At 32.1% G+C, this 54,575-nt stretch carries 54 protein-coding genes (1 of these 54 only partly in view); 45 read left to right on the top strand and 9 right to left on the bottom strand.

The features are described from left to right. The first annotated feature begins 532 nt into the window (after positions 1-532). The 4 genes from lepB to tkt all read left to right on the top strand — a co-directional run bounded on the left by lepB (position 533) and on the right by tkt (position 7,233). Positions 533-1,072 (top strand): signal peptidase I, encoded by a 540-nt coding sequence (gene lepB, locus BMY18_RS16300; protein WP_092456027.1) that lies wholly within the window; start codon positions 533-535, stop codon positions 1,070-1,072. A gap of 354 nt (positions 1,073-1,426) precedes the next feature. Continuing rightward, positions 1,427-2,083 (top strand): PAQR family membrane homeostasis protein TrhA, encoded by a 657-nt coding sequence (trhA, locus tag BMY18_RS16295; RefSeq protein WP_092456025.1) that lies wholly within the window; start codon positions 1,427-1,429, stop codon positions 2,081-2,083. Between the two features lie 229 nt (positions 2,084-2,312). Further along, positions 2,313-5,114, top strand: a complete 2,802-nt coding sequence (locus BMY18_RS16290) for a hypothetical protein (RefSeq protein ID WP_092456022.1) — start codon at positions 2,313-2,315, stop codon at positions 5,112-5,114. 130 nt (positions 5,115-5,244) lie between these two features. After that, complete coding sequence (gene tkt / locus BMY18_RS16285; RefSeq protein ID WP_092456019.1) at positions 5,245-7,233, top strand: transketolase; 1,989 nt, start codon at positions 5,245-5,247, stop codon at positions 7,231-7,233. Between the two features lie 119 nt (positions 7,234-7,352). On the opposite strand, the gene BMY18_RS16280 is transcribed toward tkt, so the two are convergent. Then, positions 7,353-8,297 (bottom strand): AEC family transporter, encoded by a 945-nt coding sequence (locus tag BMY18_RS16280; RefSeq protein ID WP_092456016.1) that lies wholly within the window; start codon positions 8,295-8,297, stop codon positions 7,353-7,355. A 298-nt stretch (positions 8,298-8,595) separates the two neighbouring features. On the opposite strand from BMY18_RS16280, the gene BMY18_RS16275 reads away from it, so the two are divergent. The 4 genes from BMY18_RS16275 to BMY18_RS16260 all read left to right on the top strand — a co-directional run bounded on the left by BMY18_RS16275 (position 8,596) and on the right by BMY18_RS16260 (position 11,732). Next, positions 8,596-9,540, top strand: coding sequence for a substrate-binding periplasmic protein (locus BMY18_RS16275; RefSeq protein WP_092456013.1), 945 nt, complete (start codon positions 8,596-8,598; stop codon positions 9,538-9,540). An 85-nt stretch (positions 9,541-9,625) separates the two neighbouring features. After that, entirely contained in the window at positions 9,626-10,360 is a 735-nt protein-coding gene (locus BMY18_RS16270; protein WP_092456010.1) for an amino acid ABC transporter ATP-binding protein, read from the top strand. A 19-nt stretch (positions 10,361-10,379) separates the two neighbouring features. Further along, positions 10,380-11,096: an amino acid ABC transporter permease gene (locus tag BMY18_RS16265; protein ID WP_092456007.1), complete on the top strand. Its 717-nt coding sequence runs from the start codon at positions 10,380-10,382 to the stop codon at positions 11,094-11,096. A gap of 27 nt (positions 11,097-11,123) precedes the next feature. After that, positions 11,124-11,732, top strand: coding sequence for a cytidylate kinase-like family protein (locus BMY18_RS16260; RefSeq protein ID WP_092456004.1), 609 nt, complete (start codon positions 11,124-11,126; stop codon positions 11,730-11,732). Positions 11,733-11,861: 129 nt separating this feature from the next. Here BMY18_RS16260 and BMY18_RS16255 read toward each other — a convergent pair whose 3' ends face one another. Genes BMY18_RS16255 through BMY18_RS16240 form a run of 4 tightly spaced genes read right to left on the bottom strand, consistent with a single transcriptional unit; the run spans position 11,862 to position 14,975 of the window. Then, a complete protein-coding gene (locus tag BMY18_RS16255) occupies positions 11,862-13,139 on the bottom strand; it encodes an ABC transporter permease (RefSeq protein ID WP_092456001.1) in 1,278 nt (425 codons plus the stop codon). Then, on the bottom strand, positions 13,139-14,053 hold the full coding sequence (locus BMY18_RS16250) for an ABC transporter ATP-binding protein (protein ID WP_092455998.1): 915 nt from the start codon (positions 14,051-14,053) through the stop codon (positions 13,139-13,141). Before BMY18_RS16250 ends, BMY18_RS16255 begins: the two co-directional genes overlap by 1 nt. 35 nt (positions 14,054-14,088) lie before the next feature. Continuing rightward, positions 14,089-14,649 (bottom strand): DUF2812 domain-containing protein, encoded by a 561-nt coding sequence (locus tag BMY18_RS16245; protein ID WP_092455995.1) that lies wholly within the window; start codon positions 14,647-14,649, stop codon positions 14,089-14,091. Beyond that, positions 14,646-14,975: a PadR family transcriptional regulator gene (locus BMY18_RS16240; RefSeq protein ID WP_092455992.1), complete on the bottom strand. Its 330-nt coding sequence runs from the start codon at positions 14,973-14,975 to the stop codon at positions 14,646-14,648. The genes BMY18_RS16245 and BMY18_RS16240 overlap by 4 nt, the downstream gene beginning before the upstream one ends. A gap of 259 nt (positions 14,976-15,234) precedes the next feature. Here BMY18_RS16240 and BMY18_RS16235 point away from each other — a divergent pair, with 259 nt between their 5' ends. From BMY18_RS16235 to BMY18_RS16225, 3 genes are all read left to right on the top strand, one after another. Further along, positions 15,235-15,609, top strand: coding sequence for a BlaI/MecI/CopY family transcriptional regulator (locus BMY18_RS16235; RefSeq protein WP_092455990.1), 375 nt, complete (start codon positions 15,235-15,237; stop codon positions 15,607-15,609). A gap of 26 nt (positions 15,610-15,635) precedes the next feature. Then, a complete protein-coding gene (locus BMY18_RS16230) occupies positions 15,636-17,189 on the top strand; it encodes a M56 family metallopeptidase (protein WP_092455987.1) in 1,554 nt (517 codons plus the stop codon). A gap of 140 nt (positions 17,190-17,329) precedes the next feature. Next, positions 17,330-17,707: a hypothetical protein gene (locus BMY18_RS16225; RefSeq protein WP_092455984.1), complete on the top strand. Its 378-nt coding sequence runs from the start codon at positions 17,330-17,332 to the stop codon at positions 17,705-17,707. A gap of 216 nt (positions 17,708-17,923) precedes the next feature. On the opposite strand, the gene BMY18_RS16220 is transcribed toward BMY18_RS16225, so the two are convergent. Then, complete coding sequence (locus BMY18_RS16220) at positions 17,924-18,166, bottom strand: YaaL family protein (RefSeq protein WP_092455982.1); 243 nt, start codon at positions 18,164-18,166, stop codon at positions 17,924-17,926. Between the two features lie 101 nt (positions 18,167-18,267). Between BMY18_RS16220 and BMY18_RS16215 the strand changes: the two genes are divergently transcribed. The 3 genes from BMY18_RS16215 to BMY18_RS16205 are packed head-to-tail and all read left to right on the top strand — an operon-like array spanning position 18,268 to position 20,700. Continuing rightward, complete coding sequence (locus BMY18_RS16215; protein WP_092455979.1) at positions 18,268-18,744, top strand: A24 family peptidase; 477 nt, start codon at positions 18,268-18,270, stop codon at positions 18,742-18,744. Then, positions 18,741-19,742, top strand: a complete 1,002-nt coding sequence (locus tag BMY18_RS16210) for a P-loop NTPase family protein (protein ID WP_092455977.1) — start codon at positions 18,741-18,743, stop codon at positions 19,740-19,742. Before BMY18_RS16215 ends, BMY18_RS16210 begins: the two co-directional genes overlap by 4 nt. Beyond that, on the top strand, positions 19,735-20,700 hold the full coding sequence (locus BMY18_RS16205; RefSeq protein WP_092455975.1) for a TadA family conjugal transfer-associated ATPase: 966 nt from the start codon (positions 19,735-19,737) through the stop codon (positions 20,698-20,700). The genes BMY18_RS16210 and BMY18_RS16205 overlap by 8 nt, the downstream gene beginning before the upstream one ends. A 372-nt stretch (positions 20,701-21,072) precedes the next feature. On the opposite strand, the gene BMY18_RS16195 is transcribed toward BMY18_RS16205, so the two are convergent. Both BMY18_RS16195 and BMY18_RS16190 read right to left on the bottom strand, forming a co-directional pair. Further along, positions 21,073-21,438 (bottom strand): hypothetical protein, encoded by a 366-nt coding sequence (locus tag BMY18_RS16195; protein WP_092455970.1) that lies wholly within the window; start codon positions 21,436-21,438, stop codon positions 21,073-21,075. Further along, entirely contained in the window at positions 21,428-21,889 is a 462-nt protein-coding gene (locus BMY18_RS16190; protein ID WP_092455967.1) for a hypothetical protein, read from the bottom strand. Before BMY18_RS16190 ends, BMY18_RS16195 begins: the two co-directional genes overlap by 11 nt. 317 nt (positions 21,890-22,206) lie before the next feature. Between BMY18_RS16190 and BMY18_RS16185 the strand changes: the two genes are divergently transcribed. The 12 genes from BMY18_RS16185 to BMY18_RS16135 all read left to right on the top strand — a co-directional run bounded on the left by BMY18_RS16185 (position 22,207) and on the right by BMY18_RS16135 (position 34,577). Next, on the top strand, positions 22,207-24,243 hold the full coding sequence (locus BMY18_RS16185; RefSeq protein ID WP_092455964.1) for a DNA adenine methylase: 2,037 nt from the start codon (positions 22,207-22,209) through the stop codon (positions 24,241-24,243). Between the two features lie 299 nt (positions 24,244-24,542). Continuing rightward, positions 24,543-26,486, top strand: coding sequence for a DEAD/DEAH box helicase (locus tag BMY18_RS16180; protein ID WP_170841445.1), 1,944 nt, complete (start codon positions 24,543-24,545; stop codon positions 26,484-26,486). 55 nt (positions 26,487-26,541) lie between these two features. Next, positions 26,542-27,165, top strand: coding sequence for a hypothetical protein (locus BMY18_RS16175; RefSeq protein ID WP_092455959.1), 624 nt, complete (start codon positions 26,542-26,544; stop codon positions 27,163-27,165). A 513-nt stretch (positions 27,166-27,678) separates the two neighbouring features. Beyond that, positions 27,679-28,746, top strand: coding sequence for a hypothetical protein (locus BMY18_RS16170; RefSeq protein ID WP_092455956.1), 1,068 nt, complete (start codon positions 27,679-27,681; stop codon positions 28,744-28,746). 231 nt (positions 28,747-28,977) lie between these two features. Next, on the top strand, positions 28,978-29,313 hold the full coding sequence (locus BMY18_RS16165) for a hypothetical protein (RefSeq protein ID WP_092455953.1): 336 nt from the start codon (positions 28,978-28,980) through the stop codon (positions 29,311-29,313). 395 nt (positions 29,314-29,708) lie between these two features. After that, positions 29,709-30,569, top strand: coding sequence for an amidoligase family protein (locus BMY18_RS16160; protein WP_092456036.1), 861 nt, complete (start codon positions 29,709-29,711; stop codon positions 30,567-30,569). Between the two features lie 4 nt (positions 30,570-30,573). Next, the gene (locus BMY18_RS16155; protein WP_092455951.1) at positions 30,574-30,771 is read left to right on the top strand and encodes a hypothetical protein; all 198 of its coding nucleotides are present in this window, start codon (positions 30,574-30,576) and stop codon (positions 30,769-30,771) included. Beyond that, positions 30,764-31,210 carry a hypothetical protein gene (locus BMY18_RS16150; protein WP_092455948.1) on the top strand — a complete coding sequence of 149 codons (447 nt, stop codon included), beginning with the start codon at positions 30,764-30,766 and terminating at the stop codon, positions 31,208-31,210. The genes BMY18_RS16155 and BMY18_RS16150 overlap by 8 nt, the downstream gene beginning before the upstream one ends. Positions 31,211-31,831: 621 nt before the next feature. Beyond that, the gene (locus tag BMY18_RS16145) at positions 31,832-32,080 is read left to right on the top strand and encodes a hypothetical protein (RefSeq protein WP_092455946.1); all 249 of its coding nucleotides are present in this window, start codon (positions 31,832-31,834) and stop codon (positions 32,078-32,080) included. 32 nt (positions 32,081-32,112) lie between these two features. Continuing rightward, the gene (locus BMY18_RS21555) at positions 32,113-32,247 is read left to right on the top strand and encodes a hypothetical protein (protein ID WP_278281078.1); all 135 of its coding nucleotides are present in this window, start codon (positions 32,113-32,115) and stop codon (positions 32,245-32,247) included. Between the two features lie 76 nt (positions 32,248-32,323). Continuing rightward, positions 32,324-33,718, top strand: coding sequence for a hypothetical protein (locus BMY18_RS16140; RefSeq protein WP_092455943.1), 1,395 nt, complete (start codon positions 32,324-32,326; stop codon positions 33,716-33,718). A 274-nt stretch (positions 33,719-33,992) separates the two neighbouring features. Beyond that, positions 33,993-34,577, top strand: coding sequence for a hypothetical protein (locus tag BMY18_RS16135; RefSeq protein ID WP_092455941.1), 585 nt, complete (start codon positions 33,993-33,995; stop codon positions 34,575-34,577). A 622-nt stretch (positions 34,578-35,199) separates the two neighbouring features. On the opposite strand, the gene BMY18_RS16130 is transcribed toward BMY18_RS16135, so the two are convergent. Next, positions 35,200-35,535: a helix-turn-helix domain-containing protein gene (locus BMY18_RS16130; protein WP_092455939.1), complete on the bottom strand. Its 336-nt coding sequence runs from the start codon at positions 35,533-35,535 to the stop codon at positions 35,200-35,202. Between the two features lie 253 nt (positions 35,536-35,788). Here BMY18_RS16130 and BMY18_RS16125 point away from each other — a divergent pair, with 253 nt between their 5' ends. From BMY18_RS16125 to BMY18_RS16040, 19 genes are all read left to right on the top strand, one after another. Next, positions 35,789-36,562: an SH3 domain-containing protein gene (locus BMY18_RS16125; protein WP_092455938.1), complete on the top strand. Its 774-nt coding sequence runs from the start codon at positions 35,789-35,791 to the stop codon at positions 36,560-36,562. Between the two features lie 151 nt (positions 36,563-36,713). Then, entirely contained in the window at positions 36,714-37,541 is an 828-nt protein-coding gene (locus tag BMY18_RS16120) for an SH3 domain-containing protein (protein ID WP_092455936.1), read from the top strand. A gap of 26 nt (positions 37,542-37,567) precedes the next feature. Beyond that, the gene (locus BMY18_RS16115; RefSeq protein ID WP_092455934.1) at positions 37,568-37,846 is read left to right on the top strand and encodes a hypothetical protein; all 279 of its coding nucleotides are present in this window, start codon (positions 37,568-37,570) and stop codon (positions 37,844-37,846) included. 187 nt (positions 37,847-38,033) lie between these two features. Beyond that, the gene (locus tag BMY18_RS16110) at positions 38,034-39,077 is read left to right on the top strand and encodes a hypothetical protein (RefSeq protein WP_092455932.1); all 1,044 of its coding nucleotides are present in this window, start codon (positions 38,034-38,036) and stop codon (positions 39,075-39,077) included. 144 nt (positions 39,078-39,221) lie between these two features. Continuing rightward, positions 39,222-39,389, top strand: a complete 168-nt coding sequence (locus BMY18_RS21160; protein ID WP_170841444.1) for a hypothetical protein — start codon at positions 39,222-39,224, stop codon at positions 39,387-39,389. After that, complete coding sequence (locus BMY18_RS16105) at positions 39,376-40,617, top strand: DUF262 domain-containing protein (RefSeq protein WP_092455930.1); 1,242 nt, start codon at positions 39,376-39,378, stop codon at positions 40,615-40,617. The genes BMY18_RS21160 and BMY18_RS16105 overlap by 14 nt, the downstream gene beginning before the upstream one ends. Further along, positions 40,601-41,002 carry a DUF3846 domain-containing protein gene (locus BMY18_RS16100; protein WP_092455928.1) on the top strand — a complete coding sequence of 134 codons (402 nt, stop codon included), beginning with the start codon at positions 40,601-40,603 and terminating at the stop codon, positions 41,000-41,002. The genes BMY18_RS16105 and BMY18_RS16100 overlap by 17 nt, the downstream gene beginning before the upstream one ends. Further along, positions 40,986-41,201 carry a DUF4314 domain-containing protein gene (locus BMY18_RS16095; RefSeq protein ID WP_092455926.1) on the top strand — a complete coding sequence of 72 codons (216 nt, stop codon included), beginning with the start codon at positions 40,986-40,988 and terminating at the stop codon, positions 41,199-41,201. The genes BMY18_RS16100 and BMY18_RS16095 overlap by 17 nt, the downstream gene beginning before the upstream one ends. 159 nt (positions 41,202-41,360) lie before the next feature. Further along, positions 41,361-41,684 (top strand): hypothetical protein, encoded by a 324-nt coding sequence (locus tag BMY18_RS16090; protein ID WP_092455924.1) that lies wholly within the window; start codon positions 41,361-41,363, stop codon positions 41,682-41,684. A gap of 813 nt (positions 41,685-42,497) precedes the next feature. Continuing rightward, complete coding sequence (locus BMY18_RS16085; protein ID WP_092455922.1) at positions 42,498-42,695, top strand: hypothetical protein; 198 nt, start codon at positions 42,498-42,500, stop codon at positions 42,693-42,695. A 79-nt stretch (positions 42,696-42,774) separates the two neighbouring features. Continuing rightward, positions 42,775-43,176 carry a hypothetical protein gene (locus tag BMY18_RS16080; protein ID WP_092455920.1) on the top strand — a complete coding sequence of 134 codons (402 nt, stop codon included), beginning with the start codon at positions 42,775-42,777 and terminating at the stop codon, positions 43,174-43,176. 235 nt (positions 43,177-43,411) lie between these two features. Continuing rightward, positions 43,412-44,740, top strand: coding sequence for a KAP family P-loop NTPase fold protein (locus BMY18_RS16075; protein ID WP_092455918.1), 1,329 nt, complete (start codon positions 43,412-43,414; stop codon positions 44,738-44,740). A 70-nt stretch (positions 44,741-44,810) separates the two neighbouring features. Beyond that, complete coding sequence (locus tag BMY18_RS16070; RefSeq protein WP_170841443.1) at positions 44,811-46,367, top strand: KAP family P-loop NTPase fold protein; 1,557 nt, start codon at positions 44,811-44,813, stop codon at positions 46,365-46,367. Between the two features lie 241 nt (positions 46,368-46,608). Beyond that, positions 46,609-48,069, top strand: a complete 1,461-nt coding sequence (locus tag BMY18_RS16065; protein WP_092455914.1) for a type I restriction-modification system subunit M — start codon at positions 46,609-46,611, stop codon at positions 48,067-48,069. Between the two features lie 3 nt (positions 48,070-48,072). Then, positions 48,073-49,248 (top strand): restriction endonuclease subunit S, encoded by a 1,176-nt coding sequence (locus BMY18_RS16060; protein WP_092455912.1) that lies wholly within the window; start codon positions 48,073-48,075, stop codon positions 49,246-49,248. Between the two features lie 25 nt (positions 49,249-49,273). Continuing rightward, a complete protein-coding gene (locus BMY18_RS16055) occupies positions 49,274-49,837 on the top strand; it encodes a hypothetical protein (RefSeq protein ID WP_092455909.1) in 564 nt (187 codons plus the stop codon). 15 nt (positions 49,838-49,852) lie between these two features. Then, positions 49,853-53,203, top strand: a complete 3,351-nt coding sequence (locus tag BMY18_RS16050; RefSeq protein WP_092455907.1) for a DEAD/DEAH box helicase family protein — start codon at positions 49,853-49,855, stop codon at positions 53,201-53,203. Between the two features lie 14 nt (positions 53,204-53,217). Next, positions 53,218-54,126, top strand: a complete 909-nt coding sequence (locus BMY18_RS16045) for a hypothetical protein (protein WP_092455905.1) — start codon at positions 53,218-53,220, stop codon at positions 54,124-54,126. A gap of 288 nt (positions 54,127-54,414) precedes the next feature. Next, positions 54,415-54,575 carry the beginning of a hypothetical protein gene (locus BMY18_RS16040; RefSeq protein ID WP_092455903.1) on the top strand. It continues 400 nt past the right edge of the window, so only the first 161 of its 561 coding nucleotides appear in the window; its start codon is at positions 54,415-54,417; its stop codon lies beyond the right edge, outside the window.

Below are 54,575 nucleotides of genomic sequence, written 5' to 3'. Positions count from 1 at the left end.
CTGTAGAGGCATTTCAAAAAACATTTAAGCTGACCGCTTAATGTCCATAAGGACAATACCTATTTTAAGGCATAACTTGCGTTATGTCTATTTCTCGTACACAAAATCTCTTCTTTTTTTCCAAAACCACCAATATTCAATTGTCAATTTACATTTGCACCAGTAGATGCTAACTCCGAGAAGTTATTATATAAATAATCTTCACTTCGCATTTGTGAAACAATTATGAACTAGACAACTCAATGACAAATTCAAATTGATTTGTTTCATTCTTCTATAAATGCATTAGCTTCATAAATAAAATGGGGCACTACATCGACTCAACAATTTGAAATGTGGTACATTCCAATGGTGTAGTCATTAATATTTCCCCTTGAATTTATCACTTTCTATTATTTAATCCCTATTATATCAGATAATAGATTTGTCTGCTAAAACTTTAATTACAAACATGTAAGAAAGGTATGATTTAGATTGAATTATCTTATGTGATATAATATAATGAAAAAAAGTTTATAGGGGGTTAAAAAATATGAAATATAGTAAAAAAATTATTTTAAAAGAGATGTTTTCATATGTAAAGATTATTGGTTTCGGAATTATATTAGCATTTTTATTTTCAACATGCATAGTAGTTAATGCTCAAACACCTACCTCTTCCATGGAAAATACTATTATGCCTGGCGATAGATATTTTGGATTTAGATTATCATATATTGTTGATGTGCCGCAGAGACAGGATATAGTAATATTTAAGTGGCCAGATGATGAAAGTGAAAAATATGTAAAAAGAATTATAGGTATTCCAGGAGATGTAGTTGAGATAAAAAATTATCAAGTATATGTTAATGGCGAACTATTAGATGAACCATATTTAAAAGAGCCAATGACGCTTGACCAGAAAATGACATTTATTGTACCAGATAATAGTTATTTTATGTTGGGAGATAATAGAAACATTTCAAAGGATGCAAGGTATTGGACTAATACATATGTAAAAAGAAATGAGATACTAGGAAAAGCGATATTTAAATACTATGATGGTAATGTTACTTTTAAGATGATGGAGTAATTAATTAGATTTTATAATTTAGATAATATACCAGTTTATCAAGTTAAGGAATATGTAGAATATACATATTCCTTTTTTAAAATGTCCATTTTTTTGATTATGTTCGAAAAAATAGTTTATGATTTGCACGTCAGGGTAAAGCTTTCCAAGGATTATTGAATAGATACTTCAATTAAAAATATTTAATTTAGTATTGCATTTTTATTTCGCATGGTATAGTATATAAATATAGATGACATAGTATTGATAACTACATAACAAAATACTAGCATCAATTTAAAGATATCGAATATTACATCACGGTATGGGAATAATATTTAGTGCCGATTATGAAGTCGGAGAATGGAGATTATTATGAAATTAAAGTTAAAAGATCCGGGAAGTGCAATCACACATTTTATTGGAATGTTAATGGCAATGTTTGCAGCAATACCACTCATGATTAGGGCTATGCGTGAGCCAGATGCAATTCACGTTATCTCACTTTCTGTGTTTATAATTAGTATGATTATGCTATATGCAGCAAGTACAACTTATCATTCATTAGATTCTTCTACTAAGGTTAATAGAGTTTTAAGAAAAATAGATCATATGATGATTTTTGTTTTAATTGCTGGAACTTATACACCAATATGTTTAATTGTATTAGGTGGGAAAACAGGTTATATTTTGCTCGCGATTGTATGGGGAATTGCTATAGCAGGAATTTTGATAAAAGCTGTTTGGATTACATGTCCAAAGTGGTTTTCGTCTATACTATACATTGCTATGGGTTGGGTTTGTATGATCGCATTTACACAAATTCTTAATTCATTGTCAGCGGCAGCATTTGGCTGGTTGTTAGCAGGAGGATTGATATATACAGTTGGAGGAGTTATATATGCGCTAAAGCTTCCGATTTTTAATTCTACTCATAAAAATTTTGGCTCTCATGAAATCTTCCATTTATTTGTAATCGCTGGAAGTTTGTGCCATATCATATTAATGTTTAAATATGTTGCATTATTATAATTAAAATGAATATTAATCAAGCAAGTACCTGTTGAGTGCAAGCTATGACTCGAATATTAACATAGTGAAAATGATGTTTTATAGGTTAGCAACAAAGTGGATTAGAAGGGTTCGAATGGACAGGGGCAGTTGACACGATTAATTATGTCAATTGCCACTTTTTTTATTTTGACAAGTATTATTCACTGTGATAAACTTAGCATATATACTTGAAAAGGTGGCGCAAATCGTGGATAAATACGAATTTAATATAAAATTAGAGCAAATTAAAAAGCTTTCAGAAAAAAAAGATTTTACAACAGCAGCAAAGATTGCAAAAGCAATGGATTTACGTAAAGTTAAAGATTGGACAACCTTATCATTAATTATAAATGTTCAAGAATCAGCAGGAGATTTTGATGAAGCAAGAGATATCGCAATTATTGCATATAATAGAAATCTTGGAGGTAGACGGCTTGTTTATAAATTAACCGAGCTATTTATTAAGTTAGGTGAACTTAGCGATGCTGAGGGACTCTATAAGGAATACGTTAGAATGTCACAACATGATGTGAATAAGTATGTATTGCTGTACGATTTAAAAAAGGCACAGAATGCGTCTGATACTCGTCTCATTGAAATTCTTGAAGAGTATAAGGACCATGAAATAGATGAAAAATATTTGTGTGAATTGGCAGAACTATATAGTAAGACAGGAATGGTTGAGGAATGCCTAAAAGAGTGTGAGGAGATTGCACTTTGGTTCCAAGAGGGAATCTATGTAGAAAAAGCGCTAAGGATTAAGAAGCAGTATGAACAATTAACTACTGCGCAACAAAAGATACTAGATAATGTAGGAAAACAAGAAGAAGTAGATATCGAGAAAATAATACAACTGAACTTTGCCCAGGCAAAGCAAAAAGCTAGATTACTCGAAGATGAAATAGAAGATGTATTTATAGAAGATGCTCAAAAAAGTAGCAACGAAGATGGAATATCAATTTTATCAAATGAATATAATACGAATATGAATAATTCAGATTATCAAAATCTATCTTTAAAATATGAAAATTCTGAAGATTCAAAGGACTCAGAAGGAGCTGCAGATTCACAAGGCTCAGAAGGTATTAAAAATCTAGAAAGCATTCAAAATTCAGAAAATTCTGAAGATACAGACGAATCAAAAGATGATAATGGTGATGAAAATTCTGATGGCGTAGAAGGAATTGCAAAGGCAGGTCAGTCACTTCGTCAACTTATTGAAAATGCTAAGAAGAAGATTGAATTTAATTATCAGCAAGTTAAAAGAGAAGATGAAGAAGAAAGAATTCAAGAACAAATTGATAATATAGAAGTACCAGTTGCTAATTTTAATTTGTATGATGCTCAAAATGTTCAGAACGAACTTGCTAAGAGTTTAGATGAGATTATGAAAAAAAATCCTGAAGAAGATAGGTTTAAGTCTTTATCAGTTTGGAAGGAACAAACTGAAAAATCGGATGATCCAGATGCCATTAATGAAGACGATGAGCAGGTTGAAGGTCAATTAAGCTTATTAGATTGGATTGAAGCAATTCAAGAAGAAAAATATGGCAAGCAAAATACAAAGGAATTTTCAAAAGCTGAACTAGATAATATGTTAGAGCAAAGAGAAAATGAAAAAGATGAATACGAGAAGCTACTTGCAAAGCAGAAACAGCAAGCCGAGGCAAACGGAGAATTATTTAATGAAGAAGAAGCTCGTAGACATGCAGAAGAACAGGTGATTCTTCAATCAGCAAAGAATAATTTGACAATGAGAACAGGGAAAGCAACTGCAAAGCTTGAGGCTGAGGCTGAGAATTTTAGAGAAGTTGCCAGACTTACAGCTCAGATTGAAGAAAGAGCAGCAAAAGAAGCTGAAAGAGTTGAGCGCGAAGCGAAACTAGAAGCGGAGCTTAAAGCGAAACTAGAAGCGGAGCTTAAAGCGAAACTAGAAGCAGAGCTTAAAGCGAAACTTGAAGCAGAGGTTGAAGCGAAACTTGAAGCAGAGGTTAAAGCTGAACTTGAAGCAGAAGTTGAAGCTGAAAAAGAAGTAATGAATGAAGATGAATTTAAAGATATTAATGAAACCGATAACATAGAAGAACTGCAAGAAGAACCAGTAAGCATACCAACTGATTCAAAACATAAGTTAGATGAGGTGGCGGCTACAGAGTCAGAATATATGGATACGGATTGTCAGGAAGCACAGGAGGCATACGATAACATGGTAAGTGATTTTGCGCCAGAAGATATGGATGAGAAGTGTATTGGAATTCCGAAGAGTGTTAAAAAATATTTTAAAAAGTATAGCGAAATGTCAGGCCTTGAAGATCAGTTAGCTCAATATTTTGCAGCATCTAAAGAAGCGAATATGATGACTACTTCAGAAATAGGAAATATTATTGTTTCAGGCAATAGAAGTTCTGACAAGACTAATTTGACAGTTAGTATTATTAAAGCATTAAACACACTATATCCAGATATGCCTAGAAAAATCGCTAAAACTACAGGTGAAAGCATTAATCACAAGGGTATTGCAAAAGCGATGTCTAAGCTAAAAGGAACAGCACTTATCGTTGAAGACGCTGGTGTTATTGAGCCAAAACGTATCAAGGAGATGCTTAAAGTTATGGAAAGTGAAACAGAAGGTATGATCGTGATTTTTGAAGATGCAGATACCGAAATAAATGTTTTGCTAAGTGTGAATCCTGATCTTGCTAAGAAATTTAATTATAGAATAGTCTTAAAACAGTATACGGTTAATGAGTTAGTTGAGATGGCAAAAAAATATGCTGGAAAGAGACAGCATGCAATTGATGATAATGCATTACTTCAGTTGTATTTAAAAATCGATCGTTTGCATTCACAGATTGATTGTGTACGTCTTGATCAAATCAAAGAAATTATAGATAGGGCAATTGTAAAGGCTGAGAAACGTGCATCAAGAAAATTCTTTGGCACAATCAAAAAGAAACGTGGAGATAATGGCGATATATTTTTCTTGACAGAAGTAGACTTTAAAGATTGATATATTAGGTAGATTTAATCGGTAAGCATAATCGGTAAGCATAATAGGTAAATATAATAATTCAAACATAATAATTTGAATATACTTATTTGTATAGAAAATTTAGACACACAATCAGGAGGAATTACCCATGAGTAACATCGACAATTTGTCTGTAAATGCAATACGTGTATTGTCAGCAGATGCAATTCAAAAAGCAAATTCAGGTCATCCAGGGCTTCCACTAGGATCAGCGCCTATGGCATATGAACTGTGGACAAGACACATGAAGCACAATCCAGAAAACCCAGATTGGAAGGACAGAGATAGATTCGTATTATCCGGTGGACATGGTTCAATGCTCTTATATTCATTGTTACATTTATTTGGATATGGTAAGTTATCAATTGAAGATTTGTCTAATTTTAGGCAACTTGATTCTTTGACACCAGGTCATCCAGAATATAGACATACGGTTGGAGTAGAGGCAACGACAGGTCCATTAGGAGCAGGTATGGGTATGGCAGTTGGTATGGCAATCGCTGAAGCTCATATGGCTGCAGTGTTTAACAAGGACAGTTATGATGTTGTAAATCATTACACATATGCACTTGGTGGTGATGGCTGTATGATGGAAGGAATTTCATCAGAAGCATTTTCACTCGCAGGCACTTTAAAACTTGGAAAGCTTATTATTTTTTATGATTCAAATAATATTTCGATAGAAGGAAGTACAGATCTTGCGTTTACGGAAGATGTATTGGCAAGATTTAAGGCTTATGATTTCCAGACGATTGAAGTTAATGATGGCAATGACCTTGAGGCCATTGGAAAAGCGATTGAAGAAGCAAAGGCTGATTTAAGTAGACCAACATTAATCAAAGTGAATACACAGATTGGATTTGGTTGTCCTGCAAAACAAGGAAAAGCTAGCGCTCATGGAGAACCACTTGGCGCAGAAAATATTATAGCGCTGAAAGAAAATTTGAATTACCCTTCAATGGAACCATTTTTTGTTCCTGAAGAAGTTTATGATAATTTTAAAGCTGTTGCAGCAAAAAACGCAAAGACAGAAGAGCAGTGGAATCACTTATTTAAAGAATACAGTACAAAGTATCCAGATATGGCAAAACTTTGGGATGAATATTATAACGGTGCTACCGTTGATCGTTTATTTAGCTCAGAAGATTATTGGAAAGCTGGCGAAAAAGCCGATGCTACAAGAAACATCTCTGGAAAGATCCTGAATAAGATAAAAGCAGTTATGCCAAACTTGATTGGTGGTTCTGCAGATCTTTCACCATCTAATAAGACTCATATGACAGGGTTTGAAGATTTTTCAAAGGATAATTACGGAGGAAGTAATTTCCATTTTGGAGTTAGAGAACTTGCTATGACAGCAATTGGTAATGGAATTATACTTCACGGTGGACTTAGAGCATTTGTTGCTACATTCTTTGTATTTAGTGATTATGTAAAACCGATGGCTAGATTATCAGCAATTATGGGAGTCCCACTTACATTTGTACTAACGCATGATAGCATTGGAGTTGGTGAAGATGGACCTACGCATGAACCAATTGAACAGTTGGCAATGCTTCGAGCACTTCCTAACTTTGCAGTATTTAGACCATGTGATGAAATAGAAACAGCTGCAGCTTGGCAATATGCAATCAAGTCAGAAACTACACCTACAGCGCTTGTACTTACAAGACAAAATCTTCAACCACAGGCAGGTTCTTCAAAAGAAGCACTGAAAGGTGGATATATTTTAGAAGATTCAACAAAATCAGTTCCCGATGGAATTATCATTGCATCAGGTTCAGAAGTTGATCTTGCTGTTAAAGCAAAGGTTGAACTTGGCAAAGAAGGCATAGATATTAGAGTTGTAAGTATGCCATCAATGGATGTCTACGAACAACAGAGTGTAGAATATAAAGAATCAGTTCTTCCTAAATCAGTTCGCAAGAGAGTCGCAGTTGAAGCACTTTCCGATTTCGGATGGGGCAAATATGTAGGTCTTGATGGTGACTATGTAACAATGAAAGGTTTTGGAGCATCAGGTCCAGCAAATCTCTTATTTGAGAAGTTTGGTTTTACCGTTGAAAATGTTGTGAAGACATTTAAGGGAATTATGTAAATAAAGAATTTCAATTAGGCTCAAATAGATATAAGAAAATTGCAGATAGATATAAGAAAAACCCCCGAGTAAATACAAGATTAGCTTGTATTTACTCGGGGGTTTTGGATTGAAATGACTTAAATTCGACTTGTCACCAAAAGCCAAATTGGAAGCGTAAGTGCAGAATAAAAAGTGGAGAGCATTACACATTTTGTAGCAAAGTGATAGTCACATTTGTACTGTCGTGCAAAGATGGCGGTGCAGGTAGCAACTGGTGTTGCGAACATCAGTACAAGGACTGAATTAGCAAGAGTCCAATGATCACTTATAAGATATAAAAAAACAAATAATAAGAATGGAATGATTAATAAGCGGAAAAGGTTGATTTCATAGGCCTTCTTTTCTTTATATAATTCTTTTAATGAAGTTTCTCCTAATTGTGCGCCGACAAGAAACATTGCTATAGCAGTAGTTGCATTTGATAAGTATCCAATTGGTTTTGTAATCAATTGGGGAATGGATATATGTAAGCAAAATATTAGTAACCCAACGATTACGCTGATAAAACCAGGAGATAAAAATGATTTGATATTTATTCTTCGTTTGGATGAAAATGATGATTGAAACAACATCAAACCAATCGTAAAAATAAATATATCATTTACAAGTTCTATAATAGAAGCAATAAACAAGGCTTCATTTCCAAGAACTTCTTTTATAAATGGCATGCCGATAAAGCCAGTGTTATTGAAGGCTATGGCAAATATGAAAATCGCTCCTAATGCATTCGGCAGCTTTCTTATTTTAACATATGTTAAGGCAATTATAAGGGACACCGTATATACAATAGTGGAAATTACTGCTGTATATATTCCCATATGAACAAGACTTTTGCTAATTGTAACACTAGTCATAGAGTCAATAATCATAGCTGGCCATAAAATATTTACTAAAATAAATGCAAATCCATCGATTTGTGTGGTAGAAAGAAATTTGTATTTGCGTGAGACAAACCCAGGTACAGCTAATAAAATAAATATCAAAACACTGCTTATGCAGGAAAATAAACTAAGAGATTCCATAATTTCCTTCTTTCTTATCCTTATATAATATACATACGGTTTTGGTGATGTAGATTATTTGATAGCTATGTATTTTCAAGCATTTATAATTATGTAAACATGTCGACAATGATAACATAGAAGAAAGGCTAAGTAAATGGTTTTGATTTATGCATCTGCACAAGAATTTGTGTATATTCGCATATAGTAAATGTAAAATAAATTTGATAAGATTGATTTATAAAAGAAATGCGATGGGGCACACGTAATAACAATTACGTCGTGCCCCTTTTTCATTTAATCTAAAGGAGGATTTCATATGAGGAAATTACAATTTAAAAAGTTCGGGGTATTGTTATTAGCAGTTACATTATTATCAGGATTGATGCTAACAGGTTGTGGAAAAACTGAAAGCAGCACAGATGATTCATCAGTAACTTATGACAACTCATTTTCTAAAGATGGAGTGCCAAGTGCAAAACTCACAGAGTTACGTAAAAAAGGAGTTTTAACTGTAGGTTCATCTGGAGATGCACCATTTGCATACATTGATCAGGCTACGGGCGCTTTCAATGGTGTTGATGCAGAAATCATTAAAGAAGTTGCAAAAAGACTCGGCATCAAAACTGTAAAAATGGAATTAATATCATTTTCAGAATTGATTTTGAACTTGAATGCAAAAAACATTGATATGATTACAGATTGTATGTACATTAGAGCTGATCGTGCACAACAAGTATATTTTGGTGACATTTGGTATACACAGGGTGGTGGACTTTTAACTGCTAAAGATAGCACAATTAAAGGAGCGGAAAACTTTAATCCAAACACAACAGTTATTGGATATACACCAGGTACAGTATGGCAGACAGCTGTAGAAGCATGGAAAACAGCAGGACTTATAAAAGAAGCTAGAGCAACTGGCGATCAGTCAGAATCAATAGTAGCTTTACAGAATAAAAAGATCGACGGATTCTTAACAGATTCAACAGTATTAGAGAACTTATTTGCAAATTCACCTGCTACTGTAGCAAACTTGCAGATGGCAGTAAACTACAAAGATGATGCAAATACAGTAGGTAGAATTGCTCCATCCGTTTCCTTTGAAAACATTGCATTTATGGAAGAAGTTGATAATGTTGTTGCAAAAATCAGAGATGAAGGTGTAATTAAGAAAATATTTGAAGACTACAAATTGAACCCAGCAATTCATATGATTACAAATGACCAAAGGTTACATACACTCAATACAAGAACTCAGTAATTAGATTAATACAACAGTAGAGTATATAAATATTGCAGGTGTATATACCTGCAATATTTATTTAAAAAAAAGGAGGCTGATTAAAATGCCACTATTAGAAGTTAAAGGATTACAAAAGAGTTTCGGTGATCTTCAGGTTTTAAAAGATATTAATATATCTATTACGCAGGGAGAAGTTTTAGTAATTATTGGCCCTTCTGGTTCAGGGAAAAGTACACTTCTTAGATGCCTCAATTTACTAGAAATTCCAACAGGCGGAGAGATCTTATACAACGGTAATAATATATTAAAACACAAATTTAATATAAAAAACTACAGACAAGATGTGGGAATGTGCTTCCAGCGATTTAATCTATTTCCTTTTATGACAGTGCTTGAAAATGTTACATATGCTCCAATACATGTATTGAAAAAGAAAAAAATTGATGCACAGAAAAGTGGTATAGAATTATTGAAAAAAGTAGGCCTTGCTGATAAGGCAAAAGTTTTTCCGAATACTTTATCGGGTGGACAGCAACAGCGAGTGGCTATTGCACGTGCACTTGCAATGGGCCCTAAAATGATGTTGTTTGATGAACCAACTTCTGCACTCGATCCAGAATTAGTTGGTGAGGTATTAAATGTAATGAGAGAACTAGCAAAAGAGGGAATGACGATGGCTGTTGTTACTCATGAAATGGGATTTGCCAACGAGGTAGCTGATAGGGCAATATTTATGGATAATGGATATGTGGTGGAAGATAGTACACCAGCTGAGATGTTCTCCAATCCCAAAAATGAAAGAACAAAGGAATTTTTATCCCGTGTACTAAATAAATAACAATTAGGAGATGACGCATATGGAAGTAGTAAAAAATTTAAATTTTCCTAAAGCTATACAAGAGTTGCTTCCGAAATTGTTAGGAAGTGCATTACAAATTGTTGTGTTAGCTACGATAATTGGTTTTATATTCGCTATTATTATTGGATTTTTACTTGCATTAGGAAGAGTATCAAAAAATAAGATATTAAATCGTATTATTATTATTTTTCAAGAGTTTATTAGAGGAACCCCATTATTAGTTCAAATGGTGTATATATACTATGTTATTCCAATCATTGTTAATATCATAGCAAGTCTCATGGGATTTACCAATTATACTTTCAATATAAAATCAACAACCGCAGGTATTATAGGGCTTGCTATCAATTATGGAACATATATATCAGAAGTAATAAGATCTGCTATTATATCAATAGATGATGGACAGATGGAAGCTGCATTAGCATTAGGATTTTCACCACGTGAGGCGATGCTTAGAATCGTAATTCCTCAAGCCTTTCGTAATTCGGTCCCTGTATTTGGAAATTATTTGGTAATGATGGTTAAAGATACTTCATTAATGGCCTATATTACAGCACAGGAATTCTTGATGACAACAAAAGCTTATACGGCTCAGACATTCCTTACAATCGAATCCTATACCATAGTGGCTGGTGTTTATTTGGTGATTTGTATACCTTTGGGACTTTTAGTAAGGTTACTGGAAAGAAAGTTGAATAAAGGAAGACGTTAGTTATGATGATAAGGAGGGATTCTATAAATGAGTAAATATATTATAACAATAAGTAGAGAGTTTGGATGTAATGCCAGGGAAATCGGAAGGTCACTTGCAAGTAAATTAGGTGTTCCCTTTTATGACAAGGATCTTGTGGATCTAACAGCTCAGAAAGCAGGCGTTAATATAGATACAATTAAAGAATCAGATGAAATTATGAATATGAAACAAAATCGTTTATTTGCTGATTTTGGATATGGTTCATCAACTGCATTTTATTCTGAAAAGGCAATTACTACGCAAGCAGAAGTCATACGTGAAATTGCGGATAAGAATGAATCCTGCATAATGTTTGGACGTTGCTCTGATTATATTTTAAAAGAGTATCCAAATGTTCTAAATTTCTTTTTATATGCGCCTTTGGAAACAAGAATAGATCATATAGCATTAACATACGAACTGAGCATAAAAAATGCAGATAAGATGATAAAACGTATTGATAAACAACGTCATAATTATTATAAATATGTTACGGGGAAAAACCGTGGAGATAGATATGATAAGCATGTTATGATTGATGTAAATACTTATGGTGTTGATGGAACTGTTGCATTGTTATGTGAAGCAATACGAATAAGGTTTGAACAGAAATAAATTGAACTGTTATGTGATGATTATATGTTAAAGTAAATAAGTGTAACTGCTAGACCAAATTGTAAATGGTTGAGCAGTTACACTTATGTTTAACTTAAAATAGCTAGTATGTGGTTGTTTTATTTCATTTTATTTATTGTGCTTTAAATATTTAATTGCATTTGATAATTTTATTGGATTGCCATAACGAAGCGTTCCCATTCTGTAAATTTTAGCACCAAACATACCGACAAGTACGATTGATACAACTAGTATTAGAAACGATACAGCAATTTCCCATGGTGCAACGGTTCCCATTGCAACTCGTGCAAACATTGCACTATATGAACTGAAGGGTAAGAAAGATGCTATTTTAATAACGATTCCATTTATATTAGATAATTGAACTAATACAACAAAATATACGATCATAATAATCATCTGTACGCTACCAGCACTTTTGTTGATATCTTCGGTCTTTGATACTAAGGCGCCCATTGCACCATAGATGAATGCATAAAATAGGAATCCGCCGATTCCAAACATTCCAAAAGTAATGAGTACACTATTTGGAATTGCAAGAATCATATCAAGTTTATTTCCCCATGCAGCCTGATTGAATCTATATGAAAATACAGCTACGCAGAGTATTAAACCGACCTGGCCAAGACTTGCAATTGCACCAGCAATAACCTTGCCAAATAATAAACTGTTTGGATTCGTACTTGTAATTAAGAGTTCAATCGTTCGGTTGCTCTTTTCCTGTGTAACAGAGGTTGCTATCATTATTCCATATATAATGATGGCCATGAAGATTACAATTACAAGAATATAGCAGTACCAGAAATTCTGAGTCATATCTTTTCCAAGAATCTGCTCATTGGAGGAGATTGTTGGGTTAAAAGCAGTAACGACAGTTGAGTAATCGAGGCCGTTCGCGGCACAGTAATTTATCTGATTGATCGTTGTCATAATCCCATTAAATGAGTAAGTATTACTGTCTGACATACTTTTGTCATAAATGTAATAATCATAACTTGTTAGAGAGTTAACAACAAATCCTGCTTCTGATTTATCTTCTTTCACCGAATTCTTCACATCATTTTCATTGGTGGCAATCTGCCATTTCACATCGCTGAAAACGCTATTCAAAAGTGTCAAATCATTTAGAGATCCGGTTTTATCATATATTATCATGTTCTTTAATTCTTTTGCATCTTGGGCACTCTTTGATTTGTCAGATTCGTTTACATTTTGAGCACTCTCAGTTTTTTGTGGGGTCCCAAGAATTCCGGACATATCAAAGAAACGTGGGAGAAACATTCCTATGCCGACAAGAGCGATGAGGAAAATAGTTGAAATCATATAGCTTTTATTTTTAAAATAATTTTTTAATTCATATTGTAGTACTACCAAAAATTTCTTCATTATTCTTCACCAACCTTTGCTATGAATATGTCATTTAGTGATGGTTTATAAGTTTCAAAATGTTCAACTTCAATGTTTTTACTAATTATTGCAGTAAGTAATGCATTTCTAGTAACACCATCATGAATTTTGATAATTAAGGTATCTTTTATCTTTCCTGTAATTTCTAGAAGGTCACTTAATTCGCCTGCGCATCTTGACTCTAATTCATCGAGACTAAGATTCACTGCTGAAAGTACTAACTGTTTTTCACCGTATTCAAGTTTGATTTTATCCAAATCACCGGATAGAACAACTTCACCATGGTTAATAATTGCAATATCTTCACAAAATTCTTCGACATAGCTCATCTGATGGCTTGAGAAAATGACTATTTTATTTTCAGAAATCAATTCCCTTACCACTTGCTGTAAAATCTGTGAATTGATTGGATCAAGTCCGCTAAATGGTTCATCCAATATTATAATATCAGGGTTGCATACAAGTGTTGATGCAAGCTGAACTTTCTGCTGATTACCTTTTGATAATGTTTCTAATTTCTTCTTTTCATAATCGATAACCTCAAGTCTTGTAAGCCATTTTTTTGAATTGGCAATGGCATTTGCCTTAGAAATCCCCCTTAGCCTTGCAAGATATACCATCTGTTCAATGACAGTTTTCTTAGGGTATAATCCTCTTTCTTCGGGTAAATATCCGATCTGATGATTTCTTTGTACAAACTTTTTCCCATCTAGTAATATTTCCCCGGAATTACTGTGAAACACATCCATAAGAATACGCATGGTAGTTGTTTTACCAGCTCCGTTTCGACCTAAAAGGCCTAACGCTTTGCCGCTTTCGACATCAAAAGATACACCATGAAGTACCTCATTGTCACCAAATGATTTCTTAATATCTTTTACCTCTAACCTCATTATTTCCTCCATTCAGCCTTTTACCGCTACCTTTATTATGCTTCATAAATCTTGCTTTCTTTTATAAGTTCTTTTAGCTTCGCTCTGATAGACCATCCTAATGAAAAGAATAGAATTGCAAATGCCATGATAAGTGATGGAAATATAACGGTTGATAAAAACGAAAACTTGCCAATTGAAAGCTGTATGGCTGCTAATATCGATTCGTATAATCCAATTGCACCTTCAAACGCAGCAAGAGAAAGCCACCACCTTGACATTTTCCTACAGCTTTTGATTCTGGAATTCAAATCAGTGAATATTTCAAATGGACCCTCTTTTGCCTTTTTTCTAAACGTGGCCCAATGCATGTAGATACCGACGCATTCAACCCCAAGGTCTTCAAGAAAATTAACATAAGCAATATTTTCAATATTCTTGCTTCCCATTTTATCCAGAAATTCAATTTTATAAATATATTTTCCGGGCTCTTCCTCTTCGAAAACATATCTAGCCCAGAAATAATCTACAAGTGCCATTCCTTTTGCGGACATAGAATTAATCCATCGTTCTTCTTTTTCATAATTATAAAAAAATTTAAATGTGGTATGTTTCACTCTACGTTCTCCTTTACTATCTGATTCCCATTCATTATTAGCTCATTAAGCCGTTCAATCTCGCTGATTATAATTTCTTTGCCTAAAGTAGTGATAATATATTGCTTTTTTCTTGATTTATCATCAGTAGAAAATGATTCGATTAAATGTTTTTCAAGAAGCGTATTAATTGCGCCATATAGAGTGCCTGGTCCTAAATTAACTCGACCATGGCTTAATGCACTAACATTTTGCATTATTCCATACCCATGCATAGGCTGGTATAGTGATAGCAAAATATAATATACAGCTTCTGTCAATGCTCCTCTTTCATTACTTTCAGGCATAAGGAAAGCTCCTTTCGTAAAATTTTGGTTTGGAGTCGATGTATCGTCGGACGTTATATCGGCTACCGTAATAAAACTATATCGTAAGACGATATAGTTGTCAATAGAAACTTTGGTAATATTTACAAATAATTAAGAATTAAATGTATCGTTACATTTTATTATAGAATAGGTAGGTAATACACCTTGACATTTATATTAAGCAAATGTAGAATATAAATATGTTCTGCAAATGCAGAAGTAGAATAGAGGGACAAAAATGAAACGATTACCGGATTCGGAGTTAGAACTAATGATGATTATATGGCGAGCAGAAAAGCCTGTTACAAGAACAGAGATTGAAGAGGGGCTCAATGATGAAAGAAAATTATCCCCAACCGCAATATTGTCATTTTTATCTAGATTAGAAGAGAAGGGATTTCTCAAAATCAAAAAGCAGGGAAAATCAAATATTTATACTCCTATTATCAAAGAACAGGATTATACACGAAAAGAAAGCAAGTCTATTCTTCAGAAAATGTATCACAATTCTGTCAAAAGCTTTATGACAGCATTATATGATGGGGATAATCTTAGTGAGGATGATATTAAAGAGTTACAGAATTTTATAGATGAGAAAAGAAGAGGAAAGTAGATTTGAAAAGGGGAGGGAAGTAATTTATGCTAGAGACACTTTTTTATAATTTGTGTGAACTTATGATATCAACAACCATGATAATCATAATTATTATATTGATTCTTCCATACGCCAATAAAAATTTTGGAGTAAAATGGAGAAAAACATTATGGATTATACTGGCTGTTAGATTGATTATTCCATTTGATTTTTCATTTACAAATGCATTAATTAAGTTGCCTAAAATCAACTTTAGTATAACGCAAAATGGGTGGACTATGCCGTTAACTATAGTTTTAATCCTTATCTGGCTAACCGGTGTATTTGTTTATTTAAGGATGCAACAACTTAATTTTTGGCATTTTAGAAATGATATTATGGACTCAGCTAAAAAGGTGAAAGATCAAAAAATCTTAGATACATTTAATCAGATCAAGAATGAACAGCATATAAAAAAGGTCATTCCACTTTATCAAGGTGAAAAAGTAAAAACAGCGATGGTTTTAGGCGTATTTCAGCCAGTTATGATACTTCCGCATGAAACCTATTCTATGGAAGATGTATCTAATATTTTTCATCATGAATTTATGCATATTAAAAATCATGACGGATGGTATAAAATATTTATGATGGTAATTACGAGTCTGTATTGGTTCAATCCATTTATTCATATTATGACAAAATTCAGCTATAATGACGTAGAGCTTGTATGTGATAAAAAGGTCACCGAGAAGATGGATAAGTCCCAGCGAGCCCAGTATAGTGAAACAATATTGGATTCTATATCGCAGGGAAAAAAGAGAGATTTAGCAATAACGACATGTTTCTATGGCAGTAAAAGAATGATGAAAAAGCGAATTGAAAATGTTTTTGATGAAAAGCCTAAAAAAGCGGGTTATTCTATGATGGCATTGATTATAGTACTTTTCATTAGCTTCGATTCGCTAATATCATGTGGATATGCAGCTGCAGGAAGCAATTCTGAAATGACAGAAAATCAAAGTGATTTAGGTGCAGTAGCAGAAGCGTCAACGGAGGCCCCTACAAAAACAAAAAGTTTGCTAGATGATTATGTGCACCCTTATAATAATTTAGTAGCCGACACAGAACTTAGTAAAAAAGCCAGAGATATATTACTTTCAAATCTAAGTGACGAAGATAAGAAAACTGTGACTTATGAAATTAGCCGTATGCACTGGTGGATTGATAATACACTGCTTCAATATTGGAAAGACAGAAGTTCAACTTCCTTAATGTGGAATGAAATATATTATGTTGCTAGTTCTTACGATAATTCAGAAGTTCGCATGGGCCGAAATGAATACACAGGAGTTGAATGCCTACAATCATTGGAAAAAATAAAGGCAATAGTAAATAATCAATATTTTTCTTTAGATATTGATAAAGCAAGCGCTCTAATGCAATCGGCAATTGATCTACATGATTTAGAAACATTATATAAATTTCATCAAATTATACATGACTTGGATTATTGGTTACTTAATTATCCGATTAAACCATTTAGGGCAGCTCCTGCAGATTGGCACGGCATATATGTGTACTTCTCAGTGTTAGAGTCGTATAAATGTATTGAATAAAAGTGGATAAAAATAAATGATTTCGATTATAGGAATTCTCCTTGACAATTATACGAAATTGCGTTATAGTAATAACACAATAAAAGATATTTTCAAGCTCGACTTACACGAAGTAAGTATTTATTCAGAAGGAGGTTCATATGAGTAAGAAAGAAGCGTTTACCAGCGAAGAAACATTATCAAAAGAACAGATTTTGAAGACCGAAATATTAACACAGTACAAGAGTGTTAGACAATTTGCAATTGAGATGGAGATGCCTTACAGCTCCTTGATGTCAGCATTAGACAAAGGTGTATCTGGAATGGCATATGAGACAGTCATAAGTATATGTAAGAAGTTGGGAATTAGTCCAACTGATTTTTCTAAAAATGGGATTGAAAATGGTAACACAGTCGAAGAATTATCAGATCATTCAAAGAGATTGATTGCCTATTATTCAAAACTTAATGTTGACGGTAAGCAACGACTAATAGAATTGGCTGAAGATTTTACGGAACTAAAGAGATATAATGAATAAGATACTGGTATAGAAACCGAATCATAATTAGAAACCGAATCATAATTAGAATATGTATCATAAATAAAATGAATCATAATTAAAATACAAGCATAATTAAACTACGAATCATAAATAACATAAGATAATTCAGATTTGGAAGTGTATGAACGTTGACGCGTTTTGGGGATGAAAACTAATTCAAAGTTCATACACATACAATCTCATAATAGATACCTAACAAAATAATTCACTTTTAAATTGTACTTCTTTAGCACGTTCAATTAAGTATTTATATCTTTTCTGCTCTGAATTTAATTGATATATATAACAGTCAATCAAGTCAGGTTCTATCGCATTCTCGAAGTTTGAGTATGCAACATCTATAGCGATTTTTGTCGATGCTATTTCCTCAAGAAGATATTTTTCTTCATAACTCAAAGGTTCCTTATCTTTTTTTAAATTTATAAACCTTTTCATATTTCATCCCTTCTTTCTACGTTTATTTTCTAGTAGTATAGTCAATAAATGGTAACTCCATACAATCAAAAGCTATATTTTTTACATTAGGAGGATTATTCGTGATTTATAAAATGCTGTTTGTATATGCATTAATAAGTGCCGCTGTAATAATGGACTACAAATATTTTAAAATTTCAAATTCACTAAATATGTGGGGCTTGATCTCTGCTATATTTTTACACCTGTTTTTGTATGAACAATATAACTTATATAGCATTGCAATTGGATTAGCGATACCATTTCTATTATTATATCCTGTCTTTATGATAGGCGGTATTGGAGCTGGTGATGTAAAACTGTTATGCGTTATTGGCATTGTTATAGGGATGAAAAGCAGTATAAGATTTACCGCTTTTTGCTTTGTGATTGCAGGAATAATTGGAATATCAAAACTATTATTTCTACAAATACGGCATTTAAACAATAAAAGATATTCAATGCATAAGATTCATTTTAGTTATGCAATATTTGTGGCAAGTATTTTAGAACCAATAATAAATAATATTTATCACGCAAGTGAGGGGGGATTTCTGTGAAAAAAAGTGTATGCGTAATTTATGATGTGGATGAAAAGTATGCGCACAAATTAATGAATGTAATGAATAAGAAAAAGAAGATACCATTTAAGACCTTGGTATTTACTTTGGAGGAACCGTTATTAGAATATTTAAAGGAAAATAGTCTTGATATTCTTGTGATTAGTGAGGATGCACTTACAGATAATATTAAAAAGCAAAGAATAGAAAATATATTGGTACTGCGCGAGGATATGGAAGTATCTAATATATCAGATGAAGGAAATGAGCATGACCTTTTGGGTATTTATAAATATCAGTCTTCTGAAAATATTGTAAGAGAGGTTATGAATTATTGCTCAAGACCCTATATTGATTTATCCACCAGAGCGGAAATAATTGGAGTATATTCTCCAATTAATAATGCATATAAGACAGCATTTTCATTGGCACTTGCAAATGCGTATGGTGAAAAATCTTCAGTTCTGTATATTAATCTAGAAGAATTCTCTGGTCTTGGAGAAATCCTTACCGAAGGGAATAAGGGTAATCTTTCTGACGCAGTGTATTATTATAAAATTTCAAAGGAAAGTTTCTTGAATCAATTGGAGTGGGTGGTTTCTAATGCTGGGAAAATCAATTATATCCCCCCAATAAAATGTGCGGAAGATGTGACTTATATATCGACACAGGAATGGATAGATGTATTTACTTATATAGCAAATTTTAGTGCATATGATGTAATTGTGTTAGATATTTCAAATGCAATTAAAGAACAGTGGAAATTAATGCAGATATGTAAAAGAGTTCTTATGCCAGTGAGAGAAGATTATATCTCCAAAAAGAAGATTAATAGCTTCGAGACATATTTATTAGAAATTGGAAAAGAAATAATTTGCGACAGCATTGAAAAAATCAATGTTCCATATGATAGCAGCATAAGTTTGTCATCAGATTTTATGGAACGAATTGAGTGGAGTACATTAGGAAGTTTTGCAAAAGAGATTGCCTATGGATGAAGCGATTGAAAGAATTAGAAAACGTGTGTTTGAATGCGTTGAGCCAGATAGAGATCTTGAAGACAATGAATTGTATACATATATTGATGAGGCGATTCTACAAGAAAATAAAAGCTCGATTATATCTATGTCACAGCGGGAAAAATATCGAATTGAAATTTTCAATTCGATGAAACGCTTAGATATATTACAGGAACTTTTAGATGACAATTCAATTACAGAGATTATGATAAATGGCTATCGCAATATATTTGTTGAACGCTTCGGAAAAATATCAAAGTGGGAAAAGGAATTTCAAAGCAAAGAAAAATTAGAAGATATTGCTCAAAAAATAGCAGGAAAATCAAACCGAATTGTAAATGAGTCAACGCCAATCGTTGATACTAGGCTTGGCGATGGTTCCAGGGTAAATATTGTTCTTTCTCCAGTAGCAATCGAAGGACCAGTAATCACAATTAGAAAATTCTATAAAATGCCTATCACAATTGATAAATTGATAGAGCTTAAATCAGTCACAAAAGATGTTGCTACATTCTTAGAAAATGTTGTAAAAGCAAAATATAATATTTTTGTAAGCGGTGGAACCGGATCCGGAAAAACAACATTTCTCAATGCATTATCCAATTTTATCCCAGATGATGAAAGAGTTATTACAATTGAAGATTCAGCGGAATTACAGATTAACGGTGTATCCAACCTCGTTAGATTAGAAGCAAGAAATGCGAATGTTGAAGGCAGCAATGCCATCACAATAAGAGAATTAATTCGTTCAAGCTTGCGAATGCGTCCAGATCGAATTTTGGTAGGGGAGGTGCGGGGAGAAGAAGCTATAGATATGTTGCAAGCAATGAACAGTGCTTGTATCAAAATACCATCAAAGGTAAATTATTGTATAAATACGACAAATCCTTATTACATCGGATTTGTATCAAAGAAAAGGAGTACTTATATTGCTTAAAGATGAGATACTGAATTTTAAGCCTTCATATTTTGAAGTTATTAAAATTGCTGATGATTTTATAGAAGTAAAATCAAAATGTACAAAACATTGTTGGATTATAAATAGAACAGTTTTATATGGTGATATACCATATTGGATATATCATAAACACTCGTCTAAAATTTTATACTATCATAAACATACGTATGCATTCTCAATTACCCAAGCGATAGAGAAAATTATTTCACATGATTCTTACGTTATAAAAAATAAAGAAATAAAATATTATAACAAGAGAGTTATCAGTACTCAAAATAAAAGAAGATGATTTTGTCTCATCTTAAAATAGAATGTTTTATGAATTCCCATTTTTAGGTTGGGATTTAAATGTTAACTTAATAAATCTTTTAAAAAGTCATCAAGATTGTCTATTTTATTGATAATTATATTTTTTAATTTTTTCATTGGATTGCTGGTGCAAGATGCAGAAGTGATGATACAAGTTAATGTTTTATCAACACCAGGTTGTATTGCTAAATCGGCCCAAGTATCATCGCCTAGTATATATATATATCCTTTATTGTAATTAGCCATAAATGATTCTGTTCTATCAAATTCAACACCTTGACTATTTAAATATTTTCTGAGAAATTCATCATCTTGCACCTCGTTTCCTAATATTCTGCGCCATACTATCATATTGTCATTTGTTTTTTGAATTATACTTTCAATCACATTATCAAATTTATTTGTCATATTCTTTCTCCTTTTCTATCTCGGTAATAATTTCATTAACATATTTTGTAAGTATACTATATGATTTTTCCTTTTTATCTAATAAATAAAAAACTTTATTAAATTTTTTTATCAATGCATTTTTTTTTATCTTTTTATTTACTCTACCATCACATTTATGCAGTATTCCCCATGAACTTAATATGAAAGTCTCTGCACTATAAAGTTTGGCGTATTCTCTTGTATTAAATATTTGCTCACTATTATCATTTATTAATGAGGCATATTCATTAAGTCCCTTTAATATTACATCTACTTTCTTATTAAAATATTTTTCATCATTCTGATTTTTATATATTTTATTAATCTTAGCATTTACTTTAGAGGTAACTATTAATGTTATAAAAGAAATCAATAAACTTATAATACTTGCCCAAGCGCTCAAAGAAGTCAATTCATCAGTAGTGAGCATCAAATCCCCTTTTCTATAATTTTCATACTTGTCAATCAATGATATATTAATTAAATATATCATATTCTAATGGTATTAACAATATTTTCATTTTATTATTTCATATAATACACGGGGTATCTGAAGTGATTATTTTCAGGTACTCTGTTTTTATGCTCAGTTAAAAAGTAATATTTTGTTATAGTCTAATGCGTAATTCTGTTATTCTCTTACATATACTCCCACTTTTTTGAAAGATGAAAAAACTATACGTAGTAGTATAAATTATCTGTCAATGGTATAATCGAGACTGATTATACAGAGAGGATAGCAAATAGATGACAGTTGATGAGTTTAAAGAGGTGTTAGATAGAATACCAGTTAGAAAATTTTCAAAGTATGCAGTAAAAGCAGATAATCAAATATTACTTCAGGATAGAAATAGGCTATATGATTTTAGACTATTACTGCAAAATAAAAATAATATAGATAATGATTTTAAAATAGCAGGAAGAGTAATTGCAGAAATCTATTTATCACAGCAGTTTTATGCAGTGCCATTACTTATTCGTGGGGTTATGTATTATCTTGCCTATACAGCGTATTCACTGCGAGATGTAGATCATACATGTAAGCTTTATATGTTAAGAAAATATAGTTATCCGAAGTTAATTGTAAGAGCTGTGAATAATGCTTTTGACGAATTGGGACGACAGAAGAAATATTGGACAGACAAAACATTTTCATCAGGGAAATGGGCTATGCAACCTTTGGAAGATTATTGTAATAATGTTCTAGGGCAGTCAGCTACATCTCAGCAGAATATAGGTAGCCAAGTAAAAGCATCTGTACAAACTACAGTGTTGAATAAGTCTAGTGTTGCACAAGCCAATGCATACATCGTACCTACATTAGATTTTTCATATGCAGGACATAAGGATGGTTACTTAGGTTATATGCTCTCTAAGCTGATAGAAAATGTTAATTATAAGACTTATGTAGAGTTGTATGGTGGTTCTGGTATAGGTATAATGCAGCATCCTTTTAAACATGGAACTGAAGAGTACATAAATGATATGGATAATAGAAATGTCTGTTATTATAAAGTTATATCTGATAGGTTTGATGATTTTATTGCAAAATGTAATCGCGTAGTATCAGAGATAAAAAGTAAGGCTAACATTAATATATTTAATAGTGGTAAAAGAGATTATGCCTTGCGTATGTATAGAAAGCTTACAGGAAAGAAAAGTACTAAAGTTTGGGATACATGGATTTTATCGTATATAGAAAACCTGATTTCAAACGAACTAGGAGTAGCAGATGCTAAGCATATTGAGGCTTATAACGTTATAGCATTGGAACCTAGCAGAGAAGAGATCGAGTATTGTATTGGCTTATGGAAATACTATTCAAATTATACGCCAACAATTGACATTGCAGGTAAAGATGAGTTAGAAGTTGCATTCAGTTTTTATTTTTCCAACTTTTTTTTGTATGGTGGTAAAGATAAGAGTATAAGTGGAGCTCAACCTAAAACAGTATCGACTTTCTTAAAAAAAGATTTTAAACAAGACCTTGTTTTATATAGTCAGAGGATGGCACAAGTTAAGAAGTTGATTCCAAATGATGCAGTACCTTATATAAATAGTTATGATGGAATAAACACTTTCTTTTATTCGGATAGTCCTTATATATCTACTTCAGGCTATCAAGGGTTACCACCTTTCGAATTAAATGAGATGCAAATTTTGGTGAATAGTCTTTTGAATAGTAAAGGGAAATGGATATTCTCTTGTAAAAATGGAGTAGAAAAGAATAAGCACAAAGGAATAGGGGAAGAGGATGTTTACGCATATGAAGAATTGGTTAATTTAGATAATAAGATTGCACCAATTGCATTAAAGTATTTGACTAAAAAACCTAATGGTGAGAGGAAGATAAGTATGAACTTTATTATTAAAAAATATGGTTCTGATGTAGCCAATATAATTAATGAATTAGATGATTTAAAGATTCCTAAGAAGTATCTTCCCGAGTTAGATGTTAAAGCGAAAAAATATTATATAGCAGAGACACTAAAGATGTTTAAAGATATGAGGAATGAGTTATTTGTATATTACCTCGGTAAAAATGGGGTAGAGCCAAAACGAGAGTTGCAAGGGACTGTAGTTGGTAGCATGCCATTTGAAATTATGATTTCAAATATAGATTGCACAGTACCAAATTATGAGGAGTATGTAGCATCTGAATATTATGTTAAAAAGGCTAAGATGACGAAAAATGTTAAAAAGAATAATAATATTATTGTGTATGATGAGTATAAGAAAGTAAACTTTAACGAATTTTTAAGTTGGGAATTAGATGTTTTATAGAGTTTTAGAGCCAATTTCGCGAGAAGTTGGCTCTTGTTTTAATCTAATATTTATGGTATAATAAAAAGTTTATAAAAAAGTGTTGACAAAATAATATATATTTGATAAGATAAAGAAGTCAACAAGGTAATAATAGATGCGGTAAACCACCGCGAAAACTCTGGTCATACACGCGACTGTCTCCAAGTAGACAGCGTTGCTGATATTCACAGGTTAATTCAGGAAAGATTCGACAGTAAATTGTCGTAACTTTCCTTTTTTGTTATTTAAGCCTAATGCGTACGATGGAGGATTTGAAGATGAAGATGAAAAGTAAATTCAAAGAAATAGTCAATATTACTGGTAAAAGTGGTTCAGACACCATTAAATTAAAAGCGTCTCAAAAAGAAGCCATAAAACGAATTGACTTTATGGAATTATCACCGATGACTAGAGGTTGGAGAGGTCTACTGGCAATGTCTCAAGGAGTTGGTAAAACTAATATTGGTGCAATTGCAGCTTTAAAACTAGGAATTAGTCAAAATCGTGGTGTTATTATCATCTGTAAGAAAGCGACATTGCAAGGATGGGCAAAAACAGTCGAAGAAAGAGCTTTTATTAATTCAACATTATTAAATAGGTTAGATTTTAAGTATCTAATAATTTCTGGTGATTATATGTATGCTAAAGCACCAAAGTTATCGCATGATGTAGATGTGCTGATCGTAAATATTGAAACTATGTGTAATTTAATGGAGACTGCCTATTATAAAACATGGTATGCAAAGCATGAAAATAGCTTTGTAATAGTAGATGAGGTTCATGAAAGAATGAATTATACTGGTGTTAAGTTTTTGAATTCATTAACAGATAAGTCCACTGTTTTGGGTTTATCGGGTACGCCAGAATCAAAAGATGAAAATAGAAATGCATTGTTACTTCAGTACTTCCATGATGCGTTATCTATTGATGGAACTCAATATAGACATCAGACAGGAGAGTATATTTACAAATATTCAATGTCAAAAGCAATTATTAATAAAGATATTGTAAATTACGAAATAGAAAAGATAATCATGGACAAGCAAAAAGCGAATTTAATTTCAACGATAAATATAGAAGCACTTAAGCAAAAGGGCTTAATAAATAATGGAAACCTTGCGGAATTTACGCAGGCTTTACCTCAAGTTAGTCTATTTGGGGATGTTTATAAAAACAATAAAGCTAAATATGGCAAAACAATAATCGGATTGAAGAATAAAAACTATGTTATAGCGATGACTTGGGTATTGGACAAACTTGGTATCAAGTATGGTGTATATATTTCAGAAGGTAAAGAGGTTAAAGGTTTTGCGGTCACTTACAAATCAAGAGAAAATTCATTGAATGCATTTAAAAATCCAGACAGTGGAGTGGATATTTTACTTACAATCCGAGCAGCGGCTGTAGGAATTGACATTCCAATTGCTAAAACTTTATTTTATACTCATAATTCAAATTCATTGCAGTTTGTAAGTCAGTTGTTTGCAAGAGTAATTAGAATTCATGAAAATAAGACCGTTTGTCATGTGGTTGATTTCATAGGAGATTTTGAAAAAAAAGTACTTTGGGATATTAACAATCTTCCAAACGATATTGATCCGGTGGATTGTAGTAATTCTTCAACTCGTCTAGAGAATGAAATAAATGAATTTGATGTCAATGAACTAAATAGGGTATTCGTAAGTTTGAACTGTGAAGTCCTATCTTCATTAGATATAACAAATATCGAAGTATCTAATACATTGGGAGCGCTAATTTATAAGCAGTGTAGAGATGGTGATTGTAATGGGGATATTCAGACGATTTTGGTAAATACACAATTAAAAGCTAAACTTCAAGATATTTCAAATTATTTAACTGATAGTATCGAAAACAGTGGACCAGAGGTTGTCGCAGAGGGCTGTAAAATCAGTGTGTTTAGTAATGATTTAGGTATATTAAGCTATGAAAATTTACTTGATATTACGTATTATTTTGTAGTACATAAAGCTATGCCGAAGTTTTATTCTATGCAGGATATTACATCAAGTTTCGACAGTGTCGAAAAATTAGCAAACCAACTAACCGAAAGGAATATGGTTAGAATGCAAGAACAAGTTATTGTAAGAAATTTTTGGAATACAAATGAGATTATAGCTACAAAATATACAGATTTTAATAGTTTTAGAGATGATTACAATATTTACGTAAATAATTACTTAGATAAAATCAAGACAGCCTAATTGGAGTGATACTGACGGAGCCTATTATCATAGGCTCCCACTATTGGAGGAGTTTATGATGAAAATTAATGGATTTAGAGACTATTACTACAGTTCAAAGAATGAAAGATACCAAGTATGCTATGTGGATTATATATTTGGGGATAAATTAACGGAACCTTTGTATTTAGATAGGTCGGTAAACTGGTTATTGGAATCTACTGGAGTAAATGTGATCTATTCCTTATGTGAAGTAGAGAAAGATAAATTGAATAATGGTTTGCCATTGGAGAAAGTAGTACCTATTGTGGTCGATAAAGAATACATCCAAGATATTAATGAAAAGTATATAGATTGCATGATAAAAGCTATGGGTAAATTGGATAATACAGTCGAGAATGGACCGTTAATTAGGATACATTTTAGGCAGCAGACTAATGAAAGTGTCCTTACAAGGGTTTATGTACTAAATGATAATTTAGAAGTTATGAAAGGATCTCAATTTGAAGGCAAGTATATAATTGCAGAGTACTACAATAAAGATAGTTATGAAAGAGTCGAATATCATGACTGTAAAGTGAAATCAGATAATTTGGTAGATGTTGTTTTAAAAACAAGTTCTTCAGATGAATTTAAAAGATATATTAAAGGAAAAGCAAAAGAAAAGTTGTTGGGGTTAGCGAAAAGTAAGATCGTATAAAGGTATAAATATAAAGTCAGTTATGTCATCGTAACGGGGTATCTGACTTTTTTAGTCTTTATATGGTTCTAATCCATAGTTTAAGAATAATCTCAAAAAGTGAAGAATAACAAAATATGTTTGTAAATAGCAGTATCTCTAGTATATAAGTCATAGATTATCGAAGTTCATAAATTGCAGAAATCTTAATAAGTGTCTGACCTACAACGTAAGTCTGACAGGTATCAGCCCCAGTACTAAGAGATTATAAGTATAATAGCTGACACCGTATCAAAACCGGCAGTTAATTTCTAGTATTTTAAGTCTGTTAGGTATTACTGATATTAAATTATATTTTGAAGTATTTATCTGTTGAGGTGGCAATTTATCTTAAGTCACGTTTTCTAAAAGCAACATTTGAAATTGAATGCAGGTGTGTTTTTGAACTACTCATATGAAATTAAACTGGTATAATTCAGCGAAGTTCTGCTCGTTGATATATATATCAATTAATTAATTCATGGAGGTAGAAAGATGAGTACACAAGAAGTAGTATCAGTTAAAGCAGCTAGAAGAAGTCATTTATTAGGTGAGTTTTTGAAAGAGTCAAAAGCTTTAAGAAGTGAAGAAGTAGTAATAGATCGTGCAACCTTAAATATTAACGAATTATTAGCTGATCATTATGAAAATGCAAAGATGAGTACAGGTACAGCGCTTTGCAGCGTGTCTGAATTAGTCGATAAAAAAGACATGGTTGCAAGAGGGTTTGAAGTAGTTAAGGTTGAAGGCGATATGAAAGATGGTTTTAAAAACACAACATTTTACTTTATCAAAGCAGATTCAGATTATGTTTATGCTGAGTGTTATTTTAGTAATTACATACGTTGTTGTAGACTTATTATCAGCAAAAGTATTTTTGAAAAACTGGGGTTACGTAAACTTAATGCAATTTGTTTGAAGGTAGGCACAGGTGATGGTACAAGATGTGTAACATATGTAACACTAAATTCTAAACCTTTTAAATTGCATAATGCTTTTAGCGTTAGCGTTGGTGAGGAAGTAGATCATAAGCAAATTAGCTTAAATTTGATTACAAATGAGAGTTTAAGAGCGGCTTCCACAGCTTTGAATCAAAAAAACAAAATTTATGCAAATCATGTTTCTATGATGAAAAACGGTCATTTTGGATTTGTAATTAAAGAAAATCCTAAAATTCTATCTGACGCTGATATTAAGGAATTACAGGATCCAAATGGTAAAAATTATACTATTAAGATAGGAAGTAGAAATGAGTTATTTTTATCTAAGGAATTTACAACCGAGTTAGAGGGACTTCAGGAACAGCGAGCATATGAGGAGAAATATTATGGCGAATTCGCGTATAATCCAATTAACGATATGCGTGGCAGATTTGAACTGAAATTTCAGCAATTGATTATGCAGAGCATTTCTGAGAGAAAGGTGATAGATACTATTTTAGAAGAATATAAAAACAATGCTTATTCTGTTCAGAGATATAATCTTATGCCTTTATATGAGAAGTATCATATGGATTACAATAAAGGTAAAAGTGCAGCAAATAAAGAGTTCTTAAGCTTATAAGGTTTTTAAGGCTTGTTGGGGTAGATGCTCCAACAAGCTTTTTTAATGCTCTATTCCCATACATCGTTATAACTCCTACATTCTTTTAAAGAAGTCCTGCAAACCGTTTACAAGCCTTAAAAAGTAAGGAATTTTAATTATTTTCCAAGAGCCACTTGAAAAAAATTGAGACATTATGTAACATAACGTATCGTCAAAAAAAGGCGAAAACTATGGAAGGCGGTGGCAAAAGTGGGCGAAATATTAACTAATGAACAGTGCTTTAAAAAATATCCGAACCAATGGGTATTATTACAAGCAGTGGAACGTGAAGGCTACAGTATTACAAAAGCTGAATATATCAATAGTGATTTATCAAAGCAGGAGATATTAGATGAGGCACGAGGCAGAAAAGCTTCAGGACAGGATGTATTTGTAATTTGCACGATTGAATCGTTGGAAGATGCATTTGCATTTGTTGCATTCGATAACCAATTAATTAATCAAGACTATGTTAGTCCTCAGGAATACGCAGAACTGTTTAATTATTATTATGGTTTAAGCTATGCTGAGTATCCTACTATATAGTCGAAAAGAGTCTTCAGTCTAAAAACTAGAGGCTTTTTCTATAAACGGGCGAACATTTACTAGATGCTGCAGCGATACAGATCTTTACAGGTTTAACATTATTTAAGACAAGTACGAATTCTTTTGTAGGCAATCATTGTAAGTACTAGACAATGATTGCCTTTTCATTTTCAAATAAGTAAAGCATTTAGTACAAATGGGGTATTTGAATTGTTGAATGTACTAAATACTATCGATACAATTTGGTGAAATTACGAATAAATAAAACACACATCGACACCTGTAAGAGTTAACATAAATCAGTTGAAGTCGGTTTAAAGCACACAATAAAGCAGTATACATACGAAAGGAGGCTTTAAAAACACACTATGATGGATTATGAGTATTTAGACAACATGAAAGCTCAAGAGTTTGGTTTAGAGCTTGAATTTACCTTTATTACCAGGGAACAAGCTATGCGAGTAATAATTAACATTCTACATGATGAGGATATGATTGATTCTGAAGGTAGGCAGTGGGATGTGAAAGGTGATTCGAGTATTTCATCGAAGAAGAAAATAAATGGTATCGTATACGATGCAGATAGGAGCTATCAATGTGAGATGGTAACACCTATTTTAGGGTATCAGGATATACCGTTACTTCAAAATATTATAAGAGCTTTAAAAAGAGCAGGTGCAGACACTTCTGAAAAATGTGGCATACATGTTCATATTAGAGCAGATGACCAGACACCACAAAGCTTAAGAAATCTATTGAATTTAATGCTACAAAAAGAAGAGTTAATAATTAAAGCTTTTCAAATACCAGATGATAGATTATTCAGATACTGTGCCAAAGTAGAGGAGAGTTTAATTAAAGCCATAAATAAAAATACTATCAATACAGTTCAAGAATTGGAAGATGTATGGAGCGTAGAATGTGGTACTAGGTACAAAATGTTAAATCTTGAGTCTCTATGGGATAAAAAGGGAATTGAGTTACGATTATTTAATTCTACTTTTCATGCAGGTTTAGTCCGTAGTTATATTGTATTTAGTTTGGCATTGTGTTGCAAAGCTATGAATATGAGCAGAGTGGTTCCAAGAAGAAATAAAATGACTAATGAACGATATGAGTTTAGGTGTTGGCTTAATAGATTAGGCTTAAAAGGAGATGAGTTTTCTAATTGTAGAAAACATCTGATTATGTATTTAGATGGTGATAGTTCTTTTGCTCAACCTGAAGATCATAATCGTAAACGAAAGGTAGTATAAGCATATGAGTGACAATGAAAGAATCAATAGAATATTAGGCAAGATAGAAGAAGCTTGGAAAGCATATCCTGATTTTAGATTAGGACAATTAATAGCAACAGTTAACCAAACAAATGGGGTATCTGATATAGAAGACGTTGACTTTGAGAGGAACTTAGACAAATGGATATCCTTATGGAAGGGAGTGAAGCAGAATGATTAGTTTATTAAATTGGACTTTGATTGTAGCAAAATCTGGTGGAGTACATATAAGCTATGGTTTATTAGAAATTACTCCTTTAATAGTAGCTTGTAGGGTTGTAGAGAATGGAATGATAGTAACAGTTTTACCAACAGAGCTGAAGACAGAAAATGAAGATGGGGAGTATTATCTTGACTTTAAAGAACTAGTTCTGAAGTCACGACCATTAATAAATCATTTTGTAAAAGAGTATGGTTGCAAAATAGATTATCGTACTCCAGAGATAGTAAGAGCTATCTATGATTTTATTGCCATAATCTGTTTAGAGGCTGATTCAGTAGGTCTATCAGCCATCAATATTGATAGTTGTTTTGAATATTATAAAGATGCTCTGCCTTATAAAAATATAGATTACAAAGGAGTTCTGAAGGCTATTCATAGATCAATGTCAGGTGAATAGTTACGATCAGGATTTATATCTACTTCAGATAATTATAATTTTCAATAATATATGTGAGTTGGTATATGTAAAGCAGATACTTACTCATGGATAATAGCTTTATTATTTATTACAGTTACCTAATATCGATCACAGGATATTGGATATCTGAAATGATAGGTTACATTACATGTTGTAATATATCTAACTACCAAAGCTTTAATAAATAAGCATAATGTAAGGTAGCGATAGCCATACATTGTGTAAAGTGCGACTAACCTTTGCTGATAATTGATAATGTTGAAGAAGAGATCTAATTGAGAAATCAGTTAGGTCTTTTTCTTTTGCTTAATATTAGACGAAAAGTAGCAGACAACTTCTAGTAAGTTAAGTTCTCTAGCAATTTGTGAGTTTTATGTTGATTATTCATTATTTTTAAGCCATAAGTGAATTGGTGAATTCACTTTTTAATTTTAGTGATTAATACTTATATTTTCAGAAATTGGATTAGTTTCATTTTATATATGAGAGTACATATAATTGCATAGGTTAATTTAAAAGGATAGATGATTTATAGTTATTATACTTTTATGAGTTAATTAAATTAGTAAAACTATTTTAATATAGAAAGGAGTGATGACAATGAATGAGTTTGTAAAAAAGATTTTCTTAATTATCGCAGTATTAGTATTTGTATTTATAGGCTGGCAAATAATGTTTAATGATGGAGGTTTCCTTCAGACTTCCTACAATGCTATTGCAGTTGAAATAAATAAAAATTGGGCAAATACGCACGGAGAAGGAGAAGAACTATTATCGAGATATGGTGAACCAGAGGCTCAAAATAATAGTAATTCTGGGAGCGGAGGATTTGATATTAATGTTAATTAAATCAAATAATAAATTATAAAGGAGTGATAACTATGAGTAAGTTTATTAAGAAGCGATTAAAACTAATATCTAAAATACGTTTATTCTTAAATGGGGTATTTGTACAAGCACCAGAAGATAGAAAGAATAAAAGTAATTGCGAAAGTTTTGATGGGCAACATTGGTAAGTTGAGAGTGTGTTCTAGTCAATAATTTTAGTAAAACTGGTTATTCTAGTTACATTGATTGAAGGGAGAGGAACTTATGAAGTATAGAAATTTTCTTACAATAATTTTGCTCAATTTTATGTTTATGTGTTTGCTCTCATTGTATATGGAGTATGCAACATTTAATCGAACCACACAGCGGTTGATGACCAATTTTGATCTAGCAGTTGAATCTGCAATAAATTTAAGTACTGGCTCAGAGGAGTTCTTTTCTGATAAATTTAATACGGCAATTTCATCACAGGCTACATCAATTGATAAATCCAAACTTTTATATGCAACAACTAAAGTATATAGAGATGGCAATTGGATAACAGGAAATATTTATTTGATGTCAATGTATTATAATCAAAATGGTGCTTTTCCTGAAAGCCAAACAGATTACAATATGTATGCTAGTGGGAAGACCTCAGAGAATATTTTCGAATATCTATTTGGAAAAGTAGGAACAGATTATAGTAACGCTGATTTAAAATGGGCAAATAACTCATCAGATATAAGTATCATTGGTGGTAGTAAGAGACAGGTCACTAATACAAACTTTTTAGAGTTTTATACTAAAGTGGGGTATAAGATTACTTCAAATATTGCGTGTAAGCAGAAAAACGAAAATTCATGGACACCAGTAAATGAGACAGTTCCCACATTAACTCAAATGGGGCTACGATTAAATCCTTACAATGAAGTTACAAGTCAGATAACTAATGATAATTTCACTACAACAGCTCATCAGGGAACAAATAATTCAGTATACTACCTTACCCCTGCATCAATGGGTGTAACATACATACCAATTGAGGTGCTGAAGCCTACAGTATTATCAAATCTAGAGCAGATGATAAGGTTCAGTAAGTGTGGATTAGATCCATTAACAAGTACTTCTATTGATATAAACAAAACATATGCATCTGCAGAAGGTTGCATAGCAACAAATGTTTATGATGATGGAAATGGTGGTGCTTCATCTAGCTCACTAGGACATAGAACCACAGACATTTCACCCCAATACACATCAACGACAGACATGTTAAATGATGGATATGTTGAGTATGACATGAGTACATTGAAGGTAAAAGTCGATTATTTCGTAGTTGATTTTTACGACACAGCAAATTGGAAGATTGCAAATGATATTTATGGTGCCATTCCAAATCAATCTGATTTAACTACTTTACCAAGCAAACTTAAAGCAGCAGATACAACACAAGATAAAACAGCTGTTGATGGAAATAAAATAGTTGCAAGAGTAACTGTTAAATGTAAGATACATATACCTTACAGGTCATCTCTTCTTCAATGGTTTATAAACATTACATCTGATGATGAAAATGAGCATTATGATATAAAGTTGTGGGATGAAGAAAGTAAGTCAATAGTGACAGATAGTGATGGTGTATGGTACCAGTATAGTACTTACTATGTTACGGAATAGTGCTTAGACGCATATTTACAGATGAAAATTTCAGAGATTAAGATTATTTAGAACCAAGTTGAGAATTGATTTGGTTCTTTTTTATTGTGTGAATTCTTGAGTTGATTTTTTGTTAATCAAGTTCTTTAGGTTAGCTTTACTTTTATCATAGTTTTATCCATTTACTTCTAAGGATTTCTATAGTTTATACAGTTGAATTTGGAAATGCCAATACAAATACAAACTATTTGTAAAAGGAAATTACAATTTTGTTTATTAAAAGGAGATTAATTATATGAGTTCTATGGGAAGTACATTAAAAAGTGTAAGTTATGGTAGTTACATGGGTGTCGAAGAAATACCTGATATCTTATTGGAGATACTTGCAGGCAAAGAGGACATGAAAGTAAATGGGGAATATATCTATGATTATTCTATCGAAATTATTGAGGCAGCATTAAATGGAAAAATTGTATTAGATGGCTCTTTTAATCTTATTGGATTTGTAAGAACTATTCAGAAGAACAAAAAGTTAGTTGAATATAAAGTAGCCAGAAAATGTACATATTTTAAGCCAGAGGGTGCAGAAGATGATAAAGGTGGTGTGGTTGAAAACCATATCAGTGAAGATAAAAATGAGTATAATAGCGTAGATGTTCAACTTGATGCAGTATGGGCAGCTAGTCAAATAATTAAACATAATGATGAATTAGTTGATGATTTAGGCGTCAACTTAATCAATCTGTTAAAGAAAGCAAAAATGGGATTTCCACAGGCTATTGAAAGGTTAAGAGATAATGTAAATGAGAATCCAAGAATTGCAGAATGGGTATTACTTCTTTTAGAGAGTGGTCAAGATCTTGATGTTTTATTGCCATAGTAAGAATAAACAGTAAATAGGTACCTGATGCTACTAAAGCTTTAGATAGTATTATATAAAATGTATCAAATAAAAATGAAGTGAAATTAAGTTCTTTATAATGGGGTATTTAATTGCTCAGTGCATATATAGCACTTAGTTGTTAGAAAATAATAGTTAAGAATATCCCTATTTGCTAGTATATATTTGAGATGAATTATAGTTAGTGTATTATGAATAACTCATTCATACATACCTCCATGAAATGTTAATTGATAGCAGGAAAGTCTCATCGCTTTCCTGCTACGGCAACTCCTTAGTTTATGATTCCAGTAAGATTCATAAAATAAGTTCATTATAAATTATCTTATTTAAGAGGGTGTAATAACCCTCATGTTATTAATTCAGCAGAGATGTTGATTAATATAAATTCTTCCTATGAAGAAATTCTACTATACTTATATTTTCATGTAGACGTAAAAGGTTTTCTACTAAATATAAGGCAGTAGAAAACAATTGATTTCCTTTATTTCCTTTTACAAAGATAGGTAGAGCTATAAACGGCTCTACCTATCTTTTTGAGTTATTCTTTAATAGTTGACCAAGATTCATTAAACGTTTAGATATGAAGACTCTGTATGTATTATTTCTTAAGAAGTCCATCAAGGTAGGCTTCTAATATCTTCTTATCGTTACGAGGTAATTCTCTATATTTATGGATAATCTTTCGTTCTTTAGTAGACAAATCAGTTCTTTGTTTGATTGGGGTATCATATGAAAAGAATTCTGAAAGAGTTACATCGAAGCCTTTACAGATTTTTTCAAGTGAGACTATAGTGGGACATGTATTCCGAATGAAGATATTATTAACACTTGAATAAGGGATATCAGATTCTTTAGCAAGTTTGTATATTGACCAATCACGCTCAGCTAATAGCTCTTGCATTCTCAGTAAAACTCTGTTGGTATTTTCACTCATCAATTAGTACTCACTTTCGTTATATGTTACTTAACATTGTATTTCTTTATTGAAAAAAATATTAGATGTAAAAAGTGGACATAAAACTATCTTGAATATATTACTCAAATGAGTTACACTTAGTAGAAAATATTTCCAAAGATGGAATTGTATTCTATTTCAATAAGGGATATAATGGTAAATAGTATGCAGAATTACATATTGTTCATGAGGGATTTTATTAAGTTTAAAATACTGTTTGGGGAGATAAATAATGAATAGAAATAGAAAAATAGCAATTGGAGCTGCTACATTAGTGGTAGGAGCGACAACTATTGGAATGGTATCTTGTTATAGTACGAAGGCACATGAGAATATTTCAAGTATAGTAGAAATGCAAAGTAATGCTAGTGCTACTACCATAGCAACGGTTGCCGACAAAATACAACCACAGATACTTGGGGTATCTGATAAGTCGGCTGAGCAAGGTACGCCTATTGACCTTATGTTAGGAATATCTGCATTGGATAATATAGATGGTGATATTACAAGTAAATTAAATGTATCAGGAGCAGATTTCACTACTTTTGGTACTCAAGAAATTACATACACAGTCACCGATATATCAGGAAATACATCAATTGTAAAGTCTAGCCTAGTAGTAACAGAAAAGATATTATTTGAATGTGATTATATAAGATATATAACAGCTGATAGCTTGAGTATTAGGGATAATCATAGCACAGAAGCAGGTCTAATCACCTCAGTGGGGTATCGAGACGCAGTTACAGTCATTGCAACAGTGAAGGATACGAATTGGGTGAGAGTTAGACTATCTAATGGAACAGAGGGCTATTGTATCAACGATTATTTAAGCGAGAGCCAACCGGCTGTTAAGGTGGTGGTTACACCTACGCCTACAGTTGCCACACCAGTAGCACCAAGTAACTGCACATCTAACTGCTCAACAGATTGCACTTCAGATTGTACATTAATTCCAAGAAGTCAGAATTGCCCAACAGGTAATCCAAATGGAGTAGGTTGGTAATAACTATCAGATAAGGAGACTAGATATGGCATTTTACAGTTTTATAATAAACAAAAACTTAAATTTACCTTTATGTAGAGACCTTGCAAGAAGTAGAGTTGAAGTCCAAAGTACAAAAGTCAATAATTAATACTGATCGGGGAGATAAATAATGAATAGAAATAGAAAATTAGTTATTGGAGCAGCAGCTTTAGTGGTAGGAGCAACAACTATCGGAATGGTATCTTGCTATAACCCAAGTGCTCATGAGAGTGTATTAAATAAAACTGAAACTCAGAACAATGCTAGTGCGGTAGCCGACAAAACAGAACCACAAATCCTTGGTGTTTCAGAAAAGTCAACTGAGCAAGGTACTGCAATCGACCTTATGTCAGGCATCTCAGCAGTGGATAATATTGATGGTGATATTACAAGTAAATTAACTGTATCAGGTGCAGATTTTGAAAACTTTGGCACTCAAGAAATAACTTACCTTGTAACGGACACAGCAGGTAACACAGCAGTAGTGAAATCTAGCCTAGTAGTAACGGAGAAGATACTCTTTGCATGTGACTATGTACGTTATATAACAGCAGATAGCTTAAGTATCAGAGATAACTACAGTACTCAAGCAGGTCTAATCACTTCAGTGGGGTATCGAGACGCAGTTACTGTCATCGCAACAGTGAAGGATACAAACTGGGTTAAAGTACGTCTAGCAGATGGCACAGAAGGCTATTGCATCAACGATTACTTCAGTGAAACTCAACCTGCAGTGAAAGCAGTAGCCCCAGCCCCTGCTCCTACACCAACACCAACTCCAGTTACACCTAGCAATTGTACTTCTAATTGCACCTCAGATTGCACAGCAACACCAAGTAACTGCGCAGCAACACCAAGCAATTGTGCATCTAACTGTTCAACAGATTGTAGTAGTACTCCAGATTTACCTATAGGTAATCAGAATTGTTCCACAGGTAATCCAGGTGGTCATTATTAACAACTAGCATATAAGGGGAATAACCTATGGCATTTTACAGTTTTATAATAAACAAAAACTTAAATTTACCTCTATATAAGACCATTGTAAAGAGTAGAGTAATGAAAACAGAGTTTCCAAGTCAATTAGTATTACCATTTCATGACTATAATGTGCATTTGTTTTACGTCGAATGTAAGTCAAATAAAGAGTTAATATCTTCACTTCCAGAATTAATTAGTTCATTTATATTAGAACACACAAGTGATATTTGTGTTTATCCTTACAGTGATGTCTACTCTACAACAGCTGTAAATAATATTTAAATAGTGCATTGGCACTTTAAAAATAGATAGCATTAGATATATTAAGTATAAAAGGTCTTGAGGAGTAAATTCTTCAAGACCTTTTTGAATTTTTAAATATAGAATTTTTATACAGTTGAATTTGGAAGTCTCAATATAAATACAAAATCATGTAAAAGGAAATCTATTTTTAAAGGAGAAATTTGTAATGAGGAGAAAAAGGCAGTTAGTTTTATCTGTAGGATTAATGGTAGTTATATTGGTAGGTGTATCAGTTTTTACGATGACAGATGTAGGTGCAAGAAGTAGTGAAATAAATACCTCTGATAGTATTTATGAGGAGCCAGAAACATCTCAAGTAGAAGAATTAAATGTGGTAGGGCAAATTGAAGACGAAATAACCAATCAAGAGACAGAGTATTTACAAGAGGTTGAAAGTATTCAAGCTTCAAATGGGGCAGCCAGCAGTGAAACATCTACTGAGGATAAAATTAAATATGTTAATACAAAAACATATTTGAGATCAGAACCAGATTTTGAGTGTGATCCCAATGGATACATCGATGAGTGGACAGAGGTTTATGTTATTGATAAAGGATGGGACTTTAGTTATGTAAGGATTACCAGTGATGGAGTGACAGGTTATGTTCGTAATTGCTTTATTTGTTCAGAAGAAGTTAAAGATAACACTATTGAAAAAAATAAGGCAATTCAAGATGAAGCTGATAGAAAGAAAAAACTTGCAGCAGGTATTACTATAGGAGGTATTACAGTAGAAGACACTTTAGAAAAGACTATGATTGATGAAATAAATAGTTGTCTTGCTAATGTTCCAGGCAATTTAGTTGATGGCTTTAATAAGTCTGATTGGAAGATACTTGTGACATATAAAAATATTGCAAGTACTTATGGAGGCAGCTCTGGTTCTTGGTGTGGATTAACATTAACAAATGAGCATAAAATTATTCTTGAAGCAGATGGTAGTAAGTTTAGGAGTAGTGTAGTTCATGAGTTTTTTCACTATGTAGATTACTCTCATGGTTGGTTGAGTAACACAGGTGAGTGGAAAAGTATATATGAGGCAGAAAAAGATATCTTTCAGCCAAGTGGATATTCGGAAGATGGTCATTATAAAAGTAGTGCTCAAGAGTTCTTTGCTGAAGTAGGTCAGGAATATTGCTACAATCCAAATGGGGTACTTCAGTTAGCACCGAGAGCCTATGCATATATGTTAAATAATTTTGGGTATTAGTAAAAATATTTAAAAGCAATCATCGAAAGGTGGTTGCTTTTTTTTGCTTAAATTAATAAAAAGTAAAAATTTATTAAAAATGACTTGATTATATTTTCAAACAGAGTGATTAATACGACCACAAAAATAAATCGGAAGGAGTGTATGGCATTGGTGGGATTTCAAAGTATAAATGATTTTAATCCAGTTTTACTAACAAATGGGGTAGCAGGACAGAGAAGTCAAGATTTACTGCATTTTGAGGAGTTATTACCCAAGGTTACAACAAATATATTTTTCAAGAAGAAGGAGAGATCACATGACAAGAAGTAATTTACCAGTTGGACTGGGCACATTAAGAAAGTGGAAAGAAGAAAAGGGAAATTTAAAATGTACGTTACCATATCAGCGACATTCTGGTATGTGGAATTTGATAACTAAGAGCATGCTTGTATGGTCATTATTGGCTGACAGTTATCTACCACCAATTGTACTTTTGAAGGACTCTGATGGACTTGATGAAAAAGGAAAACAGCAGTCGAAGTATGAAATACTTGACGGGCAGCAACGATTAACAACGTTATTTTCATTTATGAATAATGAATTTAAGCTTCATGGTTCCACACCAGAGGCAGAAGTTGATGGTACAGTATATGATTTAGCAGGATTTACATTTACTGAGTTGAGTGATGAGTGTAAGGATGCTATTACAGGATTTAGATTTTCAGTTCAATGTATTGAAAACTACACCTCTGAAGAGGCTGAGATGCTATTTGCAAATATCAACAGTGGAGTAGCTCTTTCAACAGTTCAAAAAAGTAAGCCTAAGCTTGGTGAAGAGATTTGTAATTATATGAGAGACCTCTTGGAAAAACCATTTTTTAGCCAAGGTATCAACATTACTGCTAATCAAGCACTAAGAGAGGATGATTTTGGTTTAGCATTACAGTCAGTTATGCTACTTGATTCTGACTATAATGATTATAAATCAATTAGTATGTCAGAATGTCTTAAGTATGCTGAAAGATTGCGTAATTTGTTTACTAAGTCACATAGAGATGATTTTTCAGATATCGTAAGCTATCTTGGGGTATTCAATGAAAAGACTAAGTTTCTAAGAAAAAATAATGTACCGATCATTATTGTTTTAGCAGAGCAGGCATTCCTTAATGATATCGAAGCTGAAAGTTATAAAGCATTTCTTAGTGAATTCTTTTTAAGTGAATCAGAAGCTTATAAGGAATTTTCAGGTAGTGGTAATGTTAAAAGAGTCAATGTTGAAGGCAGATTAAATGTATTGAAAGATGCTTTTTATAAGTACTTCAGAATGACTCCACCGGTCGAAGAAAAGTCTGAACATACAGAGGATTCTAACTCAAATGGGGTATGTGCCGAAGATCAAAATGATGTTGAAAACATAAGTAATGAAGATCCAATCGAAAATGCTAAGGATATTTTAGATGAGCCAAGTCTTGTAGATGTTGATGATGTACAGACTGGTATTTCTGATGAAAATGAATCAGTTGCAGAGAGCGAGGACTCAGATGGCGGACAAAATTAAGATATACTCGTTGGAAGAAAGACAAGAAGGTTATATTAAAGAGGTAGAAGATTCTCTTGAATCTTTCCAAAAAGAGGTTGGTGGTTATATTGAAATCGTTTGCCTTGATGATAAGGCTGATTTAGACCTTTTTGTGAACGAAGAAGGAAAAATTAGAGGTTTAACTTTGAATAGAGCATGGCTAAATAAAGAAGGTGATATTATTGAAATAATTTGTGGTAATGGATTTGTTGCAAGGCACGATAAAGATGGAAATACTACAAGTATTCTTGAGTCTGATATCTCATTTATTAATGATACATTACTTCCAATACTTATATATTCAAATGGCAGTGCTATATTACAAACAAAAGAAGGTGAAGTAATCCATGCAGCAATTAAGTAAAAATCAGTTAGAAGAGTTGTATCCGAAAGGTATGGTTCTTCAACTAACAGAAAGAATTGATGACCCTTATTCTCCAAAAGAGGTAGGCGATATATTTACAGTTAAGTGTGCTGACGATAATATGCAACTGCATGGGTCATGGAAGAGTGGTGGCTCAATAGCCATAGTCGTTGGTAAGGATAAGTTCATAAGTGTATAGAGGATGAGACCTATGTCGAAAGATGTAGGTCTTTTCTTTTTATCTGAAATGGGGTACCTTAGGATTCTTTTAAGGTTGATAAATTTTGTAAGATGATTTATAGCTAGTGAATTAAATTCGATAAGAGATTTTTTCTTATATAACGAAAGGAAGAGCTAGATGAAAATAAAAAGAGGTAAATTAGAAGCGACCAGACCAGTAAATATTGCTTACACTGTTTCTGTCATAAAAAGTTTTATACATTTACAGACAAAAAAGCATGTTAAGAGTGTAATTTTTTCAAATACAACAACTGACTTTGGAGATACATATCATTCTTGTAATGGAGTTGAATTAAATGTGTTAGAGTGCAATAAATTTAAAATAACGCAAGGTGGTAGAGATGTATGTGATTTATATTATTGCTTTTGTGAAAAGTGTGGAACCGTATTCTTATTTACTCATTGGTATGGATGGGAAGATGATTTTGGTGATAATAATTAGCACCATCATATTAGCGATTATAATCACAATAAATATAGTTAAGTTTGGTGTAAACTCAGTAAGCTAGAGGCTTTGAAGCCTTTACGGAACAGTTGGGGTAGGTCTTGCGAACACGAATGCCCTTTACGGCTCCAAATTCGCCCCAAACAGCCTTTTAAAAGCCTTTGCTCTATACTTCTTCGATTGGCTTGGGTTTTGTCGGAAACGGCTTGAATTTTTCTTCGGAATGATGGCTTCAAAAAGTCGGTTCTGTAGGCAGCGTATAGTAAATTGATTATTTGCTTATAGCTACTCAATACAATCAAGATATGTATTTCAGTTCAATCTGGCACACCTTTTATGAATTCGATAATATTTCAGTATTTTGGATAAAACGAATTTTATCTATAGGTTTTAGATTCTCTGGTAGCTTATCGGAAAAATGTTTGATTATATTTTTGAGTGTGACTCTGCAAGACTGAACAATTCTCTTGGAGCATATATGTATAGGGTTTGGAGCCAAAGTAAATTGAATATAAGATAGATTGAAATTTGGTAGCTTATTTGAGATTGTTTAAGTCTTACAGGTAATTAGAGTACTACTTGTAATTTAAATCAGTTCTTGAAAGTCCGACTTTTATCTCTTGGAGGCAATCCAAAACACACAGTTTAAATCATATTGATTATAAAATTCTTTTAAGGATACAAAAAAGTTCATATATTAAAATACTAACACTAGAATAAATAAGAGCTCAGAAGCTATTTAGTTTGATATATTTTCTAAGATAATTCATACAGCTTACATGGTAAAAATAGAAAGAAGGTGTAAGTGGTATGAGTAGTGAATTAGAGGTTAAAAGTGTCAGCACAATTTCAAATAAAGACGACATAGTGTTAGTCTTAGATGATGAAAATGAAGCCGAGATGGATGAGGAGAACAAAATAAGTGCTAGAGAGCTCGCAAAGGGTATCTTATCGTTGATGGAAAAGTTGGTAAAAATGATAGATGAGAAAGATCAACAAGATAAGTAGTTCCGATAGCCTGATTAATGCAGCAGTTGGTCAGGCTATCTTTCTAAAGTAATGGGGTATGACCTAAGGAGGTATTATAATGGACACGCCATCTAAAAAGGATGTTATAGAAGGAATAAAGAAAGTTGATATTCCAAAAATGTCAAGATACACATGGAACAAGGATTATTATTTGGAGCTGATAGAAACAAGTGATTATTGTAAACGAAGAACTGTGGTAGAGTTCTGGTTATCATCCAAGCAAGATAAGCTCAGAAAAAGAATAATAGTGGTATATGGAAATCTTAAGAAAATAGAAAAAGAAATGGAAAGAGATAATTATTTTGAAATAGGTATGGGATATTTTATAGATACTTATAATAATGTTGAAAAACTTCAAGATGAACTTATATATCAATGCGTAGATGGAATTATATTTTATATAGATGCTTATGCAAGTAGTACTAGAAATGCAGTGGTTCGATTTCATTCAAAAAAGTAACCATTTAAATCAAGAGTTAGCCTGAGTATGTTAGTAGATACTCAGGTTATTTTTATGCAGTTTTATAAGAATGGGGTATTGCATTAAGGTGTTAATGACAATGATGATTTGCGTAGTTTACTAAAGGAAAATGAATCAGCTCGATATCCAGTGAACTAATTAAATGAAGTAGAGTTATTGGCATATTTGTTATATAATATGAGTGATAGAATACAAAAGAGGAGAGGGATATAGTATGAAAAAATTAGATTTATCACCAACAGAAGAAAATATTTTGTTGACTTTAGAAAAGAATGTATTGGGGAGAAATGAAGAGATTAAGGATTTCTTGGGGATAATTGATAATATTGAGGGTAATATGAGCATTGCAATTAATGGAGACTGGGGTTGTGGAAAAACATTTTATATAAAGCAAATATATGAAATATTGAATTATATGAGAAATCAGAAATTTGATATCGAGAATAATAAAAGAATAGAAGAGATAGTAAAAAAAGATGCATATTTATCTAAATTAGAAATGAGTAACTCATTTGTGCCAGTTTATTATGATGCATGGTTGTATGACGATAATGATGATATTATTGCATCTTTAATGATTTCAATAATAAAAACATATGGAAAAGTTTACAGTACGAAAGTAGTTACTAGTAGTTTGCTTGAAAAAGTAGCTTCAGTATTAGATATATTTAGTTTTGGTGGTGCAGGGACATTAACGAATGCAATTGAAAAAAATCAAGTAAAAGATATTCTTGATTCAGTTAAGACATCGGAAGAAATAATGTCGATTATGGATGAGATATTCAATCAGTTAATTGTTGAAAAGGCAAACAAGTTGGTTGTTTTTATTGATGAATTGGATAGATGCAGGCCAGACTTCGCAATCAGATTATTAGAAAAAATCAAACATTTTATTGATGACGATAGGATAATATTTGTATATTCAATTAATAAAAACGAGTTGTGTCATACTATAAATAAATTTTATGGAAATGAATTTAATTCAACTAAGTACTTAAATAAATTTTTCGATCTTTCATTTGAACTTAATAATAGTACTTCAGTTGATTATGTAACAAATCTAAGATTAATTAATAATGATGGTTATTATATAAATATATTAATATTTGAATTAATTAAAATATTTAGTTTTTCTATGAGAGAGTGTAATAAGTATATTCAAGGAACATATAAAGGAGTGGATATTGTAAGGAATTCATCGAATAATTATTTCGATACAATGGAAAGGCATGTTGATACACTGTTTTTTCCGATTGTTGCAGCCTTAAAAATTTATAATAACAATATTTATAATAAGCTCATAAGTGGAGATGGAGCAAATGAATTACTAGCTATTTATGAAAAATCACCAACTATGAAGAAATATATGTTTAATATCTTGGATGATAAAGATAGTATTACTAGAGATGATAATGCTAGAAAAGAGATAGTTAAAATTTATGAAACTATTTTCACAGATAAATATAAGGATAATGATAACAATGATTCTTACAGGAATAAAGAGCGAATAAAACGTTTGAATATGTTGTTAAATAAAATTTAAAAATTCTATATCCAATAATAATTGTACTAGTTTGTATATAAATAAGACAAAAATGGGGAGAACTAATGATATGGGTAAAGGCAATGTGGATAATAAAGAGAAATTCTTTGAACAAGATGACAATTTAGGTAGAGATCGTTATGCAGAATTTTTAAAGAATCTAATTATCAATTCAGATAAGTATAAAAGGGATAGCGATACTGAGTCATATGTAATTGCTTTAGATTCAGGATGGGGAACTGGAAAAAGTTACTTTCTTAGTATGTTCAAAAATTATTTGAAGGGAAATAGAAGTAGTGAAAGTAGATATGAAGGATTTAAAGATGAAATTAAAATAATAGAATTTAATGCGTGGAAGAATGATTTTTGGGATAATGCATTTGAACCATTTATGATTGCTTTAATAGATAGTGGTGCATTAGAGTTAGAAATGCAAGCGCAACAAGCAGAAGAAGTACTTAAAGGATTAGGAGCAGCCGTAGTTAAAGTAGCAAAAGGGTTTGCAAAACATCGAATTGCAAGATTTATTGGAGAAGAAGCAGTGAATGCTTTTGAGGAAGAAGTTTTGTCTAAGTTTGTTGATTTTGCTTCATGTAAAACGAAGATTTTCCCAGAATATAGAGAGTTCAAGGATAATATAAATAATTTAAAAGATATGTTAACAGAATACATAGAGGCAATAGATGGTAAGTATAAGTTGGTAATAATAATAGATGAATTAGATCGTTGTAAGCCAACCTTTGCAATTGAATTATTGGAGATTGTAAAGCACCTTTTTGATATTAAAGGATTAGTATTTATATTTGCAGTGGATATAGAACAACTAAGCTGTTCTATAAGGACAGTATATGGTCATGAGATGGATGCAACGGGGTATTTGTGTAGATTTTTCGATTATATTAGCAGGATGCCAAAAGCAGACACAGGTGTCTATATAAAAAATAAGATGAAAATGCTCAAGGATCAAAACGAGGAATTTGATAAAGATGTCGCATTAATGGATGCAGGCAAAATAGAAGAGTTTATCAACGATTTAGTATTAGAATTCAAATTAAGCTTAAGAGACGTAGATACTATTCTAACAACATATAATATTATGTTAAATACATTCTTAAAGGATTACGGATATTATGAGGCGCATTGCATGTATTTATATTTTGTTACATTAAAGTACAAGTCTGTTAAAATGTTTAATGATATCTTTTTAAGAGAGATAGCTGGCGTATTTAGACAGTATGGTAATGATAATATTGTAGCAAAATATAAATGGCTTGAAGATAATGTTGATAAGGTGAATCAAGTTATTAAAAGTATAGGAATCACTCTATATTCTTCAAGAGATGAATCTTCTAATGTGACGATATCAGTAATTGGAGGAGCGAAGATGAGGTGCTATTTAGTTAACTCCATAACAGAAGATGAAATCTTATTAGCAGATAACTCAAATAATTCAATAAGTGGCTTGACGAAGATTGTTAATGGAAGCAGATTGAATAATCTATTATATAAGCCAGATATTTTAAAATGGGAAGAAATTAAGGATTTAAAATATGGACAATATATTCATCAACAGTTAGAGATGTTTGATTTCATTGATGCAGAAGCAGTTGCAGAAGTAATTGTTTAATGAATAACCTGAGTATGATAGTAGATACTCAGGTTTATTTACAAGGATGGGGTATTATCTGAGTGTTTTAATAGCTATAGGTAGGTCATGGTAACAGAGAGTAATCCAAGTACCGAATATAGTACAGTTTATAGAATATTATTTACAATATAAATATAAGGCGAATTATAACTTGATTGAGTAGTATTTTATACTAAATTTTGGTATAATTTAGCGAGATAATGCAAAAGGAGATACATCAGTGATAACAGGTGAATTAAGAAGTAAAGTAGATAGAATTTGGGAAACGTTTTGGACAGGAGGAATTAGTAATCCTCTTGAGGTTATAGAGCAATTTACTTATTTATTGTTCATAAAGCAATTAGATGATGTTGAGACAAGAAAAGAAGAAGAAGCAAACTTCTTGAAACTTGATTATGTTGGTATGTTCCCAGAAAATTGCCAGCAGTTTCGTTGGAGCAAGTTTAAGAATTTAGGTTCATCAGAAGAAATGTATACTACAATTATAAATGGGGTATTTCCATTTATAAAGAATTTGCATACAGATGGTGATTCAGCTTATGCAAAATATATGGGGGATGCGATATTTAAAATACCTACACCTGCGATGTTATCTAAAATAGTAGATGGTATCGATAGTCTTGACCTTAGTGATGCAGATGCTAAAGGCGATTTATATGAGTATCTGCTTTCAAAGATTGCAACAGCAGGCACAAATGGACAATTTAGAACTCCACGTCATATTATCCAAATGATGGTTAACCTTATGAAGCCTACACCAAGTGACTTTATTATAGACCCTGCAATGGGAAGTGCAGGATTCTTAGTTGAGTCTCAAACTTATTTAAGACAAAATCATGCTGATTTATTCCTTAATGCAGGTTTAAGAGAGCACTTTAATAATACAATGTTTACTGGTTTTGATATGGATAGAACAATGTTACGTATAGGAGCTATGAATCTTTTGCTTCATGGCGTAGACAATCCAACAATTGAATACAGAGATAGCTTGTCTGAGGTAAATAAAGATAAAGAGAAGTATACACTTGTTTTAGCAAATCCACCTTTTAAGGGTAGTTTGGATTTTGAAGCAGTAAGTGCTGATTTGTTGAAGGTTACAAAGACTAAGAAAACAGAATTATTATTCTTAGCTTTAAATTTACGTATTCTTAAGAATGGTGGTAGAAGTGCGACAATCGTACCAGATGGTGTTCTCTTTGGTGGTAGTAATGCTCACAAAGAAATACGTAAGGAAATTATTGATAATAACAAGCTAGAAGCTATCATTTCTATGCCATCTGGGGTATTCAAGCCTTACGCAGGAGTTTCAACTGCAATATTAATCTTCACTAAAACAGGATTGGGAGGAACTGACAAAGTTTGGTTTTATGATATGAAAGCAGACGGTTATAGCTTAGATGATAAGAGACAGCCAATTGATGCTAATAATATTCCTGATATTATAGAACGCTATAATAATTTAGAAAATGAGAATGATAGAACTCGTAAAGACCAAAGCTTTTTCGTACCAGTAGAAGAGATAATTGCTAATGATTATGACTTATCTATCAATAAGTATAAAGAGATAGAGTATGAAGAAGTAAAGTATGATAGTCCAAGAGTTATTTTGGGCAGAATAAATTCTCTAGAAGCAGACATCCAAGTGGGGTTACAGGAGCTTGGAAAGATGTTGGAGGATTAAGTGATGGGATATGTAAAATTAGGGAATATAGGAGAAGGCTTTATAGGCTTGACGTATAAACCAGAGGATGTTTCAGATGAAGGTATCATTGTATTACGTTCAGGAAACATACAAAATAATAAAATTGATTTGAAAGATACAGTTAGAGTTAAAAAAAACATAAATAAGAAATTAATGTTAAAAGATGAAGATATTTTAATCTGTAGCCGAAATGGTAGCGCAAAGCTGGTTGGTAAATCTGCAATTATAGAACAACAACATGAAACCATGACATTTGGAGCATTTATGATGGTATATAGAAGTAAGAACAATAAGTACTTAGTTCATTACTTTAATTCACCATACTTTCATCGACAGTTGATTTCTGGAGCGACCACTACTATTAATCAATTTACTAAAAAAATGCTAGATGAAATAACTGTTCCATTACCTAATATAGATACTCAGAAAAAGATTGTCCAAGTCCTCGACGCAGCCCAATCTCTCATAGACAAGCGTAAGCAGCAGATAGATGCATGTGATGAGCTAATCAAATCCCGATTTGTGGAGATGTTTGGAGATATTATAACTAATCCTAAAAGGTGGGGTTATTCCAGATTATCTGAGGTGTGTGATATAACTTCAAGTAAAAGGATTTTTGAAAGCGAGTATGTTGATGAAGGCGTTCCATTTTATAGAACAAAAGAAATCGTAGAACTTAGTAAAGGTAATAATATTAGTACACAACTATTTATATCTAGTACTAGATATGAAGATATATTAAATAAATATGAGGTACCAAAAAAAAATGATATATTAATATCTGCTGTAGGGACAATAGGCGTAATATGGGTAGTCGATAATAATGAGCAGTTTTATTTTAAGGATGGAAATTTACTATGGATTAAATCAAATTCTATTTTTGAATCTACATATTTTAAATATGCATTAACTGATTTGATCGACTACTATAAGAAAGATATTTCAGCAGGCAGTGCCTATAGTGCTTTAACTATTGGAAAACTGAAAGATATGAATACATTTTTACCACCTTTAGAAATTCAAAACCAATTTGCCACTTTCGTACAACAAGTCGACAAACAGAAACTTGTATTACAGCAGAGCCTATCAGAACTAGAGGGTAACTTTAATTCATTAATGCAGAGAGCATTCAAAGGTGAGTTATTTCCAGAAGATTAATTACTAATAAAGGGGAGATATAAGAATGATAAGTTGGATGAATAATAATCAAGGTTTTGTAATGTGCTTATTAACTGCAGTATATGTAATCGCTACTATAATAATAGTTTATTATAATAGAAAGTCAATTAATGAGATAAAAGAAACAAGGGAAGCAGAGAGCAGACCATATGTTTTTGCTAATTTAATAAGTGATGCAAGGGATATGTGCTTTTATCTACAAGTTAAAAATTATGGCAAAACTGGGGCGAAAATTCTTGAGTTGTCTATTGAACCAAACTTAAAAATTAACAGTACTAACAATAATACTAAATTTATTGAAAATACAATATTAGCACCGAGCCAAGTTCTACAATTTATAGTAATAGAAGAAAGAGATAAGACTGCTGAAAGTAGTTATAAAGTAAAAATTGAGTATGAAAGTTTAACAAGTAGTATGAAAAAATATACTGAAGAGTATGAATTAAATGTGCAGTATATAGATTGTGTGGGGCATACAGACAGCAACGCTAGTAACTTAAGTAAAACAGAAAATTATTTAAAACGTATATCCGAACATCTAGACTCAATACGTATGAAGGTACAATAGGAGGGAATTGTAGTTATGTGTACAAATTTTGATTTTATAAAAAAGAATAAGCAATATGATTCATTTGCAGATCAGGCAATAGAAGCGGAGAAGAGCCTTTTGGTATCTTCAGCAACAAGCGCCATTCTTTCAAGGAGAGCATTAGAACTGGCAGTTAGATGGGTTTATTCCTATGATGGTGCGTTAATTGTACCTTATCAGGATAATTTATCGAGCCTAATTCATGCAGATTCTTTTCGGGGTATCATAGACCCTAGTCTTTTTCCTAAGTTAAAGTATATTGTTAAGCTTGGAAATATTGCAGTACATACAAATGGTGTTATAAGAAGAGATGATGCAGTTCTATCACTTAGAAACTTATTTGAGTTTTGTAAATGGATTGAATATTGTTATTCAGGCGAATATCAGGAAAGTGTATTCGATGAGAGCTTACTTGAAAAGAGTGAGGAGCGGAAGAGACGCCCTGAAGAGTTAAAAGATTTGTATGAACAGTTAAGCAGTAAGGATAGAAAGCTTGATGACTTAAGCAAGGAGAATCAAGGACTTAGAGCAGATATGACGGCAGCTCGGTTAGACAATAAGCAAGGCAGAAAGTTTAAGGTTGATAGAGTTTCAGAGGCAGAGACAAGAAAGAGATATATTGATTTAGATTTAAAAGAAGCTGGTTGGGTTACTGGTAAAGATTGCTTGGAAGAGGTTGAAGTAACAGGAATGCCTAATACAGCAGGATTAGGTTATGTTGATTATGTATTATATGGAAATGATGGTTTACCACTTGCAGTATTAGAAGCAAAGAAAACAAGTGTAGATACAATTGTGGGTAGTCAGCAAGCTAAATTATATGCTGATTGTTTGCAGAACCAATATAATCGTAGACCAATCATATTCACAAGTAATGGCTTTGAGGTATATTTAACAGATGATTGTGCAGGATATCCACGAAGAAGGGTCTCTAGGGTATTCACAAAAGAAGAACTTCAGCTCATGGTTGATAGACGTATTCAACTTATACCTTTGGAGAATATTGAGATAAACGATGCTATAACGGATAGACCATATCAGAAAGAAGCTATTGTAAGAGTTTGTGAAGCAATTACATCTAAGCATAGAAAAATGCTTATAGTACAAGCTACTGGTAGTGGAAAGACAAGAGTTAGTATCAGTATTGTTGATGTGTTAAGACGCCATAATTATATTAAAAATATTTTGTTTTTAACAGATAGAAAAACGCTTGTAAAACAAGCTAAAAAGAACTTTTCTAATATGTTGCCTGATTTACCATTATGTAATCTATTAGATTCCAAGGATAGTCCTGAACAGGCACGTATGATTTTTTCTACATATCCAACAATGATGAATGCTATTGATGAAACAAAAAGTAAGTTTGGAAATAGATTATTTACGCCTGCACATTTTGATTTGATTATTATAGATGAAAGTCACAGAAGTATATATAAAAAGTATCAGGAAATATTTGATTATTTTGATGGTATGCTTTTGGGTTTAACAGCTACACCAAAGAGTGAGATTGATAAGAATACGTATAGTGTATTTGACCTTGAACGAGGTGTACCTACTTTTAACTATGATTTGGACAAGGCAGTTGAAGAGGGATATCTTGTAACGTACGAACCCAAAAAATATGAAACAAGAATAATGAGGGATGGAATTAAGTACAAAGACTTACCTGATGAAGAAAAAGAAGAGTTTGAAAAAACATTTGAAGATGATGAAGAAATAAATGATACTGTATCAAATTCTGCAATAAATGAGTGGCTTTTTAATGCCAACACTATCGATTTAATATTAAAAGAAGTAATGGAAAAAGGTATCAAAGTAGAGAGCGGTACTAAACTTGGTAAAACAATAGTATTTGCAAAAAGCACTAAGCATGCAAAATGTATAGTCGAGAGGTTTAATATTCTATTTCCAGAGTATGGAGATGCTTATATTAAGCAGATAGATTACAGTATTAATTATGTAGATACATTAATCGATGACTTCTCAATCAAAGAAAAAATGCCACAAATAGCGGTAAGTGTTGATATGCTTGATACAGGTATTGATATTCCTGAAATAGTTAATCTTGTATTCTTTAAAAAAGTTAGGTCTTGTAGTAAGTTCTGGCAGATGATTGGTAGAGGTACAAGATTATGTGAAAACCTATTGGGTGAAGGACAGAATAAGGAAAAATTTTATGTATTTGATTTCTGCAATAATATTGATTTCTTTTCAGCAGGTGTTACTGGTACAGAGACTGGCATACAAGAAAACTATAATGAAAAAACATATAACCTTAAAATGATGATAGCCAGAGAGCTTCAGTTACCTCAATATACAACAGATGAAGTCTATTCAAAATACAGAGCTGATTTAGTACTAAATTTATGTGATACAGTTATTGAGCTGAATGATAATAGTTTTTATGTGAAAAATCATATGAGACATGTTGAAAAATATCGCAGATTAGCTTCATGGGGTATATTAGAAACGCTTCAAGTTTCTGAGATTAAAGAACATATAGCACCTATTGTTATGCCAACAAGCGAGGATGATATTGCTAGAAGATTTAACTACTTAATGTATACGATTGAGCTTGCTTTATTACAGAGTAAAGATGCTTCAAAACCTATTAGTATAGTTGTCACTACAGCCACAGTTCTTTCTAGTATGTATAATATTCCACAGGTTAAGGCAAAAAAAGAAATTATAGAATCAGTTATAGGTCAAGACTTTTGGGATAATGTTAATGTCATTCACTTAGAAACTGTCAGAACAGCATTAAAGGATTTAATAAGACTTATCGAATATGGAGAACGAAAACCATATTATACAGATTTTCAAGACGAAATTGTAGATTATGCTGAAGGTGATCCAGTTTTCACGACTAATGTGATGAAGGATTATAAGAAAAAAGTTGAATTTTATCTTAAAGAGCATAAGGAAAACTTAGCAGTATATAAATTGCGTAATAATAAGAGATTATCAGAATCTGAACTTAAGGAGTTGGAAAGAATTCTTTGGAATGAACTCGGCTCCAAAGCTGACTATGAAAAAGAGTACGGGAATACGCCAGTAGGCAGATTGGTTAGAAAAGTGACAGGAATCGAGAGAGCTGCATTAAATGAGGCATTTAGTAATTTCTTATCTGAACAAAATCTAAATGCTAATCAGATGAACTTTGTAACTCTTATAATTGATTATATAGCAGCCAATGGAAATATTGACGATAATAATGTATTGATGCAAGAGCCATTCAGAAGCATTGGTAGTATTACTTCTATATTTAGAGAAGATATGTCTACTGCAAAGCAGATTCTTGATGTTGTGGAAGATATAAGGAAAAACTCTGAAGATATTGCTTAGAGGTTGTTTGTAAGATGGGAGAAATGATGAAATTTGTTAAGAAAATGTTTGTGATTATAGGTGCGATTATAGGTGTAATTTTAGCTTCCCTATTTATATTTGTTTACATTCCATTTACTGTAAACAAGCTATATATGTATAATTCCGAACAAAAAGTATTATGGGAAGCAAAAGATGTGTTGGAGTTTTATGGAGCAGGTTTAGCTGCTTGTGGTACTGCAATATTAGGTGCAGTTGCATATAAGCAAAATAACAGACTTAATAAATTAAACATCAGTCTACAAGAACAATTCAAGCAAAGAGAAGATGACAATTTCATTGCGAATTATTCTTGCTTTGCACTTTTAGAAGCATTGGAGTTTACTTTTTCTTCGAATATCCCATGCAATTATGAAACCCATTATGAACAGATGTTACAAGATAATAGCTATAAAGAAGAACTTGGTGAGACAAAGATGGGGTTTGAATGTAATGTTGATCTAAAACCTATAAAAGGGTATCCAGCTTTGATATATGTAGAAGAATTTGATCTTTTTGTAAGTGACGAGGATACATTTAGAATGAAAGCGTGTCTTTTTGCATCAAATATAGATAATAATTATTCAAGGGTTGCAATACAGGAAAAGAAAGCAAGTTTTAAAATTACAGTTTTAATTGATGCGGAAAGAAGAAAAGAGATAAAAGAATCAATCGATAAATATGATGGTAGAATTAGTGCTGATATGAGATTTGATTTAGTTACCGATAATTATGTCGTTACTAAGTGTAAATGTCGTGCAGAGTTAAAGGGTATTAATTATAATACTCAAAAAGAGATGTATGATACATATATAGTGGTTAGAGGAACTCAACCACTATGCTTTTGGTATGGACATGAACTATCGAGTAAAGAAAAAATAAAAACTAAGATAGAAGAATTTTAGAATATGTGTAGGCATAGGACTTAGGTAGAAATACTTGAGTCTTTTTTGTTATCATATTTCCTATGAGATCATACTATCAGCCTTGAGTTATATCAAAGCAACTTATTGATAAGTAATCAAATTTCGGCAGCTAATCTTCTGCCAATCAAGTTCTCTAGCTTTCTTCGAGAAAACCCCAGATTTTAAGTGTTCTATATGCATATGAACTTACTAATTCAGTTATTACCTAAGAGATTTTATAGTTTGTAGCTTTATAACAGTAACTATAAAAAATCGGAGGTATGTGATATGCGAAAATGGTTTGATAAGAAAAAGGTACATGTAAAAGATGGGTTATGTGACAAGGGATTTTCCATTCAGGATTTCAAGAATGGTATAAACTATCTTTTAGCAATGGGATTTTTATTTAGTTTAGTCTCTATAGTTGAGTTACTATTTAATCTTTTTAG

The organism is [Clostridium] fimetarium (assembly GCF_900111235.1).
Lineage (GTDB): Bacteria > Bacillota > Clostridia > Lachnospirales > Lachnospiraceae > Clostridium_N > Clostridium_N fimetarium.
The sequence above is the reverse complement of the archived record's forward strand: the minus strand, read 5'-3'. Positions and strand labels throughout refer to the sequence as shown.

Excerpts from the sequence above, each read along its gene's own strand:
- BMY18_RS16135 (WP_092455941.1), top strand. The coding sequence starts at position 33,993 with ATGAGTTCTATGGGAAGTACATTAAAAAGTGTAAGTTATGGTAGTTAC.
- BMY18_RS16180 (WP_170841445.1), top strand. The coding sequence starts at position 24,543 with ATGAAGATGAAAAGTAAATTCAAAGAAATAGTCAATATTACTGGTAAA.
- BMY18_RS16155 (WP_092455951.1), top strand. The coding sequence starts at position 30,574 with ATGAGTGACAATGAAAGAATCAATAGAATATTAGGCAAGATAGAAGAA.
- BMY18_RS16130 (WP_092455939.1), bottom strand. The coding sequence starts at position 35,535 with ATGAGTGAAAATACCAACAGAGTTTTACTGAGAATGCAAGAGCTATTA.
- BMY18_RS16090 (WP_092455924.1), top strand. The coding sequence starts at position 41,361 with ATGAAAATAAAAAGAGGTAAATTAGAAGCGACCAGACCAGTAAATATT.
- BMY18_RS16190 (WP_092455967.1), bottom strand. The coding sequence starts at position 21,889 with ATGCTCACTACTGATGAATTGACTTCTTTGAGCGCTTGGGCAAGTATT.
- BMY18_RS16085 (WP_092455922.1), top strand. The coding sequence starts at position 42,498 with ATGAGTAGTGAATTAGAGGTTAAAAGTGTCAGCACAATTTCAAATAAA.
- BMY18_RS16175 (WP_092455959.1), top strand. The coding sequence starts at position 26,542 with ATGATGAAAATTAATGGATTTAGAGACTATTACTACAGTTCAAAGAAT.
- BMY18_RS16070 (WP_170841443.1), top strand. The coding sequence starts at position 44,811 with ATGGGTAAAGGCAATGTGGATAATAAAGAGAAATTCTTTGAACAAGAT.
- BMY18_RS16100 (WP_092455928.1), top strand. The coding sequence starts at position 40,601 with ATGGCGGACAAAATTAAGATATACTCGTTGGAAGAAAGACAAGAAGGT.
- BMY18_RS16255 (WP_092456001.1), bottom strand. The coding sequence starts at position 13,139 with ATGAAGAAATTTTTGGTAGTACTACAATATGAATTAAAAAATTATTTT.
- BMY18_RS16270 (WP_092456010.1), top strand. The coding sequence starts at position 9,626 with ATGCCACTATTAGAAGTTAAAGGATTACAAAAGAGTTTCGGTGATCTT.
- BMY18_RS16260 (WP_092456004.1), top strand. The coding sequence starts at position 11,124 with ATGAGTAAATATATTATAACAATAAGTAGAGAGTTTGGATGTAATGCC.
- BMY18_RS16145 (WP_092455946.1), top strand. The coding sequence starts at position 31,832 with ATGAATGAGTTTGTAAAAAAGATTTTCTTAATTATCGCAGTATTAGTA.
- BMY18_RS16050 (WP_092455907.1), top strand. The coding sequence starts at position 49,853 with ATGTGTACAAATTTTGATTTTATAAAAAAGAATAAGCAATATGATTCA.
- lepB (WP_092456027.1), top strand. The coding sequence starts at position 533 with ATGAAATATAGTAAAAAAATTATTTTAAAAGAGATGTTTTCATATGTA.
- BMY18_RS16115 (WP_092455934.1), top strand. The coding sequence starts at position 37,568 with ATGGCATTTTACAGTTTTATAATAAACAAAAACTTAAATTTACCTCTA.
- BMY18_RS16110 (WP_092455932.1), top strand. The coding sequence starts at position 38,034 with ATGAGGAGAAAAAGGCAGTTAGTTTTATCTGTAGGATTAATGGTAGTT.
- BMY18_RS16045 (WP_092455905.1), top strand. The coding sequence starts at position 53,218 with ATGGGAGAAATGATGAAATTTGTTAAGAAAATGTTTGTGATTATAGGT.
- BMY18_RS16240 (WP_092455992.1), bottom strand. The coding sequence starts at position 14,975 with ATGCCTGAAAGTAATGAAAGAGGAGCATTGACAGAAGCTGTATATTAT.
- BMY18_RS16195 (WP_092455970.1), bottom strand. The coding sequence starts at position 21,438 with ATGACAAATAAATTTGATAATGTGATTGAAAGTATAATTCAAAAAACA.
- BMY18_RS16230 (WP_092455987.1), top strand. The coding sequence starts at position 15,636 with ATGCTAGAGACACTTTTTTATAATTTGTGTGAACTTATGATATCAACA.
- tkt (WP_092456019.1), top strand. The coding sequence starts at position 5,245 with ATGAGTAACATCGACAATTTGTCTGTAAATGCAATACGTGTATTGTCA.
- BMY18_RS16150 (WP_092455948.1), top strand. The coding sequence starts at position 30,764 with ATGATTAGTTTATTAAATTGGACTTTGATTGTAGCAAAATCTGGTGGA.
- BMY18_RS16080 (WP_092455920.1), top strand. The coding sequence starts at position 42,775 with ATGGACACGCCATCTAAAAAGGATGTTATAGAAGGAATAAAGAAAGTT.
- BMY18_RS16120 (WP_092455936.1), top strand. The coding sequence starts at position 36,714 with ATGAATAGAAATAGAAAATTAGTTATTGGAGCAGCAGCTTTAGTGGTA.
- BMY18_RS16095 (WP_092455926.1), top strand. The coding sequence starts at position 40,986 with ATGCAGCAATTAAGTAAAAATCAGTTAGAAGAGTTGTATCCGAAAGGT.
- BMY18_RS16105 (WP_092455930.1), top strand. The coding sequence starts at position 39,376 with ATGACAAGAAGTAATTTACCAGTTGGACTGGGCACATTAAGAAAGTGG.
- BMY18_RS16205 (WP_092455975.1), top strand. The coding sequence starts at position 19,735 with ATGGATGAAGCGATTGAAAGAATTAGAAAACGTGTGTTTGAATGCGTT.
- BMY18_RS16170 (WP_092455956.1), top strand. The coding sequence starts at position 27,679 with ATGAGTACACAAGAAGTAGTATCAGTTAAAGCAGCTAGAAGAAGTCAT.
- BMY18_RS16220 (WP_092455982.1), bottom strand. The coding sequence starts at position 18,166 with ATGAAAAGGTTTATAAATTTAAAAAAAGATAAGGAACCTTTGAGTTAT.
- BMY18_RS21160 (WP_170841444.1), top strand. The coding sequence starts at position 39,222 with ATGGCATTGGTGGGATTTCAAAGTATAAATGATTTTAATCCAGTTTTA.
- BMY18_RS16225 (WP_092455984.1), top strand. The coding sequence starts at position 17,330 with ATGAGTAAGAAAGAAGCGTTTACCAGCGAAGAAACATTATCAAAAGAA.
- BMY18_RS16060 (WP_092455912.1), top strand. The coding sequence starts at position 48,073 with ATGGGATATGTAAAATTAGGGAATATAGGAGAAGGCTTTATAGGCTTG.
- BMY18_RS16275 (WP_092456013.1), top strand. The coding sequence starts at position 8,596 with ATGAGGAAATTACAATTTAAAAAGTTCGGGGTATTGTTATTAGCAGTT.
- BMY18_RS16250 (WP_092455998.1), bottom strand. The coding sequence starts at position 14,053 with ATGAGGTTAGAGGTAAAAGATATTAAGAAATCATTTGGTGACAATGAG.
- BMY18_RS16055 (WP_092455909.1), top strand. The coding sequence starts at position 49,274 with ATGATAAGTTGGATGAATAATAATCAAGGTTTTGTAATGTGCTTATTA.
- BMY18_RS16265 (WP_092456007.1), top strand. The coding sequence starts at position 10,380 with ATGGAAGTAGTAAAAAATTTAAATTTTCCTAAAGCTATACAAGAGTTG.
- BMY18_RS16185 (WP_092455964.1), top strand. The coding sequence starts at position 22,207 with ATGACAGTTGATGAGTTTAAAGAGGTGTTAGATAGAATACCAGTTAGA.
- BMY18_RS16235 (WP_092455990.1), top strand. The coding sequence starts at position 15,235 with ATGAAACGATTACCGGATTCGGAGTTAGAACTAATGATGATTATATGG.
- BMY18_RS16140 (WP_092455943.1), top strand. The coding sequence starts at position 32,324 with ATGAAGTATAGAAATTTTCTTACAATAATTTTGCTCAATTTTATGTTT.
- BMY18_RS16280 (WP_092456016.1), bottom strand. The coding sequence starts at position 8,297 with ATGGAATCTCTTAGTTTATTTTCCTGCATAAGCAGTGTTTTGATATTT.
- BMY18_RS21555 (WP_278281078.1), top strand. The coding sequence starts at position 32,113 with ATGAGTAAGTTTATTAAGAAGCGATTAAAACTAATATCTAAAATACGT.
- BMY18_RS16160 (WP_092456036.1), top strand. The coding sequence starts at position 29,709 with ATGAAAGCTCAAGAGTTTGGTTTAGAGCTTGAATTTACCTTTATTACC.
- BMY18_RS16125 (WP_092455938.1), top strand. The coding sequence starts at position 35,789 with ATGAATAGAAATAGAAAAATAGCAATTGGAGCTGCTACATTAGTGGTA.
- BMY18_RS16075 (WP_092455918.1), top strand. The coding sequence starts at position 43,412 with ATGAAAAAATTAGATTTATCACCAACAGAAGAAAATATTTTGTTGACT.
- trhA (WP_092456025.1), top strand. The coding sequence starts at position 1,427 with ATGAAATTAAAGTTAAAAGATCCGGGAAGTGCAATCACACATTTTATT.